Raw genomic sequence first — 55,672 nt, 5'->3', positions numbered from 1 at the left:
AACGTGATTTGAAATCCGTTCAAATTTTCGCCAGAAATTTCTTGTTCAGGTTTCTTTATTGTTCATGCTGCGCGGCGACGGGTCCCTGACGGGACGAGAGTTTTTAAAAACGCTCATGATGCCACGCCTGCTCCTTCTCCTCGCGTCCGCGCTGCCGCTGGTTCCAGTGGCCGGTGCGGCTTCGCTGCTCGGGGATCGTCTGGAGGCCATCCATGGCGACCTGCTGGAGAATCGCCGCGAGGCACTCCCGGGCCTGAGCAATCCCTTCGGCGTGCCGGACAAGGCGCGCCTGGTGATCGAGTCGTCCGACGCCGGATTCCGTGATCTCCGCGGCTGGCGTGGCAATGTGGTGGGAACGGTCTTCTGGATCGGCGAGCAGCCGACGGAGAACAACCCGGTGCCCAACACGATGAGCTCGTGGGACATGAACTGGCAGGCGAACTTCGGCGGTTACGACGATCCGGACCGCCGCAACGGCTACGAGCCGGCCGGGTTCGTCCCGAGGCTGAATCCTTTTTACATCGCGCTTCCCTACAATGATGTCGCGAAGGGTGGGGGACACCGTCCGGAGGCATCCGAGGTGATCCCGTGGTTCTGGCGAGACTACCGCGGCGACGGCATTTCCGTCTGCAAGGGCCGCTGGCTCGCGATCCACTACAAGGGCAAGGTCTGCTATGCCCAGTGGGAAGATGTGGGCCCCTTCGAGGTGGATCACTGGCAATACGTTTTCGGCAAAGAAGATCCCCGCGCGAATCGCAACAAGGGAGCCGGCATCGACCTGAGTCCTGCCGTGCGTGACTACCTTGGCTTCCGCAGCGGGGAGCGAGTCCAGTGGCGCTTCCTGGAAGCCCGCGATGTCCCGCACGGACCGTGGTCCGGGTGGGAAAACGACATCCCCCAACGCTGAGAAGACTTCACCAGCTCGCAATCTGACGATTGCTGTTCCCACACCCACACACACCCCGACGACTCCGGTCGTCCCCTTACATAGACTGACTTCGTCCGGAGAGGTGATTAACCCCCAATCGCTTCCCCGGAGACCCGGCGAGGGACTCTGTCCCGAGCGGGCACGGCCCGGCTACGCATTTGTGGCCGTCTCGTGCCCGGCACCCTCGCCGGGTCCCTCCTTCCACTGCCGCCCCTACGGCCGTGGAAATCACGGGGGAGAAGAAGGTCGGCACCACTGTTCGTTCACCCGACACCAGCCATGAAAACCAGCCGACTGGCTGCCCTAGCGGCGGCTATTCTTGCCTGCGGCGTGCCCGCGGCAAATGCCCAGTCCCAGTCCACCGAGCCTGCCATCCCGGTGGGCTCGCTCACGGCATTCCCGGTGAAGGTCCGTCCCGGCACCCGCCCGACCCTCACCTGGAACATCACCTATCCCTCGATCGTCCAAGATTACACGGACATTGAGGGCGGCAATACCGTCAAGGCCGAGGAGGAGATCTACGTCGATGTCCGCGTGCTCGGCGCCGGCGTGACGGTCAGTTCCAGCAGCAACAACCTCACCTTCGTGCCGACACGCGCCGAGGTGAGCTACGACGGCGGCTCCTACCAGGAGGTCTTCTACGGCACGAACAACAACGTGCAGCCGAACAAGATCGTCTACACCCGCCTGATGGGGAAGGGGAAGAAGCTGCGTTTCGGCGGTCGCTACCGCTACAACAACCAGTGGGGCCCGTATTTCAACTCGCAGAGCGGCACCCTCAACGTGCGCACCCTGGTGAACGGGGACGTCCCGCCGACGACCTACCCGCTGCACAATGCGCCGACGCTGGAGAGCTTTCTCCGGCCCTATCTGGACAGCAATGGCCGCGTGAAGATCGGCCCCATGGACGTGATCGTCTTCATGGAGCTGACCCACTACGACTCCCAACGGAGTGATCCGGGCTACGACCTTCAGGACATGGTGCTGCTCTGCACCTTCCGCCTGAAGACCAAGTGATTCCCAACCGAGACCCCAATCCGATGAAGAAGATCGCCCTTCATACCGTTGCTCTCGGAGTCCTCCTCGCCACGGCCAGCGCTGCCGAGCCGGCCGAGGAAACCCGCCGTGTCCCCATGCGTGACGTGGTGACCCACGACCAGATCGTGGAAGCCGCCCGGCTCGCCCGGGAAGATAATCCACCGCCCGTCTTCAAGCCGCTCGAAGGAGAAGACCCGTCCGTCGTCAACCGGCCGAAGGACCTGCTCTCCCGCTCCGAGATCTTCTCCTATCGCGGCAAGGCATCCCTCGTGCCGAAGCGCGCGGTGCTTCATTTCCCGAAGGAACTGTCCGACCGGAAGGGCATCAAGGAAGAGTCGCAGTTCCTGGCGTGGATTGACTTCTACGCGGCGAATCGCGCATGGATCCGCACCGTAGAGGTCACCCGTGCGCAGGCCGAGGGGAAGCAGACGCTGGATGAGGGCGTATTGAAGTCCTTCGAGAAGGAGCGCCGTCTGGTAATCGCCACCTATCAGGAAGGCCCGATCTCGGTGATCCCCGCGCAGGTGGAGTCGCCGGATACCTCAGGAACCGCAACCTCCGCTGTCGCCAAGCCATGAAACTTTCCTCTCTCGTCGCCGCCGCCGCATTGCTCCTGGCTCCGTCGCTGATGGCGCAAAACGGCACATCCTTCACGAACTTCATCCGCCAGGTCCAGATCGAGGCCGGTAAGCCGGAGTCGCAGTGGGTGGAATGGGACCTCCAGAATATCCCGGCCTCCGGCGAAGCGCTCTCGCCGCTCGCCATCGATCCCGGTGGTGCCCGGTTCGAGCTCTGGACCGTGAAGGCGACGAATCCGCCCACGCAGTACCTGCTCGATAGCCGCTATGTGGGCACCTATGTGCCGATCGCGCAGGTGGTGATCCGCTCGGAAGACCCGTATCCCACCATTCCCCGGACGCGGGCCGACCGTCCCTTTTACGTGGATGTCACCGTGGATGGCCTTTTGACGGATGCCTCCGCGCCGGATGGGGCGAAGAGCATCAACCTGCTCCACCACATCCAGTCCTACGGAACCAATGGAACCGGCGTCGGAATCAACCGCACGCAGGCCACGCTGCAGGGGACGCGCTCGATGACCCAGAACGGGCAGACCACCTACACCTACGCGATCAACAACCTGCCCGGCGCCAACCGCGCGAAGATCCGCGGCGAAGAGCGCTTCTCCGCCTTCTCCGTGCCGGACTACCAGGCTCCGTCTTCCCAGCTCGCGTCGCAGTTCATCCAGATCTGGCCGGTTGCGGACGGGGCGATCAGCGGAATCACGGACAACCAGCACATCCGCACCGTCCCGCCGCCGCTCACCTTCGCCGTGAATGACGTATATCCTGGATCGAGCGTTTACGCGCAGGCCTACAAGGGCTCCCCGGTTCTTGGCAAGGTGGGGGTGGTGATCCCCGGCTCGGCGAAGAACTATCATTCGCAGACCGTCCCCGTGAACCACCTCGAGGCGGTGTCGGATTACGAATCGGTATTGAATTCCGACGGCCGCTGGACCATCGAGCTGCTCACCGAGACCCCCTTCGGACTGGAACGCCTTCACTACGTCACGTTCACCCTGGACCGCACGATCCAGATGAACGGATCGGTGACGACGATCACGGACTGACCGTCCGCTTCTTCTCTCCCCACCGCGTGTTCCCCGACACGCGGATAGAACACACATAACATGGCTCCCCCCATACCCTTATTGTTTTTCGCCCCGGCCGGGCCCTTGCCCGCCGCCGGGAGTCGCCAGCTTTTCCAGATCCTGCCGGAGATTGTCGTTCCGGTAGAGAAGGGAGAAGGTGGCATCCCGCGTTTTCCTGAGCTGATCCTCGATCTCGGTGTAGGCCAGCAGGAGGAAGAGCCCCTTCACCGGCTCGCGGTGGAAGGAGAGCGTGCGGGTGGCAAACTGGTCCTTGATGTTCCGGTCCTGGCGGTTGGCGGAGAGCGCGCCGTATTCCCCGGTGAGTTCTTTCCTCAGCTTGTTGAAGCGGACCTCCATCTCCTCGGCCTTGGCAGCGGGATCCCGGTAGTGGACGGTGACTTCGTAGAGTCGGCCGGTGTGAAAACGCCCCTCGAGCGTCTGGGCGGCGGCACCGGGCAGGTTCCCTTTGCGGGCGGAAATTTTAAGAATTCGAAGTGCCGGTTGATCTCCAGGAAGGGAAATGTTAACATCCAGAGAATGTCGGGCGGCCCATTCGATCAATTTTTCAGGAGTGTCCCCCCAGCGCAGGCCGAACGGCGGCTCCAGGACCGCCTGGGCGTGCAGGCGTGCCCAGCCGAGCAAGGCGATCACGAGGCAGCGGACAAGGGTTCGCATGGCTGCGGTTTCCCTCTTTTCCGGCGTCGTCGCAAGCCTTCAGGCTTTGCCCGTGGCTCCATGCTCATCGAGGCTGCGATCTCGATGACCCTGCTCGGGGTGCTCGGGCTCACGCTCCTGAAGCTGTCGCTGAATGTGACCGCGCCGCGGCAGTGGACGCTGCAGCAGTCGATCACGGACGCCTATCTGACCTACGAAAAGGCTGCGGCCCAGCGTGCGACCTTTGACGAGATCACCGGGCCGGGCTCGCTCTGGCCTGCCCAGCCCGCCATCTCGAAGACCGAGGTGGAACTCGGCAGGTTGCCGGGCGGCCAGCGGATCATGGGGACCGTCACCCGGACCCGCTTCCCCGACTCGAACAATCTCTCCGGCAAGAGCGGCTCTGGCACGGACGTGACCAATCCCGCGCGCATGGAGGTGTGGCGCCTCCAAAGCGTGATCAGCTACAGCCTCGGCGGCCGCACCTATCTCAAATCCCGCACCGTCATCCGCTCGCAATGAAAGCTCTCTTCCACAAGCGCCGCCTGCGCCGCGGCTACACGCTGGTAGAGCTCACGCTGGCGATGAGCGTGGGTATCGTCATCGCCGCGATGGTGATGGTGCTGATGAACCAGCAACTCGCCTTCCTGAAGATCTTCCGAGCACAGAGCTTCCTCGTGACCGAGGCTCCGATGCTGAACAACTACATCACGAAGATCGTCGGAAATGCCGACAGCTACCGGCTGTATGGTAGTATAGCCGACCTCAAGGCCGGCCGCCCTCCGGTGACGGCGGACGCCACGGTCATCATGCTCCGCTTCAAGGAGCCCAACGGGACATTCCGCGCGTCGGTCCTCTCATTCGAGAATCCCAACGGTGCCGGCAGCGGGCTCTACTACCGCATGGTGAACTCGAGCGGCGTGCTGGCCGATCCCTCGTGGTCCCTTTCGAAAAGTCCCACGAACATCCGCTTCTTCATCGAGGGCGGTATCCTACGGGTCCGCGTAACTGGACCGAATGGCGAAGAATTGATCTACTCAGGAGCAGTCCAACTATGAAAACGCGTTCCCCCAACCGCGCAGGCAATCCCCCCGGATACATCTCGTATGTCATGGTCTTGTCCGTCGGCGCTCTGCTGACCGCCATGACGATGAGCGCCTACAAGTATGCCGGCGCTTCACAGGCCGTCCAGAAGGAGACCCAGCTCCGGGTGGACTATCAGGAGAAGGAGGATGCCGTCCTGCGCGGCATCGTGAACATCGTCCCGAACAAGGCGATCCGCGCCATGCAGAGCGGCTCGAATAATTCGGGGACGCTGCGTGATTCCCTGCGCTGGAGAAACATCTTCTCGGAAGCCCTCGACCAAGCCGGGGCCCGGACCTCGATCTCACCCGGGCTCGTCTCCCAGATCGGCGGGACGAACGTGGTGGTGGCGAATTCCGGCGACGCGAACATCCTGAACGAGGATGTGCGGAACGGCCAGGGCACCGTCACCAATCCGGCAGACATCAGCCGTGTCTTCGGGGCCATCGCTCCCGACACCGGCTTTGCGTCGGCCGGGGTGGGCAGGTCGCTCGGCACCGGTTTCCCGGCACCGCTGGAGACCTCGAATGGCGACATCACCTCGCGTGATCCGGTCTATCCCATCATCAGCACGGCCAAGGCGTATGGAAACCTGGCCCAGAGCAGCCTGCCGCTGCCTGTCTCCACCTATTCGCAATTCAACAGGATCCCGTATCCCGAGATCCGTTTCGGCTATTGCGCGCCGGGCCAGCCCTTCGTGGCGAAGCGGAACTGGTGGGCCTTCAGCATGAATCTCGGCAGGCACAGCGACGTACTGGCGAGCTACGGTCGCGGCGACGGACGGGTCGGCCAGCGCGACTTCGTCCTGTCGATATACGAGATCCCATCGCAGCTCGCGATTTCCGCCGAGGCATTCACGAAGATCGGCACCCACGCGGACGGCACGCCGTGGCAGCACGCGAATATCCAGGGCGGCATCTACTCGACGCGCGCCGAGGTGGACAGCGGCATGCACGTGGACCGCCTGATGGCACGCCGCGGCTTGGCCTTGGGCAGCAATGTGACCGTCGGCTCGAATGCTCTTGGTGGAAATCCCTTTGCTCCGGGTGTCCGCGAGCAGTATGAGGTCTCCAACGGTGCCTTCATGCCCGTGGCATTGGCCTCCGATGCGGGCCGTGCGGCATTCGTTTCGATCAATCGCGGTGCCGATTTCTTCGACCGCTTCGCCCACACCACGGAGTCCAACGTCCTGTCCCCGACGACTTGGAACAACTACTCCGTTGGCGCGCTCCAGTGTGCGATGCGCCTGGATATCTCCGGTGTGGTCAGTGCCACCAACAACACGCCCACCTCGCTGCGTTTCCAGTATTTCAAGGGTGGCAATCGCCAGACCCTGAATATCCCGCTGAATACCGGCGTGGCCACCGGCCTGCAGCCCGGATTCATCAAGGTGGCGGAGGAAAACCAGTCCTACAACTTCGGCACCACGCTGGTGGATGTCGCCTACGGGGCGAACGGCTCCTATTACTACAAGACGGGCGTCACCGGAAACATCACCTTCAACAACGCGACCTTCGGCGACCCGCTGGTGGGCACGGTGAAGTCCGGCTACTACCGCCCGACCTATCCCTTCGAAGTGAAGAATCTCGGGACCAAGCCGTGCATCGCGGTCTATCCTGAGCGCTTCAAGGCATTCCTCGTTTCGCTGGGAGCCGATGGTCTGGACGTGAACCACTCGCTCGTCATCAACGTGGATTACTCGACCTCGGGCATCAATATCCCCGCTTATCGCCCGAATATCCCCTGCAAGGAGACCGACTACGGCGTGCTGATGACGGAGTGCGACGACCTCACCGCCTTCCCGAAAGGTTTCTCGCTGGTGACGAACCTGCGCCTCTACATCGGTGATGACTTCAATGTCGTCTCGACGCCGCCACCGACGGGATCGGGACTGCCGACGCCTTATTATCCGCCCGCTTCGCTCTTCGCTCCGGAGAAGCGCTATGGCACCGACTTCGATCCGCTGAAGGTGGAAGTCGCCGGCCAGCTCGGTCACCTGAAGGGGGACGATGGCACGGGCAATGATCCGGTCCACCTGCTCGACTTCAAAATGGCGAGCAATGCCAGCGCCAAGGCTGCGAACATCGATGTGAACCTCCGTCCCATCACGCACCCGGCGGAGTTGCCGCCGGTGACGATGATGAACTGGCTCGTGGTGATCGAGGAGCGCCGGAAGATGTTCTACTCCGGCGCCGGGGCGAATTGACTCACTCGCCGTCGTAGAGGAGGCGTCCGCAGCTTTCGCACTGCACGCCTTCAGCGTTCGCCTTCACCTTCACGAGGGTGGAGGCGACCACCTTGATGTGGCAGCCGGTGCACTTGCCCGCGATGACGGGTGCGACGGCCACGCCGTTCTTGTTCTTGAGCAGGCGCTCGTAGAGCGGGAGTTGGGCAGGAGGAGCCTCGGTCGCGAGACGGTCGCGCTCGACCTGCACCTCCGCCGCGTCGGCTTCGAGGCGCTTCTTCCGGTCGGCCAGCGCGACCAGATCCTCGTCCACGAGCCTCTTGGTTTTGGCGAGGGCGGCCTCGGCTTCGGAAAGCGTGGCGCGCAGGGCATCCGCGCGCTCCATCAGTTCGAGCTCCTTGGTTTCAAGGCCGTCCACCTCCTTTTCGTAGCGGACGATCTCGTTCCCTAGCGCGGTGAACTCATCGTTCTTCCGCGTCTCGAACTGCTGTGTCTTCAGGCGGACGATCGTCGTCTTGCGGGTGCCGACATCGAGCTCGGCCTTCTTGATCTCGATCTCATTGGCTTGCACGCCCTCCTTGGCCTTGGCCACGGCGGCGTTGTCACCCGCGAGCTTGTCCTTCGCGCGCGCCTCGTCCTTCGGGATCTTGGCGAGATCTTCGGCGAGCGAACGCAGTCGGCGGTCGCGGTCCTGGAGCACCAGCAGCGCTTGAATCGATGGCAGCATGAAGGGTTGTTAGCCGCCGCATCCTTCAGGGGCAAGCGCTCGCTCAGCCCTCGAAGTAAGTATAGCCCGCGAGGCCGGTGCGATAGAGGTCCAGCACCTCGCGACGCTCCTTCGGGGAGATGCGGCCCTGCGCCACGGCCTTCTCGGCAAAGGCGCGGAAGCGTCCCACCAGCTCCTTCGGATCATACTCCACGTAGCTGAGCACGTCCGCCACGGTGTCACCCTCGACCTCGTGGGTGTAAACGGGCTTGCCGTCCTCGAGGTGGACGCCGACCACATTCGTATCGCCGAGCAGGTTGTGCAGGTCGCCGAGCGTCTCCTGGTAGGCACCGACGAGGAAGGTGGCGATATAGTAGGGCTCGCCCGGATTGATGCTATGCAGCGGCAGTACCTTCTTTTCGTCCTCGCGGTCGATGAAGCGGTCGATCTTGCCGTCGCAGTCGCAGGTGATGTCGGCGATCACGCCGCGTTGGAGCGGGCGCTCGTCGAGACGGTGGATCGGCAGGATCGGGAAGAGCTGCTTGATCGCCCAGGAATCCGGCAGGCTTTGGAAAAGGCTGAAATTCCCGTAGTAGAAATCGACCAGCGTGTCGGAAAGCTCGCGCAGGTCCTCGGGAACGATCTCCAGCTCCACGATGAGCTTGGAAATGCGTGTCATGATGTGCCAGAACCACGCCTCGGCCAGCCCGCGCTCGCGCAGGGTGGCGGCGCCGTAGAAGAACTGGGCGCGGACCTGGTCGCGGTAATAGACCGCGTCGTTGAAGCACTCCTGCAGGTTCCGCTTGCTGAGGTCTTTGTTGACCGCGATCAGGTTGACGAGGTTTTGCGGTGCGTTCTCCGGGGTGGGCGGAGCCTTCTCCGTGGTCTGGACGGAGGAGACGTCGAGCACGTTGAAGACGAGCACCGAGTAGTAGGCGACGATCGCGCGACCGGATTCCGAGATCAGGTTCGGGTGCGTCACCCCGGCCTTGTCGCAGATCTGCATGATCGTCTCGATGACGTCGGTGCAGTACTCAAGGATGGAGTAGTTGCAGGAGGAGTGGAAATTCGTGTGCGAGCCGTCGTAATCGACCGCCATGCCGCCGCCGATGTCCAGCACGCCCATCGGGGCGCCTTCCTTCACGAGGTCGCAATACATGCGGGCCACTTCGGTCGCGCCCTCGCGGATCGCGGCGATATTCGGGATCTGGCTGCCCTGATGGTAATGGAGCATGCGCAGGCAGCCGAGGTAGCCTTCCTCCTTCAGACGATCGACCACCTCGATGACCTGGCTGGCGCTGAGGCCGAAGACGGACTTGTCACCGGCGCTCTCCGCCCAGTGGCCGGAACCGCGGGTGGACAGGCGGACGCGCACGCCGAGATTTGGCAGCACGCCCAGCTTGCGCGAGCGCTCCAGCACTAGGTCCAGCTCGGTCGGCATTTCGAGCACGAGCATCACCTTCAGGCCCATCTTCTGGGCGTGCAGGGCGAGGTCGATGAATTCCTCGTCCTTGTAGCCATTGCAGACGATGTAGGCCTCGGTGTCGTGCATGTGGGCCAGCGCGGCGATCAGCTCGGGCTTCGAGCCCGCCTCAAGGCCGTAATGGTATTGCTTTCCGAATTCCGAGATCTCCTCGATGACTTGGCGCTGCTGGTTCACCTTGATCGGGTAAACGCCGCGGTACTCGCCGCGATAGCCGGTGTCCTTGATCGCCTGGCGGAAGGATTCGTTAAGCTCGCGGATACGCGAGTGGAGGATGTCGCGGAAGCGCAGCAGAACCGGCAGGGCGGTGCCACGGTCGCGGAGGCCCTCGATGATGTCGTGGAGCGAGACATCCGAGCCGCCGTTGTCATCCTGCAACCTCACGGTCACGTGGCCTTTTTTGCTCACTCCGAAGAAGCCGTGGCCCCACTGGTCCACGCCGTATAACTCGGCGGACTGGGCGGGAGACCAGGAGTTGTCCTTCTTGGGCTTGGCGACCTTGTCGGCGGCGGGCGGAACCATGCGCGGGAAGAAAAGGCTTTTTCCGGAAATTGAAAGGGAAATGACGGGGTGGGGGAGGTTCAATGACACCGGGGTTTTCTTCCGCGCGCCCTTGGGAATCCGCGGATTGTGACTCCGAGGGGTGACAAGGCGCGTTCGCCGGGCTGTATTTCGTCACAATTCCTTCAATGAAAGCGCTCGTCGTCGTCCTTGCCTGCGTCTGCCTGAGTTCCTGCATGAAGCTTGTCAGCCTGGTTCCTGACGTCCCCCGGGCGCCGCTCGACAAGCTGGAACTCGTGATGGAAGAAGGAGACCGGATCACCGCCACGACTTCCTCCGGAACCGTGGAAATCCTAGCGGGAAAGGGCCTGATGCGGACCTACACGTGGGACGGTGAGAGCCGCACCGCCACCTTGTGGGCACGCCGGGAGCGATGGAATGGCAGTCTTGGCGCCTACTTTGCCGGGCCGGGCGAGCATTGGAAAGACCACCATGGAATCCGCCGTGGGGTCCTGGAGGAGGGGCAGCAGCATTTCAATGGGCGGGCCGAAGCGATTGCGTGGATCGATGGGCAGTCCGGTGATTACGCCACCGTGCATTCCAGCCAGGGGCTGGTGGTATCATTTCACAAGGTGCCGGAGCGGAAGCAGCTCAACGTCGTGGTCTCGCAAATCTACATTGGCGGGAGGAAGCCATCCGGGCTGCCCGGAGCCAGCGATGGGAAACTGCATTTCGACAAGCGCTCAAGTCCGTGAAAAAATTTCGCGGGGACGTAACCTTTTCCCGCCCGCTCGCGGAGTCCCGGTGAATATGAAACGCTACACTCTCATCGCCCTCGCCGCCGCGCTTTTCCCGCTGGCCGGCCATGCCGAGGAAAAGGCCCTGTGGGAAATCCAAGGACGTCTCGACGGCGGGAAAAACGCCCGCCTGAACGGCTGGATGAAGGAATTCTTCGCCAAGGAGGGCTCGACCGCTCCGATCGGCGACAAGGCGGTCTTCCGCATCGCCGGCTTCGAAAACGAGGCCACCGAGGAAGAGGACTGGGTTGCCGAGATTCGCGACCTTGCCGACATGGGTGCGGTCATCAAGGAGATCGAGGAGAAGATCAAACCGGACGAACAGGGCCGCTACCTGATGGAAGAGGAAGGCATGTCCTTCCTGGTCTGGAAAGACGGGGACTCGCTGCTGCGCCTCGCCAGCCCTCCGGTGAATGCTGGCACCACGGTGGCCACCACCGCGCCGCTGGAAGGCGACGCCTGGGTTTCCGGCTGGGTGAATCTTTCCGGGATCTCGGAGCTCAAGGAACTCGAGTCCGAGTCTCTCGAACTGCCCGAAAGCCTCAGCTTCACCGCCTCCAGCGCCGGGGAGGGGATCGTGCTGAATGTCAGCGCTGGCCTGAAAAGCAAGGAACTGGCCGAGACCGCCAAGGGGCTGCTGGAAGGCTTCAAGGACGAGCTGACCGCCGCCTCCGAGGAAACCGAAAAGCTGCCTCCGGTCACCTTCGCCTCCGAGGGCAAGAAGCTGACCATCAAGATCGAATTGACCGAGGCCCACCTCGACGATCTGATCAAGGAGGTGAAGAAAGCCATCGAGGAACGCTGAATCGCATCCACCCACGGTCGTGACTGCGGACACCGACAACGACCTCGCCCTGCGCTGGAAATCCGGCGCAGTGGAGGCCTACAACGAGCTGGTGAGGCGGCATCTGGACCCGGTCCACCGCTTCGTCCGCTCGCGCTGCGGGAATGATCAGGATGCCGCCGACATCTGCCAGGAGGTTTTCCTGGAGGTCTGCTTAAAGATCGCGAACTTCGAGCCCACGCACCCCTTCACGGCGTGGCTTTACACCATCGCCCGGCGGAAAACGGTGGACCGCTTCCGCCGTCACAAGCCCGCGGAGGAATTCCACGCCGACATCCACAGCGGCACGGATACCAGCCATCCCTCCACCATCATCGAGGAGCGGGAATCCGCTCGCGAGGCGTGGGAAAAGGTCTTCAAGCTGCTGCCCGAGAATCAGGCCACCGCGCTGTGGCTCCGCGTGCAGGGCCACCAGAGCATCGAGCAAATCTCCGCCACGATGGACCAGAGCGAAGCCAACGTGAAAGTCCTCCTCTTCCGCGCCCGCCAGCGTCTGGCGAAAGAATGGCGCCCCACCGTCACCATCACACCGTGATCGATCCCATGGATACCCTGACACCCATTTGCGAAGCCACGCAGCGCCAGATCTCCGAGGCGCTCGACACCGCGACCAAGCTTCCCGCCAGCACGCTCGATCACGTGGAGCAATGCCCCGGATGCGCCGCCTTCCTCGATGCCTGGAGCGGCGGGCTGGATGAAATCCTCGCCGGTCCGCTGCCGCCTGCCGGTCTGGAATTGCGGGACAAGATCCTCTCTATGCCTGCCGAGAACACGCGTGCGAGGGGGACCCGCCACCGCTTCCGCGGCTACTTCTCCGCTGCTGCCGCAGCCGTGGTGCTGGGCATCTGCGGCTACTCGCTCATCGATATCGAGACGGGTGGCACGGCCGTCCGGATGACCCCCGCGGAGCGCGAGCTGGCCGCGATCAAGTCCGACTTCCGCCGCGGCCTCGCCGCGCTGCGCGAGCCGGCAAATGCGCTCCAACGCGTCCTCTCGCCATGATCTCGTGGACCGATCCTTCCTCGTCCATGCCCGCCGATCTCGTGCGGATCTCGGGGCTGGGCGTGGACTATGGCGACCGCCGCGCGGTGGATGGCGTCCACCTGCGCATCCCTCCCGGCGAAGTCTTCGGACTGCTGGGTCCGAATGGCGCGGGGAAAACGACGATGTTCCGCGTGATGGCCACGCTGCTCCCGCCGACACGCGGCGAGGTGGAGCTGTGTGGTGAAAACATCCAGTCAAAGCCGCGCGAGGTCCGCTCGACGATTGCCTACATGCCGGATCTCGCGCCGATGCCTTCCGACCTGCGCGCGGTGGAGTATCTGCGCTTCTACGCCGAGTCCTACGGCCTCCGTGGGAAGGAGCGAGACGCGCGGGTGACCGAGTGCTTGGAGTCGGTCGGCCTGCGCGAGCGCTCGAAGGACATCTGCACGAAGCTTTCCCTGGGCATGCGCCAGCGGCTCGCACTCGCCAAGGCCATCCTGCACCGGCCGCGGCTGCTCATCCTCGACGAGCCCGCAAGCGGGCTCGATCCCATGGCGCGTGCTGATTTGAAAAATGCGCTGCGCCGCCAGGCTGATGCAGGCGCGACCGTCATCCTCAGCTCACACATCATGGCGGAGATCCAGGATCTCTGCACGTCCATCGGCCTGCTCCAGCGCGGGCGGCTGCTGGATGCCGGCCCCATTCGCAAGGTGCTCGCGAAATTCGGCCAAGCCGAGACTCGGGTCATCGTCCGTTCTCCCGGCCGCCGGGACGAGGTCGCCGCCTGGCTCCGCGAGGTGCCGGGGGTGAGTGCCGAGTTCCGCATCGCCGATGAGGAGTCGATCGAGCTGCGCCTCGACGAAGCAAAGCTCTCCCGCGCGGCGCTCTTCACCGCGCTCGGCGAGGCGCGTCTCGGCGTGACCGGCATGCATGCCGTGGAAACCAGCGTCGAGGAAGTCGTCGTCCGCCTCGGCAGCCAATCCTCCCTCTCATGATCTCCGCCCCGGAATTCCCGTCCCTCTGGAATGTCTTTGCCAACCCGGTTTTCCGCCGTCACGCCGTGGCGCGGCTGCGGCTGTGGCGTGTCGTGGCGTGGGTGGTGGTCTCGCAGGTGATCGCCGCCTTTGCCTGGAGCGTCGCGGTGCTCGGGTATCTGCACACCCGGAGCCGGGGAATGATCGAGGTGGACTTCGCGTCTCCGGAGTTCCAGCGGCTGCTGGAGAAGCACGGGTCGAATGCCTTCATGTGCGGCTGGCTCGCCATCCTCGTCATCCAAGGGATTCTCGTTGTTTTGAAGGGAACCTTCAGCGTGGCCACCGGCGTGGCGAGGGAGGCGAACGAGGGAATGATCGAGTCCCAGCGGCTCTCCCCGGTATCGACGGGGCACAAGGTCATCGGGCAATTGCTCGGGCTGCCGTTGTTCGAGAACGTGCTCGTGATCCTGCTGCTGCCCTGGGCGGTGGCTAGCGCGTGGCTTGGCGGGCTATCCTTCGTGATGATGGGAAAGGTCTATCTGATCTTCGCGACGTCCGTCTTGTTCCATCACGCCGTGGGGCTCGTGGCGGGCACCCTCATCCGGCAAAAGATCCTGGCGGGGACCATCTCACAGGTGCTGGTGATGCTGCTGCACTTCGTGCTGCCTTTCTTCGGTGGATTCGGGATCAGCCTGATTTCCCATCTCGGCATGGAGTCCGCGATCCTCTACGAGATCATCAAGGCCACCCCGCAGATGGTCGAGCCACGGGGCTTCATTCCTTCGAATACCCTGCCACCACCGGTGGACTTCTTCCGCTGGGAGATCGCCGTTTCCGGCTACCACTGGATCATCACGGTCACCGCTCTGGTCGCGCTGCTGGCGATGCTCGCACGGCGGTGGAATGACCAGGAATCCCAGCTTCTCGGGAAGATCGGGACCACGGTTCTCGCCGCATGGATGCTGACACTGACCTGTGGGGAACTGCTGCCGAACTTCTCGCGTGGCTTGGGACTGTCGGATCTCATCGGAGCGGGCAGGCTGGGCATCGGTGTCTCGGCGGATGGCTTCGCCATGGAGGGCATCCTGTGGATCGCGGGTTTCGCCATCGTGCTCGGCATGATCAACCTGCTGCTCAGCGCGACGCTGGTGCCGACGCCGGAGGCAAAGGCACGGAGCCGGTATCTGCCGCGCTCGCGGTGGTGGAGCGACGGGCGAAGCTCGATGCCCTGGGTCGTGCTCGTGTCGCTCTTCTTTGCCTTTGCCTGGTGCCTCGTCATCCGGACGCTGCTGCGTGAGACGCCTGCGATGAGCTCTGTGGAGCTGAGCGTCGCGGATGCGCTGTGGGTCACCGCGTCGCTGGTTGTGCCGGCGTGCGCCAGTCATGCACTGGTCCTGTGGCGGGGATGGAAGGTGGCTCTCTTCTCCGGATTCACCCTCTGGATGGTGCCGCTGATGGTCTCGGTGGTGGGGCTGTTGATGTCGGCTTCTCCCGATGGCTGGCCGATGTGGGTGGCCGGCCTGTCGGGCTTCGTCTTGCCGGGATACGCCTCGTTCGCGGAGGTGATGGGCCTGCCGGTGGTGGACTTCGGCGCGGTGTTTCACACCTCGCTGGCCTTGCACGCCGTTGCCGCGGGCGCCTTCCTCTTCATGGCGCGCCGCAAGGCGCCGGTGATGCCGCCCCCACTCGTGGCGAAGGTCGTGAATCCCGCATAGCGACCCGCCGCGGCAGCATGCGGACGAGACCCTCGCCGCAGATCACGCCGACGAGGTTTGCCAGTGCATCGTAGCCATCGAAGCTCCGCGCGGGGATGAAGTACTGGCTGCCCTCCTCCAGCATCATGAAGACGAGGACGATCAGGCTGCCCCGCATCATCGGCCCGGCCATGCGGCGCTTCAGATGCAGGTTCATCAGCACCGTGAGCGTGCCGACCAGCCCGAGGTGACCCAGCTTGTCGCCGAAGGGGATCTTCGCCACGAAGGACCAGATGTGCCCGATCTGTCCGTGATCCGCGGCAACGATGAGTGACACGAACGCCGCGGCGAAGATGAAGAAAGCAAGACGGATCAGCATGACCTTTCCGTCCCGTATGCCCTCTCCAGCGGCAAGAGGTCAAACCCACCGCACCGCTTCACCGCGAATTCACATCCGCTTCATCCCGCTGGGGAGTGTCGACATTCTGTCGACGCGGCTCAAGACAACCGATCCCGGAAATCCCCATACCCGAATTCCCGGATCGTCTCCAGCGATCCGTCCTCATGCTGCAGCACAATGGAAGGGTGGGGCACGCCATTGAAGGTGGTGGTCTTCACCATTGTGTAGTGCGCCATGTCATCGAAGACGAGCACGTCGCCGGCCTTCAGCGGGCGTGGGAAGGCGAAGTCGCCGGTGACGTCGCCGGCCAGGCAGGTCGGGCCGCCGATGCGGTAGACGTGTTCACCGGACTCGGCGGAGAGGTGATAGGACTCGCCTTCGAAGGTGACGGCCGGAGCGGACGTGGCTTCGGCAGGAATGACAGCGTCGCTCCCGGTGGCGGCCAGATAGACGTCGGGCCGGTACGGCATCTCTAGTACATCCGGCATGTGCGCCGTGGCGGAGACGTCGAGGATAGCGAGCTTGTGGCCTGCGGATTCGAAGACATCGAGTACCTCGGCCCGCAACACGCCGGTGTGGATCGCCGCTGCTTCACCGGGTTCTAGCCAGACTTCGACATCATACTTTTCCTTCGTCCCGCGCACCAGTCGGACCAGCCGCTCGCGATCGTAGAAGGGCTTCGTGATCCAGTGGCCGCCGCCCATGTTCAGGTAGGTGAATTGCGGCGAACGCAGGAGGTGGCCGAACTTCTCATCGACCGCGGCGAGCGTCTTCTCGAGGTCGTCCGAGTTTTGCTCGCAGAGCGTGTGGAAGTGCAGGCCGGAGAGGCCGGTGAGGTCCGCACCCTCGACTTGGTCCGCCGTGATGCCGAGGCGGGAGCCGGGCACGCAGGGGTCGTAGAGCGGGGTGTGGCCGGTCGAGCACTGGGGATTGATCCGCAGGCCGCACTGCAGGTCGCCGCTCTGGAACCGCGGGTGAGCCATCACGATTTCGCGGAAGCGGAACCACTGTGACAGCGAATTGAAATCGAGGTGGTGGGTGAATTCACAGAGCTGCCGGATCTCCTCCTCCTGGTAGCCCGGCGAGTAGGTGACCACGTGCTTGCCGAAATAGTCGCGGGCGAGCAGCGCTTCCCACAGGCCGGAAGCGCAGCAGCCGTCGAGGTGATCGCGGAAATGCGGGAAGGCCTTCCAACAGGAGAAGCCCTTGAGCGCGAGCACGATCTTGCAGCCCGCGGCATCGGCGGTCTCGCGGAGGATGGCGGTATTGCGCTTCAGCGCGGCGATGGAGACGACGTAGGAGGCCACGCGAAAAGGAGGGGCCGGGGAGGGGAATGTGCCAAGTTCGAATTTGCGACGGAATCCAGCATGGGCGACGCAGATGCAGATCGGGGAACAACGAAACGAGCGAAATGGACGAAAGAAAGGCAGGGGTGTTTCTGCTTTTGATCGTTTCGTCGGCTGTCGGGGAATCGAGGAGGAATTGGATTCGGGTGTAACCTTCGGCTGGCTTATGGCGAAGAATTGCCCGTGATTTCCTTCATGCGTTTCCGACAGTTTGTCTTCGCCCGGCTGGGTGCAGTGGCGCTTGCGCTGGGCCTGGCGGCGTGCTCGATGCCGTCCGTGGAGCCGCCGGCGGTCTCCGGCCTGCCGCGGGCGGTGGGGCCGGTGCGGAGCGGGCCGGTCTATTCCCGCACCATCCAGACGGCTTCGGATACCTTTGAGATGCAGACGGGCAGCCGGGTCTTCCAGCGCGCGGGCAGCCCGGACATTGATCTGGTCGGCGTGGTCCACGTGGCGGAAAAGGACTACTACCGCAGGATTCAGGAGCGATTGGGCCGGGCGGATCTGGTCCTTTACGAAGGCATCACGGACAAGGATGGCGGTGCGCCGGAGATGGCGGTGGAGAAGACCGCCTACGGTCGCCTCGCTTCCAGCCTCGGGCTGGTGGTGCAAAAGCCGGGGATCGACTACTCGCCGAAGAGCTTCCGCCGCTGCGACCTCACGATCGGGGAAATGAAAGCGCTGCTGGACCGGGATGTCGCCCGCGGCGGCTCCGATGCCACGGCCGCCCGGAAGGCGCACAAGGAACTGGCGAATGTCGGCACGGCACTCCGTGGCCGGTCATGGACCCTCAATGCAGCGCTGGGGATCGTGCGGCTGAGCCCGACCCTGCAGGCACACATGCGATTGATGCTGGCGGGAGTCGGCAGTGGAGCGAACGAGGGCAAGGGGATGTCCAAGCGCTTTCAGCGGCTGATCCAGGAAGACCGGAACCAGCATGTCATCGCCGAGCTTCAAAAGGTGATCCGCAAGGAACCCGGTCACCGGCGCGTGGCCGTATTCTACGGAGCGGCGCACATGCCGGACTTCGAGCGACGCTTGCGGGCGATGGGCTATCAGCCGAAGCGTCCGATGGTCTGGGATTCCGCCGTTCACGCCCACCCCTACGCGGCCGGGCTTTCGTCCGATGAGGTGAAGAAGGTGCTGGGCGAATAACGGACGCTACCACGCCAGCAACCGTCCGATGGCAGCGCGTAGTGCCGCCTCCAGCATGGAGGCCTCCGCGTGGGTGAGCGGGATCGTCACCTTACGCACCGATCTGTCCGCGACGTCCTGCCGTGACAGGCTCATGAGATAGGGCGCGCGGTCCGGGTCATTCCGCGCGAGGATCTCGAAGGCGCTGTTCGATTTCTCCGACTGGTGGAAGAGCTTCGCCTCGTTCTGCCGGCCCTGCAGGACAGAGAGCGCGGCCCCGATGTCGGAGAAGCCCCACTTCATCGTCAGCTTTCGCTCCCAATCGAATTGCTTGTCGCCGACTTGCGCCGCTGCATCGACGAAGAGCGCGGACTTCGCCGGATTCAGGCCGAAGCGGATCACGCCTCCGGTCCCGCGGCTGTTCGGTTTATAAATCGGAAGCTGGGGGAGACGCTGGGGGTCGATGGCGATTTCCGTATTCATGACTGCACTGGAACTGTTCACTGGAACAATTCGCGTGGCAAGCAGGAAATTGATCGGATGAACAGTGGTTCAGTAGCGCATCACCTTTGACAGGAAGCGTCGGCAGATCGCCGATTCGGGCGCGTCGAAGAGTTCCGACGGCGGGCGACACTCCTCGATCTTGCCCGCGGCGACAAAGGCGACCTGATCCGCCACCGCACGGGCGAAGCCCATCTCATGGGTGCTGAGAATGATGTCCTGCCCGGCTTCCGCGAGTTCCTGGATCAGCTCCAGCACTTCCGCCGTCATCTCCGGATCGAGCGCCGAAGTCGGTTCGTCGAGGAAGAGCACCTCCGGAGAAAACGCCACTGCCCGCGCGATGCCGACCCGCTGCTGCTGGCCGCCGGAGAGCTGTGAGGGAAGCTTGTCCGCATGCTCCAGCAGGCCGAAGCGCCGCAGCGCCTGCTCGGCCAGTTCGCGTGCTTTTTCGGGCGTGTGTCCGTGGACCTTTTCCAGCGGCAGCGTGATGTTCCGCTTCGCGCTCAGGTGAGGGAACAGATTAAACTGCTGGAAGAGGAAGCCGTTCTTGCGGCGATAGGACTGGAGCGCCGTCGCACTTGCCACGAGCTGGTGGCTGTTGACCTGCACGGAGCCTTCGTCGGCGGTTTCGAGCCCGCCCAGCAGTCGGAGCAGGGTGCTCTTCCCGCCGCCGGAGGGGCCGATCAGCACCAGCACGCGCGCCGAGGCGAGGTGCAGCGAGAGCCCGTCGAGTGCCCGGGTGGCACCATAGCGTTTCGTCACGCGATCGACTTCAAGTTTCATCGCGGAAGCGTTTTTCCAGCCAGTGGGACAACCACGCGACCGGCAGGGTGAGGATGAGGTAGCCGAGGGCGAGCGGCACATAGCCCTCAAGCCCGGCATAGGAGCGGGAGATGAAGTTCTTGGTATTGTAGAAATACTCCGACACGCCGATCACGCTGAGCAGGGAGGAGTCCTTGATGAGCGAGACGAAGAGGCCCGCCACGGCCGGTAGCACGCGGCGCAGCGCCTGGGGGAAGATGACGTAGCGATAGACCTGCACCGGGCTGAAGCCGACCGCGCGCGCCGAGTCCCACTGCGTCTTTGGAATGCTCTCCACCCCGCCGCGCAAGATCTCCCCGAGATACGCTCCGCCGAAGAGCGAGAGCAGCAGCCCGCCGATGATCACCTTGTCCTCAAATCCCTGTGCGGCGAGCGGCCTCGACAGCAGCGGCGCGAAGATCACGAAGTAGCCGAAGAGCAGGTGCACCAGCAGCGGCGTGTCCCGCACGAACTCCAGGAATCCGCGGCAGGTCTTCCGGATCACCGGCAGGGGCGAGCGCTGTCCGAGCAGGAAGAGCAGGCCGAAGATCACGCTCCCCAGCAGCGAGGCGAGCGAGAGCCCCAGCGTGAGCGTCCATCCGCGCCACAGGGACTCGCGGTATTCCCACGCCTTCGTCCAGTCGGTCTGCTTGCCCAGCCTGCCGAAGATGGTCACGCACAGCCACGCGAAGCCCGCCGCCATGACGACGGCGACGAGGGCATTGGCGATCTGCTGGCGGCGCGTCACGGAGTCCTCAGCGGATGATGAACGGGATGCCCTCGCTTTCGAGGAACTTCTTTTCGTCCTGCAAGTACTGCGCTCCTAGTTTTTCGAAGCCGCCTTCGTCGCGGAAGCCCTTGATGAAGGCATTCACCTCCTCGCGTAGCGCGTCATTGCCCTTCGCGACGCCGAGTGCCCAGGACTCCTCCACGAAGGGCTTCAGCAGCCCGCGCGTGGTCCCGGCGTTCTCCTTCGAGTAGCGGTAGATGCTGAGCTGATCGTAGATGAAGGCATCGGCACGGCCCTGGGCGACCTCCATCACGCAGGACGCCTCGTCTTCGAAGACGACGAGCTTCGCGGACGGGAGGTGATCGGTGATCCAGATCTGGGCGGTGGTGGCGGTCTTCGCAGTCAGAGAGAGGCCGGGCTTCTTCAGGTCGTCGATGGATTGGATGTCGGAATCCTTTTGCACCAGGATGGCGAGGCCCGTGAAGGCGTAGGGATCGGTGAAGTCGATGGACTTCCGGCGCTCGTCGGTGGCGGTCATCGAGGACAGGATGAGGTCGATGTTCCCGGTCTGGAGCGCAGGGATGAGGCCGGAGAATTGCATCGGCACGATCTTGAGCGGGCGTCCGAGCTTCGCGGCCAGTGCCTCGGCGATCTTCACGCCCACGCCGTCCGGGTTGCCCGCCTTGTCCTGCATTTCGAACGGCGGGTAGGTGAGGTCCATGCCGATGCGCAGCTCATTGCCTCCGCCCGAGGAGGACTTCTCGGAGCAGGCGGCCAAGGCAAGCGCCGAGGCGGAGAGGACAAGGAAACGGCGTCGGTCGGTCATGGCCAGCAGGGTAGTTCCGATGGGGCGGAGCGGAAGCCGATTCCGTGCCGTGGACGGGCCGTAATCAGCGGGGGAGGGAGAAGCCCCAGGATCGATGTCGTGCAGGTTGCCCGTTTGAGATAACTTCTCAGTTGGTTGACCATCAGTCATCGGCCTGATAGGCAATGCCATCCTTTATGAAGTCGCTCCCTTTTTTGCCGGTCATCGCGATCACGTCGCTGGTGCTCACCCTTTCCCAGGCGCAGGCCGACATTTTCATCCGTTTCCAAGGACCGGGCCAAGGCGTGCCCGCCTATGTCGGCGACAGTCGCAATGCGACCTTCAAGGGCACGGATGGCTGGTTCGAGCTCCAGTCGTTTTCCTTCGGCACGGAGAACACGGTCAATTTCGCGACCGGTGGCGGCTCTGCCGGCAAGCCCGCGGCGCTGCCTGTCAAGCTGGCGAAGACTCCCAACGCGGCAAGTGCCGCGATCATGACCGCCTGTGTCACCGGTGGTCACTGGGACACTGCCGAAATCGTCTATACGCGGCCTTTTAACAACAAGAGCGAGATCTACCTCAAAGTGGAGCTCAAGATCGCCATCCCGACGAAGATCGGGCTAAGCATCGAGGATGAGCCATCCGAAGATGTGGTCCTGATTTACGCCGCGCAGCGCATATCTTTCTTCAGTCAGAATCCGACTTCCGGGGCACCGGTTGCCGCCGGGGTATCGACCTGGAGCTTCACCAGGAATGCCCCGACTTTCGCGAGCTGATCCCGGGTCTGCCATGATCACACGGATCTCCAGATCGGTTCCCGGACACGGGGCCGGAGCGAGCGTTCTTGCCGCCATGGTCGGCGTGCTGTGCCATGCCGCGATGCCTGCCTCGGCGGCGGATGTCTTCCTTTCCATGAAGGATGCGTCCGGTGCGGTTGTGGATACGGATGCGACCCACTCCTGGGTGGAGTTGGTGGGCTTCGAGCAAGGGACGGGAAACGAGTCTTCACTCAGAACGGGGACCCCGGTCAAGGGGGAGACCGCAGGCGAGTGCTCCCTGATGTTGCGTGTGGACCGCAGCGTGGGAGACCTGATGAACGCCTGCACCAAGGGAAGTCGCATGCACCTGAAGCTCCACGTGGTGCAGCCTTCGTCATCGCCGCCACACAATCTCTCGGTGATGACCGAGCTGAATTTCGAGAACACCTTCATCACGTCGGTGAAGGGAGATATGAGGGATGGCGACGTGCCGGTATTCATGATCGGTCTCAAGTATTCCAAGATGACTTGGGCGTTCACATGGATAGACAACAAGGGGCAAGCGGTTGACGGGGGCGGAGCGGGATTCGATTTCGCCACGCAGCGGGTCTATGCGATCTCCAGCGGAGTGCCGTCCTTGGGCGACTACGTTCCGGGAGGTGGATCCACCAATCCCGACGAGGACAACGACGGCATGCCGGACGCATGGGAAAGGGCGAACGGCCTGAACCCTACCAATCCAGCCGATGCCAACGAAGACCGGGACAAGGACGGCCAGTCGAACAAGGACGAGTACGTCGCAGGTACAAATCCCAACTCCGGCGCATCCTTCTTCCGCGCCACCGTGCAAGGACCGGGAACCTCAAGTCCGGGCCAAGTGACACTCTCCTGGAACAGCGTCGCCGGGAAGAGCTACAGGATCATGGCCTCGGACACGCTCGATGGAGCGTTCGTGCAGGTGGCCACCGTCCAAGGACTGGCCAATGAGACGAGCCACACCCTCCCGGCATCCACGGCGAAGCGCTTTTTCAAGATCACCGTGGAGTAGGCCGGGGGCGGGCGTCTCACTTCACCGGCTCACCTTCCACCGGCGTGTAGCCGCTGCGGTAGCGGGGCGTGAAGTCATCCTTCTCTGCGGCGTCCACGTCCTTGAGCAGCACGTCCACGGCCTTCTGGAGCTGGGGATCTTCACCAGCGATCAGTTGGCCCGGCTCGGGCCACACGACGTGGTCCGGGACCGCGCCATTCATCTCCATGTCCACGCCGGAGTCGGGCGCGAACCAGCCGCGGAAGGGGATGCGAAGGGTGCCAGCGTCGAGGATGCGGTCGCGCGACGCGGAGATCACGCCGCCCGCCGTGGTCACTCCGACCAGCGGTCCGCGCTTCAGGGTCTTGATCGCGTGGGCGAAGATCTCGGCATTCGAGAAGGAGTTCTGGTTGCAAACCACCACCAGTGGCTTGTGCCAGGAGGCATACACCTTGCGGTCCTGCGGGTAGCCGGGGCCGCCACCGCGGGGGATCGTCACGGCGTGGCGAGGCTGGCAGAGCACGGTCAGCAGGTGGTCCGTGATGAAGCCGCCACCATTGTCGCGGATGTCGATGATGAGGCCTTCCTTGCCATGGCCCGCGGCGTAGATCTCGCGCTCGAATTGCTCGAACTCATCCCAATACATCCGCGCGATGTGGACGTATCCGAGCCGACCTTGGGAAATCTCTTCCACGCGCTTGCGGTTGTCCGTCACCACCTGGGCCTCGGCCAGGTTACGGGCGCGGAGGTAGCTGATGGGGTTGAGATTGTGCGTGCGCTCCTTGCCGGACTGGTCGCGGATCACCAGCGAGACGTCGCGGTCGAGGCGGCCGTTCATGAAGCGGTGGACGGGCATCGAGCCATCGATGGCACGTCCGTTGATCTTCACGATGGTGTCGCCGGGCTGGACGGGTGGCTTGCACAGCGCGGCGGGGCTGCCCGCGATGACGGAGGCGACGGTGAGGGGATCGCCCGCTCCGTGGCGCTGGAAGCGGATGCCGAGATGGCGGGTGGAGAGGAATTCCGCGCCTTCGTTTTCCCACGGCTTCGGCCAGACGGATGAGATGAAGGTGAGGTGCGAGGCATTCAGCTCGCCCAGCATCATGCCGACGATGCCGTCGAAGGTCGGCGAATCGGGTGCGTGCGCGGCGGCATCTTCATACTTTGCGAGCACCTTGTCCCACTCGCGGCCGTTCATGGATGGATCGTAGAAGCGATCGCGAAGCGTCCGCCAGATGGAGCGAAACCACAGCCGCTGGTGGGCCACGCGATCGCGCACGAGGCGGGCGGAGACGGGGTAGCGCGTGAGCTTTCCTTTCTTCAGCACCGCCGGTGCCCGGTCGGCGACCCAGTAGGAGGTGCCGTCCTTGTCGATGCGGACCGGCAGGGCGCGGAAGTCCGCTTCCTCCGCCATGGACGCGCCGTCCCGGGCCTCGATCCGGAAGAGCTTGTCGGTGCTGCTGTTCTTGCTCTGGAAGAAGATGGTCTTCGAGTCGCCGGACCAGATCAGGCGCTCGGGCTCGATGCCCCGTGTATTCAGCCGCACGATGCGGTCGCTTAGTCCTTCGAAGTCGATGCTCATCCGCTTGCGCTTCGGCTTCTCCGACAGCGGCGTTTCCTCGGCGACAGCGGTCTTCGGGATCGATTCGGTGGCGGTCTTTTCTTCCTCCGCCTCATCGGCCTCGTCCTCGTCGCCCTCTTCCAGACGATAGAGCGGGTCGTCGCGCATGGCCGACTCGGCATCGATCTCGCGGCGGTCACGGGTCGAGCGCACGGCTTCCTCGATCTTCAGATCGACGAAGAAGAGGCTCATCTCGTTGTTCAGGCGGCGGCCGGTGAAGGCGATCCGGCGACCGTCCGGCGACCACTTTGGCGAACCCTCGAAGTCCGGGTGACGCGACAGGTTGAATGGCTCGATGGAGCCATCCGCAGGCATGATGTAGATGTCGCGGTTGAAATTCTGGTCCTGCGCGGCAAAGACCAGCCAGCCGGAATCCGGCGACCAATCGAAGGTCGGTGCATCCCAGCACTTGAAAAGCAGCTCGGGCGAGGAGCCGTCGGATTCCGCCACCCAGAGATCCCCGCCGCCGGAGATGTAGGCGATGCGGCTGCCGTCCGGGCTGAGCTTCATGCGGCGCTTCGGCTCGTTGCCCTTCGTCACCTGCTCGTGCTCGAAGCTTCCTGCCCGCCACCAGTATTCCTTCTCCTGCTTGCGGCGGACGCGCCAGATATTGCAATCGATGCCGTCGTCCTTGCGGTAGTAGATCCATTGGCCGTCGGGCGAGAAGACGGCATCTTCCTCGCGGGCGTCAGTGTGCGTCAGGCGGTTCGGCTCGCGCATCACGGTATCGCTGGTCCACAGCTCGCCCTCGGCGCAGAAGACGATCTCCAGGCCGCTGGGCGAGAAGTCCGCGTCCACCGTGCCGGTGATCTTGCGCAGCTCCTTCGTGGTGTCCGGCAGGTCCTCCTGCTGGCGGATCTTGAGCTGCTCCGGCTTTCCTCCGGGCTTCAGCGTCCACAGGTGGAAGCCACGGCGGAAAAGGAGCACCGATCCATCTTCGGAGATGCTCGGCCGGATGACGCCGTCGTCCTTGAAGGTGGTGAGCTGCTTGTCCTCGCCGCTGGTGAAGTCCCGGCTCCAGAGATTGAAGGTGCCGTCACGCTCGGAGACGTAGTAGAAGCCCTTCCCGTCCGGCCACCAGAGCGGCGAGCGGGACTCGGTTTCCTCCTTCACGATCGGCGTGAAGGTCTTCGAGTCGATATCGTAGCGCCAGATCGAGCACGCGCGCGGGCCGCGGTAGCCCTTGCGATAGAGTTGCTCGCCCTCGCGGCAAAAGAGCACCTGCTTGCCATCCGGCGAGTAGTGCGCGGACTGGCCCTTTTCATTGAAGAGGTAGCGCTCTGGGGTCTCGCGGCGGAGGTCGATCTCGATCAGGCGCTCCGGACGGAATCCCGGCTCGTCCCGCAGGCCGCGGACGAGGGCCTTGGTGCCATCCGGCGTGATGTCCTCCAGGCTCGCGCCCTCGGAGTGAAAGGTGTGCTGCGTGGCCGGGCCGCCGCCTGCGGGCATCGAGAAGAGCTGTAGGAATCCCGCGCGGGTGGAGCAAAAGTAGAGCGTCTTTCCATCCGGCGAATACACCGGGAAGGAGTCGCGGGCCGGGTGGGCGGTCAGCCGCTCGGCCATGCCACCGGCGACCGGGGCCGACCAGAGGTCGTCACGCCACTCAAAGGCGATCGTCTTCCCATCGGGTGAAAGCGACGGCCAGCTCGCCATCGTGATCTCGCCGGGATCAGGCGTGGCTTGGCCACTGGCCGCTGTGGTGAACAGGGCGAGGAGTGCGAAAGTGCGCCGGAGAAACATCGGAAAAGCCACGGGAGCTACGAAAGCCTGAGGGGGAAGCTTTCAGGTGTTTAATGAAACTTAAATACCTGCGACGTGCGGAGAAAAGCACAGACCCTGCCAAGTGGCAAGGCCGGGGAGAGGTGTTCTGGGCGAGCTTTTTGCACTGTCGGTCAATCGATACACCTTGAATGATGTATTGTGTTGGCCTTCGGTTGGAGCATGGTAGATTCCGCTTATGGAAAAGACGCGGGTCTTCAAAAACGGAGGCAGCCTCGCAGTGCGGCTTCCCAAGAAATATTCACTGCCAGTGGGCGACGTGATGATTGATGAAAAGGACGGTATGCTTGTGATCACGCCTCTGGATCGCAATGGTTGGCCGAGCGATCTGGAGGCGATGTTTCCCGTCATCGGAGAACTGGAGCAGCCCGACCGGCTGGCGGATTCGAAACCGGTGGAGATTTGAGCGATGCACTTGCTCGATACGGACACGTGCATCCGCCTGGTGCGGGGCGATTCGGAAGTTCTGGCGAAGCTCCGCGGGTGTCGTCGGGACGAAGTGCGGGTTTCGATCATGACTGTCTATGAGTTGGAGGTCGGACTTCAGAAGGCCACCATCGACGTATCGCAGAAGCGGAAAGCCGTTGATAATCTTTTGGCTCTTTGCCCGATCGCTCCGTTTGAGAGCAAGGAGGCTATCGAAGCCGCCAAGGTCCGGGCGGAATTGGAGAAAACGGGCACGCCAATCGGGTCGATTGACTACCTGATCGCAGGTATCGCCCGCGCGAACGGTTGGACCTTGGTAACGGGAAACCTGAATGAGTTCCGCCGGGTGCAGGGACTTGACGTGGAGAAGTGGCACTCTTGATCCGGAAGGATCAGCCTTACTCCCTCTCCCGTGCCTCCACTTCCAGCGGGGCGTCGAAATACCCGTGGGTGAGGCATTCCATCAGGTACCGGCGCATGAAGGGGCCGATGCCGCCCATTTGCTGGTACTGGGCCACGTGGACAAGCTCGTGGCGCAGCACGCGGGAATTTCCTTCCAGGATATAGATCCCTTTTCCGAGTGCCATCCCGCCGGGTTCGAAAAGCGGCAGACCCCAGCGGCCAGCCAGCCTTACCAAGGGGCGGGGGAAGGGCAGGGGAATCGGATTCACCTCCAGCACCCGGACCTCTTCCGGGCGCTCTATCTGTAGCTCCGCGGCGAATGCCAGGCCTTCCGCCGCAAGGGGCACGCCCTCTTTCAAAATCCGCCTTTCCTGAGCCTGCGCCCACCGCGCGGTCGCCGGGGCAACTCCGGACGCCAGTGTGAGCGCGAGGCCGAGGGGGAGGATCATTTATGAGCAGAATTGTTCCGCGAGCATCGCCTTGGCGTAGTCGCGGTTCATCAGCGCGATGTGGTCCACGCTGATTTCCTTCGGGCAGGCTGCCTCGCACTCGTAGTGGTTCGTGCAGTTGCCGAAGCCCTCGGCATCCATCTGGCCGACCATGGCCAGCACGCGCTTGTTGCGCTCCGGCTGACCCTGCGGCAGGTGGCCGAGGTGGGAAACCTTTGCGGAGACGAAAAGCATGGCGCTGGCATTCGGGCATGCGGCCACGCAGGCACCGCAGCCGATGCACGCGGCGGCGTCGAAGGCGGTGTCGGCATCCACCTTGGCGATCGGGATGGAATTCGCATCCACCGCGGAGCCGGTGCGGATATCGACGTAGCCGCCGGCCGCGATGATGCGGTCCATGGCGGCGCGGTCCACGATGAGGTCGCGGATGATCGGGAAAGCTTTCGCGCGGAAGGGCTCGATCCAGATGGTGTCACCGTCGCGGAATTTCCGCATGTGGACCTGGCAGGTGGTGATGCCGCCTTCCTTGCCGTGGGGCACGCCATTGATGGTCAGCGAGCACATCCCGCAGATTCCCTCGCGGCAGTCGTGGTCGAAGTGGATCGGCTCGGCGCCGGACATCACGATCTCCTCGTTCACGATGTCCAGCATCTCCAGGAAGGAGGCTTCCTCGGGGATATTGTTGGCGGGATACGTTTCGATGCGGCCTTTGTCGTTAGGACCGCTCTGGCGCCAGACCTTCAGCGTGAGGTTCATGATCGAGAGTGAAAAATCAACCGGCCGCGGGTGCGCTTGCGGCCACGGCGGAAACTTGGATTTTCCCCACGCGGCGCGCTAGTCGAAAAAGCCGTTTTTCCGCGCAGGAACTATCATGGGCATTTCCGCCGGTCGAGAAGCCCTCCTTCACGGACGTGGCCCGGTCGGCCAAGTGGGCCCGAAATGCCGCGACTTTCCGTGGGCGGGGGCAAAAAGAGAGGGAATAAAGGCCCGCCAACGCGTTTGCTGCCTGAATTGATCAGCATGAAACCTTGCACAAACGGGTGCTGGTTCTCATTTTGCCCCGGCATGCATCCCGATTTGGAGAAACTGCTTGAAGCCGGAAGAATCAACCAAGCCGTTGCAAATCGACTCGATCAGCTCTCCCCCGGGCAATTTTGTCTTCATAAGGCCTGGGGCGCAGGGAAAGTGATCAGCTGGGACCTTCCGTCGAAAAAGGTCACGATCGACTTCGAGCAAAGCAGCGGCCAGACCATGGACCTCCAGTTCGCGATCCAGCGGACCGAACCGCTCGATCCGGGAGACTTTCGCGCGAAGAAGGTCGAGCAGCTTGAAGAGCTGCGCGCCCTTTCGAAGAGCGATCCCGTCGAGCTCGTGATCCACCTTCTCGCCAGCCATGGCGGCACCATGACCGTCGACGCCCTCGAAAAGGAGCTCTCCGGCGTCGTCATCCCTGCCGATGACTTCCGCAAGTGGTGGGAGGCCGCCAAGCGCTCCCTCCGCGAGAGCAAGCGCGTGGTCGTCCCGTCCCGCCGCACGGATCCGCTTTCGCTTCGCTCCGGCGATCTCAGTCCGGCCCAGGCACTGGTGTCCGACTTCGAGCAAGCCCGCGACCTGAAGTCGATGGCGAAGGCCTTGGAAGCGATCACCAGCGATCTCGCCCTTTTCAAGGCGGACACCGCGTCCCTCCAGCGCTTGCTTTCCGGCATCAATGAGACCGCGGCGAAAAACGTCCGCATCTCCCTCGGGCCTGCTCTCGAGCTGCTCTCGGCCCGCGATGAAATGGTGCGCGCCTTTGACGATATCGAGCTGCCTGCCGAATCGCTTCGTCTTTCCGACCTGCTCGCCTCCGAGGAGAATCGCCTCGCCGACGCACTCAATGGCCTCGCTTCCGCACGCCAGCGCGCGATTTACGAGGAATTCCCGGCCGCCTTCGGTGAACGCTGGGTCGATGTGCTCACCTACATCTTCGACAAGGTCGGCACCCGTGGCGTCGCCGAAATCGCGAAGCTCCTCGAGGAGCGCGGCGAGATGAAGCGCCTCTCCGAGTATCTGGTCTCCGCCTTGGCCCGCCGCTCGCTCGGCACCGATGCCCTCATCTGGGTCTGCCGCGAGCGCGACACCACCGCCTCCGGCATCTTCAGCAATGAAGTGGGTGCGTGCATCCTGAACCTGCTCGAAACCGACCACCTCAGCGACGGACCGCGCAAGACGACGCGCCTCCAGTCGATGCTCTCGGACGACAAGGTGCTGCTGAGCGACATCGTCGGTTCGATGGACGTGAACGAGGCCCGCAACTTCGGCCGCCGCCTGATGGAGTGCCCGGTTTTCAGCGACCTCGACCGCAAGAGCCTGATGGCCCGCGTGATCAAGGCCCGCCCGGAGACCGGCGAACTCGTCGCCGGCTACGGTGCGAAGAAGGAGCAGGACCTGCTCGTCTCCTGGCCCAGCCTCGAGAAGAAGAAGGAGGAGCTGGACGACATCATCCGGAACCGCATCCCGCAGAACACGAAGGACATCTCCATCGCCCGCGAATACGGCGACCTCCGCGAGAACTTCGAGTACAAGTCCGCGAAGGATCACCAGAAGTACCTCAACAACCGCAAGACCGAGCTCCAGCGCGACATTTCCCGCGCCCGCGGCACCGACTTCAAGGGGGCCGACGCCTCCGCGGTGAACATCGGCACCATCGTCAACCTCGTGGCGGAGGATGGCAAACAAATGACCTACACCGTGCTTGGCGCGTGGGATTCGAACCCCGAGAAGGCGGAACTCTCCTACCTGTCCGAGCTGGGTGCCGCCCTGCTCAACAAGAAACCGGGAGACGCCGTGCAGGTCCGCGACGAGCACGAGGTCACGCATTCCTACACCATCCAGTCGATCACCGCGGTGAATCCCTGAAAATTCGAAATGTGCCGAAGTCTCCTCATCTCTGTTCTCGCTGGCGCGATCTCCCTTTCGGGAGCATTCGCTGAAAGCGATGCCGAGAAGGAGATTTCGGAGGCCGAATCCCGGTTCTACGAAGCGAAGTCAAAGATCGATTCGGACTACAGGCGGGATTTTGCCGCGGCTCTTTCGAAAGGAGAGACGATCGAAGTTTACCTTCTGGATTTCGAGACGGAACCGACCCCATCGGATTTCCTCTATTGGGACACCCGATTGGAGGAAGATGAATTTCCGATCATTCCTTACGGCGCTAAATCGAAGATTCTAAAACGCGCGATTCTCACTGACGACCAGAAGCTGGACTTCCTTCCGAAGCTCCAGAAGGTGGTTGGAGTCCAAGGTGATGTTGGAGGTGGCGCCTTCTGCCACATGCCGATACATGGAGTGAGAATCACTGCTGGGGAGAAGATCATCTTCCAATCGAGCTTCTGTTGGAAATGCGGGAATTTCGCATTCGGATATCCGGATCGTGCTGCGTGGATTGAGATCCACGGAAAGGAAATCGCCGAGGCTTTCAACAAGCTCATGCCGATTCCCCAGTCCGAGATCGACCGCTTCGACTCGAAATTCGGCAAGAAGTCTCCGGATGCAGCCAAAAAGCCCGGTCAAAACGACAAGGAGCTGGATCAACTTGAATAGTCCGTGAGCGGCAAGACGTGTCGAAGCCGCAACCTGACTGTAATTTCCAACGCCAGCTCCTCTCTCAACAATTCTCCAATTCTACTACCATGGAACATACCACCATCGTTGAAATCCGCGGCCGCGAGGTCATCGACTCCCGCGGTAATCCTACCGTCGAGGCCGACGTCATCCTCGAATGCGGTGTCGTTGGCCGCGCCGCCGTGCCCAGCGGTGCCTCGACCGGCGAGCACGAAGCCTGCGAACTCCGCGACGGCGACAAGTCCCGCTACCTCGGCAAGGGCGTCCTGAACGCCGTCGAAAACCTCAATGGCAAGCTGGCGCCCGCACTCTGCGGCATGATCGCCACCGACCAAGCCTCGATCGACGCCGCCATGATCGCGATCGACGGCACCAAGAACAAGTCGTCCATCGGTGCCAATGCCATCCTCGCGGTCTCGATGGCCGTGGCAAAGGCTGCCGCCCAGGCGACCGGCCTGCCGCTCTACAAGTACCTCGGCGGCCCGAACGCAAAGGTCCTGCCCGTGCCGATGATGAACATCATCAACGGCGGCGCGCACTCCGACGCTCCGATCGATTTCCAGGAATTCATGATCATGCCGGTCGGCGCTCCGACCTTCCGCGAAGGCCTGCGCTACGGTGCGGAGATCTTCCACGCGCTGAAGAAGGTGCTGCACGACCGCGGCCTCTCCACCGCCGTGGGTGACGAAGGTGGCTTCGCCCCGAACCTCGCCTCCGCGGACGACGCCCTCAGCGTCATCGCCCTGGCTGTCGAGAAGGCAGGCTACAAGCTCGGCGAGGACATCGCCATCGCGCTCGACGTCGCCTCCTCCGAGTTCTGGGATGCCAAGCAGAACGCCTACGTCTTCAAGAAGTCCGACAAGTCGGTGAAGAGCGCGGAAGAGCTCGTCGCCTACTACGCCGGCCTGCAGGCCAACTACCCGATCATCTCGATCGAGGACGGCTGCGCCGAGAACGACTGGGCAGGCTGGAAGATCCTCACCGACAAGCTCGGTGCGACCACCCAGCTCGTCGGCGACGACCTCTTCGTCACCAACGTCGAGTTCCTCTCGAAGGGTATCGCCACCGGCACCGCGAACTCGATCCTCGTGAAGGTGAACCAGATCGGCTCGCTCACCGAGACCTTTGACGCCGTGGAAATGGCCAAGGAAAACGCCTACACCGCCGTGCTCTCGCACCGCTCGGGCGAGACCGAGGACAACACCATCGCCGACATCGCCGTCGCGACGAATTGCGGCCAGATCAAGACCGGCTCCATGAGCCGCTCGGACCGTATTGCAAAGTACAACCAGCTCCTCCGCATCGAGGAAGAGCTGGGCAACGACGCCGTCTACGGCGTCGGCAAGCTGAAGGTCCTCCGCTAAGTTATTGGTCCGCACCCCGAGTGCGGATCAATCTTGCAGCCACTCCGCTTCTCAAGGCGGCCCGCATCCTGTGCGGGCCGCTTTTTGTTTACTGCGGGGATTGCCCGGTTACTCGAAGGAGAAGGTGAACATCACGTATTCGGTCATCGTGCTGGAGCCGCTCGTTTTCAGGACGAGGGCCGAGCCGTAGGGGATACTTCCCTTGAAGCCGGCGGTCCTGACGCGGACGGACGCCTTCGACTCGCCGCCAGCGAAGCTCACCGCTTCCTTGATCTTTTTCGCGGGGATGTAGGTGGCCACCTGCTCCTTTCCGGATAGCGGTTTTTGCAGTTCCGACAGCTCGCCCGAGGGATGGGCGAGGACCTGATGGTCGTAGGACACGACGGCCTCCATGCCGTGCTTCGTGGTCTGGAGCTGGACCTCCCGCTGGGTGCCCATCCAGGTTTCTCCGAATGCGTAGTGGGGGAAGTGGTTGTTGGCGAAGCCGGACACCATGCGCCCGCCCCGGACCATCGCCTTGTCCTGATGGATGCTCTCGCTCTTCGCGCCCCGGACCCTTGATGCTTCCTTGAAAGCGGCGACCGCTTCCTGCTGCGGCATCACCCCGGTCCGCATCCCGGAGTCCTTGCTCATGACGACCCGCTTGGTCTCAAGGGTGATCCAGGTCGCTTTCTCCAGATCCTGCTGGTTTGCCACCGTGAGCGGGACGGTGGAACTGCATGAGGCCAGAAGAATGCTGGATGCCGCAGAGATGAATAGAAGTCCGGTTTTCATGGAAGGGTTGGGTTTTGGGATCATCGGCTGCTATCAGAGCGGTCATTCGGAGGCAAGCTCCCGCCGTCGATGGGAACGACATGAGGGATTGCCCCCGCGCTTCCGGCTTGGCATGAAGCGCCCGTGCGCATCATCGCGGGAAAAGCAGGACGGCTGGCCATCAAGGTGCCGAAGGCAGTGGCAAGGCCGACGACCGACTTTGTCCGGCAGGCGGTTTTCTCCATCCTCGGCCCGCAGGTCGAGGGGACGACGGTGCTGGATCTCTTCGCGGGGTCGGGTGCGCTTGGATTGGAAGCGCTCAGCCGCGGTGCGGCTTCGTGCGTCTTTGTCGATGAGCATCGCCAGGCGGAGACCGTGATCCGCGAAAACCTGGCCAAGGCGCGACTCGAAGGCGGGCGCGTGGTGCGCTCCGACGTGCATGCCTGGGTCTCCCGCGACATCGGACGCTACGACCTGATCTTCGCCGATCCGCCGTATGCGAAGACCTCCCTCGACCGGGATCACCTCAAGGAGCTGCTTGCGAAACCTGCGCTTCTGGAACGCCTCGCCGACGGTGGCTACCTCATCGCGGAGTGCTCCACCTCCACCCGCAGTCCGGAAGGTCCCGGCTGGGTGCTGACCGAGCGGCGCGAGTATGGCAGCAGCGCCATCCTGCTCTATCAGGCCGCTTGAAAGGGGCGGGTTTCTCCCGGGCGAGCAGGTTACTTCCCGCAGCCGCAATTGCTGCCGCAGCCCTTCTTTTTCTTCCCGCCGCCGGTCGCCTTGCGAACGAGGAACAAGGTGGCCATCACCACGAGGGCCACGGCGGCCCATGTCTGCCAGTCGTCCATCTCAGAGGAATAGCTTGGTGACTTGGAAGACGATGAAGGCCGCCACCCAGGCAAAGCCGCTCATGAAGAGGAATTGCCCGGCGGCCCATTTCCACGATCCCGCTTCACGCGCGACGACTGCTGAAGTCGGCAAGCACTGCAAGGCGTAGATGTAGAAGACGAGCAATGCCAGCAGCGCGGGCAGGGTGAACATCTTGTCGCCATTCGGCCAGGTGGCGGCGCTGAGCGTGTTCTGGAGATTCGTCAGCGTCTCGTCCTCATCCTCCGACTCCTCGACATGGAAGAGCTGGGTCATGGAGGTGACGAAGACCTCTCGGGCAGCAAAGGAGGTGAGGATGGCGGTGCCGGTGCGGCCGTCGAAACCGAGCGGCTTCACCAGCGGCTCGACGACGTGGCTGATGCGGCCCATCGCGCTGTGAGCGAGCACTTCGGCGGGATCTTCCGAGTCGGTCTTCGGATACGTGCTCAGAGCCCAGAGGATGATGCAGATCGCGAGAATGATGGTGCCCGCATTCTTCAGGAAGGCACCCGCCCGACCGAGGACGTGGCGGAAGATGTAGCCCCACTGCGGCGCGCGGTAGGGAGGTAGCTCCAGCAGGAAGTGATTGGGCACCTTGTCCTCGCCCATGCGGCCGCGCAGCAGCCGCGCGACGATGAGCGCGGTGATCAGGCCGGTGAGGTAGATTCCGATGAAGATCAGCGTCTTCTGGACGCTGGTCATGTCCGTGAAGAGCAGCGGGACAAGAGTGAGGTAAACCGGGATACGCGCCGAACAGCTCATCCACGGCGCGACGAAGATCGTGGCCAGCCGCTCCTTCGGCGAGTCGATGGTGCGAGTCGCCATGACGCCGGGGATGGCGCAGGCAAACGAGCTGAGCACCGGGAGGAACGAGCGTCCGCTCAGGCGAAACTTCGCCATAATGCCATCCATCAGGTAGGCGGCGCGCGCCATGTAGCCGGAGCTTTCCAGCAGCCCGATGAGGAAGAAGAGCATGACGATCTGCGGCAGGAAGACGAGCACGCCGCCACCGATGCCATTGACCACGCCGTCCACGATCAGCGAGCGGAGATCACCTTCCGGCATCTTCGCGCTGACCCACTCGGCGACCACTTCCGTCCCGCCCTCGATCCATCCGATCGGGATGTCGGCGATCGCGAAGATCGTCCAGAAGAGGCAGAACATGATCGCGAGGAAAAATCCCCACCCGAAAATGGGATGGAGCAGCACCGCATCCACCCGGTCGGTGAGGGTCGCGCTGTAGGAGTCGCGGCGTCTTGCAGCGGTTTCGCAGATCCGCAGCACGCGCTTCTGTCGTTCTTCCGGAGTCCAGTCCGCCTTGGCGGGGACGGGGAAGGGGTGGCGCATCGCCTGTTTCAGATCCAGCAGGCCCTTGCCGGCATTCGCCTGCATCGGCACGACCGGCACGCCGAGTTCTTCGGAGAGCTTCTGGACGTCGATGCGGATGCCGGTGCTTTCGGCGACGTCCACCATGTTCAGCGCGACGACGACAGGCAGGCCGGTCTCGATGACTTCCAGCGTGAGCTGCAGGTGACGCTCCAGCGCCGATCCATCCACCACCGAGACGACGAGGTCGGGGCGCTCTTCGCCTTCCAACTCACCGAGCAGCACCTTGCGGGCGATCTGCTGGTCAGGGCTGCCCCCGTCGAGCGAGTAGCAGCCGGGCAGGTCCACCAGGCGCAGCTTCTTCCCGTGCGGGGTGAAGAATTCGCCGCTTTTCCGCTCCACCGTGACGCCGGCATAGTTGCCGACCTGTTGGTTCGAGCCGGTGAGGGCGTTGAAGATCGTGGTTTTCCCGGCATTGGGGTTGCCGGCGAGGGCGACGGTTTCGAGGGAACCGGACATCGGAGAAAAAATCAGGCGACGGCGACCATCACCTGGCTGGCCAGCTCACGGCTGAGGGCGAGACGGGTGCCACACACGGAGCAGATCAGATTGCGGCCGTCGGCCAGCTTGCGGACCTGGAGGGACTCGCAGAAGCCGAGCTTGCGGAGTTGATCGCAGGCCGGGCCTTTCAGGAGCTTGATCTGGAAGTCACAGCCCACCTTGGCCTGGCTCAGGCTGAGCAGGCTGTCGCTTTCCAGGTCCTGGGCCGTTGCGAGCGCCATCGGGGTTAGGATTCGGCAATTGAGATGGGTTTGCAACAGCATTTCCCGATTTTGTGGCGCTCCAATCGGCCTCATTGCGCAGCGTGCAATCGCGGAAATAACTCGTGCCCAATGACCCTTCCGGGCATCGTCCGTGAAGATCGGACTCACAAGATTTCAAAGAAAGCGCACCCACTGCATGGATGACCCACTCTCCGACTCCCAGATCGTCGTGGAAAAGCTGCCGTTCGGCCTGCGGCTGACGCTGCTATTCTTGCGGGTGCTAGCGTTCATGTTGCTGCTACCGATGGTCGGGGCCGGGCTGGCTACTTTGGCCATGCTGAGTGAAGGGGGGAAATCACCGGATGCTTTTCCAATTTCCTTGGTGCCCGGTGTGCTGGGAATGGGAGCTTTTCTCGTGTTGCTCGTCATGCTCTGCGGGACGGCGTGGCTTGAGGGGCATCTCAGGCAGAGCGATGTGCCTTTCTCCTCGTCATGGCTGGTTTCACAGCCCCTCCATCCGGCTCGCCAGTTGATCCTTCCGGTGGTCGGTTGCATCGCCGCCGCCGGTTATCTCGCCATCCTGCTTTGGCTCATCGGACTGCTATCGCCGGACCTGGAACTTGATTTCCGGTGGCCACTCACGTGGGGATGCGTGGCCATCGCTGCGACTTTCCTGCTGCGATGGCTGAAGGTGAAGCTGCCGGGGTAGGCGATTGCTCAGAAGCCGAAGTACCGGCTGGCATTCCCGCTGCACACGTCGGCGATGAGCTTCGAGAGCGCATCGAAGTCGTCCGGTAATTCGCCGCGGTCGGCCTCGGAACCGATCAGGTTGCAGAGGATGCGGCGGAAATACTCGTGGCGCGGGAAGGAGAGGAACGACCGCGAGTCGGTGAGCATGCCGACGAAGCGCGACAGGAGTCCGGTGGAAGAGAGGGCATTGAGCTGGAGCTCCATGCCGTCCTTCTGGTCGAGGAACCACCAGCCGCTGCCGAACTGGATCTTGCCCGCGACGCTGCCGTCCTGGAAGGCGCCGGTCATCGCGGCGAAGAGGTAATTGTCCCGCGGGTTGATATTGTAGAGAATCACCTGTGGCAGGCTGCCGCGCTCGGCGAGCGTGCCGAGATAGGTGATGAGGGCGGCCCCTTGGCGCTCGTCACCGATGGTGTCGAATCCGGCGTCCGGGCCGAGCCGTTCGAACATCCGCGGGTTCACGTTCCGGAAGGGTCCGAGGTGGAGCTGCTTCGTCCAGCCCTTCGCCGCATCCTGCTGGCCGAAGAAGACCATGAGGAAGAAGGTGAATTTCTCCTTTTCCTCCGCAGTCACCGGCAGGCCGCGGCGTGCCTTGTCAAAGATGATCGAGGCATCCGCGTCGTCGCAGGGCAGGGCGGGGCAGCGCTCCAGCCCGTGGTCGGAGAGGCGGCATCCGGCGGCGTGGAAATCATCGTGACGCTTCTGAAGGGCCTGCAGAAGGTCGGACACGTGATGGATGCCGGAGTCGGTGATTTCCTCCAGCTTCTCGATCCAGGCATTGAAGGCCTTCGGCTGATCGACCGCGAATGCCTTGTCGGGGCGGAAGGTGGGAAGCACCTTCGTCTTCAGGGTGCTGTTGGCGATGGCCTCGTGATGGTCGAGCGGGTCCGCGGGATCGTCAGTGGTGCCGACCATGGAGACGCGGAATTTGTCCAGGATGCCGTGGACACAGAAGTCAGGCTCGGCGAGGCGGGCATTTGCCTGCTCCCAGATCTCGTCCGCGGTGGCGGGGCTCAGCAGGGTCTCGATGCCGAAGTAGCGGCGCAGCTCGAGATGCGTCCAGTGGTGGATCGGATTCCGCAGCGTGTAGGGGACGGTCTCCGCCCATGCCTGGAATTTCTCGCGCGGTGAGGCGGACCCGGTGATGTATTCCTCGTCGATACCATTGGCGCGCAGCAGCCGCCACTTGTAGTGATCGCCGCCCAGCCAGATGTCGGCCAGGTTTTTCCAGCGGTGATTGGTCGCGATCTCCTTTGGCGAGAGATGGCAGTGGTAGTCGAAGATCGGCTGATCCTTCGCCACTTCATGGAACAAGCGGCGGGCGGTCGGCGAGTGGAGGAGGAACGATTCGTCGAGGTAGGCCATGGGTTCTTGGTAGGCCTGACGATGGCAGGAAGGAGCGTCGCGGCAAGCGGTTCCTTGCTGAAGTTGTCATACAAATGCCATCACCCGTGATGGTGATGCCCGTGGCGGTGGCCCGCCTCGTGGCAATGGTCGCAGCGGACCCAGCCGGAGGTGCCGTCGGCGAAGTGTTCCTTCTTCCAGATCGGCACGCGGAATTTCACCTCGTCGATGATGTAGCGGCAGGCATCGAAGGCGGCGTCGCGATGCGAGGACGAGACGCAGACGACCACGGCCAGCTCCCCGATGCCCAGCGCGCCCACCCGGTGCTGGCAGACGGCGTGGTGGATGCCGAAGCGCTCCTTCGCCTCCTCCAGGATGCGGGTGCCTTCCTTCTCGGCCAAACTACGATAGGCCTCGTACTCCAGCGCATGCACGGCGCGTCCCTGGTGATGATTCCGCACCCAGCCCTCGAAGGAGCAGAAGCCTCCCGCGGCGGGATCGAGGACGAGTTCGCGCAGCGCGCCGGGGTCGATGGGATCGGTGACGATGGCAAACATGGCTCAGCCTCCGGCTACAGGGGGGATGAAAACGATCTCGTCGCCATCGGAAATCGGGTCGTTCCACTCGCAGAAGTCGCCATTCCGGGCGGCGCGGAGGCTGCCGATTTCCAAGGGCAGGCGATGGCGGAAGCGAAGCTCCTCGTAGAGCCCGGCGGGCGTGCAGGCGAGCGTTTCCACCTTCTCCTCATCCAGTCCGCGCGACTCGCGGAGCTTGGCGAAGTAGAGCACCTGCACTGTCTTCGGCGTCACGCCGTGCCGGAGCTTCGCGAAGCACTCGTCGAGTTCCTGCGGCGTGTTCGCATTGTCGAGCGCCGCCGGGTGGGGGAGCTCAAGCACGAGGGGATCGAGCGATTCGAGGAAATGGCGGGCGCAGTATTCGCCCCGCGCCAACACTCCGGCTGCCTTCGAAATACCAGAAACCTCGTAGATGGCACAGAGCGGCTCCGGCCAGCCGTCGATGCGGTTTGCGAAGCAGGTCGCGTGACGAGCGGGATCGCGGTGCGTGAGGAGATGCGCCACGGTCGCCTCATCGAGCAGGAAGAGATCGCAGCCGAGCACCAGCACCGGACCATCCGGCTTGCAGTTGTGAATCGCGGCCAGCGCTGCGAGCGGGCCGCCTCCCGCGACCTCGTCGGTCACGACCGGGAGATCGAGCGGCGGCGCGGAGTCATTGCGCATCGAGAGGAAGACCTCGCCGCCGGTGAGGGTGGCGAGCCTTGCCAGCCAATCGATCTGGCGGACGCCGTCGGGCCGTTCGATGGTCGCCTTGTCGCGGCCCATGCGCTGGCTCTTGCCGCCGATGAGGATGAGGGTGGTCATGGGGATTCGGCCCGGTAGTCGCTTTTGCCTCCGGTCTTTTCCAGCAGGCGCACGCCGTGAATGACCATCGCGGGATCGAGCGCCTTGCACATGTCGTAGAAGGCGAGGGCGGCGACGCTCGCCCCGGTCAGCGCTTCCATCTCGATGCCGGTCTTGCCGGTAGTCTTGCAGGTGCAGCGGATGACGGCCTCGCGTCCTTCGAAGGCCACCTCGAACTTGCATGAGTCCAGCGGCAGCGGATGGCAGAGCGGGATCAGCGCGGAGGTCTGCTTTGCCCCCATCGTTCCGGCGAGGATCGCGGTCTGGAAAACGGGACCTTTTTTCGAAACGAAATCACGTCCGTCGAATTGCGCAGCCACCGTTTCGTTCACGGTGACGCGTGCCTCGGCGGTGGCGATGCGGACGGTGATTTCCTTGGCCGACACGTCCACCATCGCGGCCTGATTCTGTTCGTTGACGTGGGTGAGGGACACGGGCGGAGATGGGAAATTGATTATGGGAAACCGGGGAATGGGAAAAATTTGAACTCAGTTTGCGAGCTGGCGGGTGGAACCTCGATGATACCGCAGGCCCCTGCCACCGAAATGAAGTCGCCGGAATTTGACGGAGGAAGAGCCCGCAGCGTGCCATCCGGACCGCTCGCCACGGTCAGCAGCCATGAGAATTTCGGCAGGCATTTCAGAGCTTCGTTCATGCTCACTTTGGCGGGAATGAATTCCCTGCCTTCGAGTCGTGCGAGTGCTGGCAGGACGTGCCGGGTGAAGGTGGCGAGCACCGAGACGGGATTGCCCGGCAGCGCGAAGACGACCGGCGGTCCTTGCCAGAATGCCAGCGGCTTGCCCGGGCGCTGTTCGACGCCATGGAAGGCAGGCTTGCCCAGACGCTCCTCTAACAGGCCCCGGATGAAGTCCTTCTTTCCTTTCGAAATGCCTCCGCAGATCAGCAGGACATTGCACTCCGCGAGCGCGGCATCGAGCAGCCTTCCGCAAATCTCCGGATCATCCGGAGCGTGATCGTGGAAGGTTACGGAATTGCCGCGGCGGCGGAGCATGGCCTCCAGCATGGGGCCATTCGAGCGGCGGATTTCCCACGCCCGCGGGATGACATCGGGCGGTACTGCCTCGTCGCCGGTGGAGAGGATGGCGATGCGAGCCTGGCGGAAGACCTCGATCTGCCCGACGCCCACCGATGCCGCGACGGCGATCTCGACCGGGCCGATGCGCGAACTACCATCCACCAGCACGGCTCCCGTCGTGGCATCGCTGCCGGCCTCGTGGATGAACTGTCCTTTCTCGAAATCCCCGGCGGGCCTCCCATCTGCCAGATCCTCGTAGGGCACCACGGTGTCGCAGTCATCGGGAACGATGGCACCGGTCATGATTTCCCAAGCATGGCCCGGAGCCAGCGGCGCGGGTGGCGGGACACCGGCCGCATGTAATCCCGCAAGGGTGACCGGGCCTGTGGGGGGCAAGGAGCCCGCGGAGAAGGCGATGCCGTCCATCATCGCCCGGTGGTAGGGAGGGAAGGGCCGGTCGGCGACAAGAGGGGCGGCCAAGGTGCGGCTGAGCGCTGCGGCGAGATCCACCGCTTCCGTGCCGAGCGGACGCAGCGATGCCGTGAGGGCGTCGGCTTCGGCGAGCGTCAGGAGTCGGTCCACGCCGATGAGTTTCGCCAGCTACCCGCCGGTGTCCAGTCGCGGCGAGTCATTCATTCTTCCGTTGCCACTTTCGCCAGAGGAGGCCGCTGACTATGCCTGCGGCCAAACCGGGCCAGAGGGTCACGTCTCCGTTCCACAGCACCAGCTTCGCATAGAGCGTCAGCGCCAGCACGGCCCCGGCGATCGCCCGCGAAAACTTCCCCTCCAGCGTCAGCAGCGCATGAACGGCGAACCACGCGTGCCCGGAGACGGGAGGCTGGCCGGTCAGTGGTCGGGCGAGGCAGAGCAGCGCGACCACGAGATCGACCCCGAATGCCCGCTTGCCTCCGGGCATCGCCAGGCGCTCCGCGATGAATGCCCCGCCCAATGCCGCGGCAGGCGTGTAATACCAGAGCCGGTATTGCGCCGCCTCGCCATCGTGGAAAAGCACCGCATAGCCCGCCGTGGCCGCTGCACAGGTGGCGGCGAGGAGGGCGGGCGACAGGAGCTTCACGCTCCGCCATACGTTCCAAGGATGCCGTTCATTCGATGCCTGAGACCTTTTCATTTCCCGTGGCCGCCATCCGCGGCCATGGTAGCAGCGTGAGCTTGCCAGTGGATCAGTTCGGGCGCGGCATACGGGATCTGCGGATCTCGCTGACGGACCGTTGCAATTTCCGCTGCCGCTACTGCATGCCGGTGGAGGTCTTCGGCCCCGGCTATCGCTTCCTGCCGCGGGAGGACCTGCTGAGCTTCGAGGAGATCGTCAGGCTGACCTGCCTGCTCGTGCCGCTGGGTGTGGAGAAGGTCCGCCTCACCGGAGGCGAGCCGCTGCTTCGCCGGGGCATCGAGGATCTGGTGGCGATGTTGTCTTCCATCGATGGCGTGAAGGACATCGCCATCACCACGAATGGGGTGCTGCTCGCCCATCATGCCGAGCCGCTGGCACTGGCTGGCCTGAGCCGGGTGACGGTCAGCCTCGACGCGATCGATCCGGAAATCTTTGCCCGGATGAATGGCGTCGGTGCCAAGGTCGAGCGCGTGCTGGCGGGCATCAATGCGGCCCAAACCTACGGGCTGAAGGTGAAGGTGAATGCCGTCATCCAGCGCGGGGTGAACGAAGGCGAGGTGCTCCCGCTCGCCCGCTGGGCGAAGTCGCAGGGGGTCGATCTACGATACATCGAGTACATGGATGTCGGCGAGACCAATGGCTGGAAGCTGGCCGAGGTGGTGTCCGCCGAGGAATTGATTGGAGTGCTTTCCACCGAGTTCGACCTCGCGCCGCGTGATCCCGCCTACCGTGGCGAGGTGGCGGCGCACTGGCGGCATCGCGACGGGGCAGGGGAGATCGGCGTGATTTCCTCGGTCACGCGGCCGTTTTGCCGGGATTGCCAGCGGCTGCGGCTGTCGGCAGACGGGAAATTTTTCACCTGCCTCTTCGCAGCCGACGGTCACGATATTCGCGGCCTCTTGCGCAGCGAGGCCGCGGACGACGTCCTGCTGGCAGCGGTGCGGGGACTGTGGTCTGCAAGGATGGACCGTTACTCCGAGGAGCGCGGACTCGTGCCCCACCCAAAGGCCGAAATGAGCTACCTCGGCGGATAAAGCCCACCGCCCCGATCTCTGATTTCCGCCCTCTGACGTCCGTCCGATGGCCTACGCCTGCTGGTCGCTGCTGCGCATCAGGATGTCGCCGATCTCCACGTGGGTGGGTGCCTCGAGGATGGAGAGGATGGAATATGCCACGTCCTCCGGGCGGAGCATGGTCATGCTGTCGCGGGTCTTTCGCAGGGTATCCTCGCGTCCGCGGAAATACTGGTCGAGCAAGGGCGTGTCCACAAAGCCCGGCGAGACACAGGCGACCTGCACGGGAGAGCCTGCCGCTTTCAGTTCGTTCCGCAGCGCGTCCGTCACGGCCCGCACGGCGAATTTCGTCGGCGCGTAGAAGCCACCGGTCGGCGGCACGCGGTGTCCGCTCATGGAGGAAACATTCACGATGCGTCCGCCCTGCTTCGGGAAATGGCGGAGGGAAAGCTGGCAGCACAGGGTGAGCGCCATCACGTTCACGCGCCACATTTCCTCCCAGTCCGCGGGATTCCCGTCGGAGATGCGGGCGAGGTAGGCGATGCCCGCGCAGTTCACGAGCGCATTGATGCGGCCGAGGTGGTTGAAGACCTCCATCACCTCGTCACGCTTCGTCAGGTCCGCCTGGATGGGAGCAACGCCGGGCAGCAGAGCATTCGGCCGACGTGTCACCCCGAGCACCGAGGCTCCGCGCTCCAGCAGCAGCCCGCACAGCGCGCGGCCGATGCCGCTGGATGCTCCGGTGACGAGGACGATGGGGCCGTCTGGACTGCTCATGCCGGGATGCTTGGCCCGCTCGCGCCGCGGGTCAATTCGGGACCAGCACGGTGGCGGATGCGCCCTTTGCCCGGGAGATGATCTCGGTCGAATTCCCGACCTTGTCAGGGGTCGCTCCCTTCACGGAATCAGCGGCTTCCGGCGTGCCGGAGACGAAGTCGTGGAGGACGGATGCCTTCAGCGCGTAGCTCACATTGTCCGCCGACCGACCGTCGGAGGTGTGGTCCAGCCTCAGGGTGATGACGCCCACGGCCCATCCGCTTTCCGAGTCGATCAGCGGGCCGCCGGAGTTCCCCGGCTGCACCGGCACGGAGATCTGGTAGAAGGACTCGTCGTCCATCATCCCGGCGCGGCTGCTGACGCGGCCGTCGGTGTATTTCGGCTCCAGTCCCTGCATCACCGGATTCGGGAAGCCGATGGTGAAGACATTGTTGCCGAGGTCCATTTCCTTGGTGCCTTTGGAAATGGGCAGCCATGCGGGCGATTTCAGGTCGGCCTTCAGCAGGGCGAGGTCGTTCTTCGCATCGCGCGCGACCACGGTGGCCGGGATGACCTGGCCGCCGCTGATGCGGATGTCCACTTTTGCTGCATCGCGGACCACGTGGCGGTTCGTCACCAGCCAACCGTCGGGAGAGATGAAGAAGCTGGAGCCAAAGCTGCTGTATTTCACGAGCAGCTCGGCATTCTTGCTGAGCGCCTCGCCGGGCGACTCGCTCAGGAACTTCTGAAGGGCACCGGCCCGGGCTTCGGCAAACAACGGGTTTTCCTTGATGCGACGCTCGAAGATGGCGTTCCAGGTTTCGTAGAATTCAGCCTGTGTGCCGGGCTCGTTGCCCTTGATGTCGTCGGCGAAGAGCTTGTTGATCTCATCGTTCGTGGCGTCCACTTCCCGTTGGAATTCCTCCGCCGCGGTCAGGTCGCCATCGAAGTAGGTTCGGGCGATTTTCGCGATCTTCTCTTCGCGCTCCCTTTTGAAGCGGGCTGCGTCTTCCTTCTCGCGCTCTGCGACCTGGGCACGATTGGCTGCGATGGCAATCTCACGTTCCTGCGTCTCGCGTTCCCGCCGCTCGGCGTCTTTCAGGGCCAGCTCAGCCATCTTTTGCCGCGCCTGTTCCTGCACCGAGGGCTGGCTCACGGCGGTCTCCTTCTTGTCCTCGGCCTTCGAAGCAGCAAACCACAGTCCTACGCCGCCACCACCGAGCACGAGCACCGCGGCCGCAATGAGGGCGATCTCCTTTCCGGATCCGGACTTCACTGGCGCAGCCTGAGGCTGCGGGCGGGGATGGGCTCCCACCGGCGGGCGGCCTGCGGAGGGGCGATTTCCCACCGGTGGTGCTGCCGGAGTCGCCGCCACCGTGGCAATGCGCGCCTGCACGGTGGGCAGTGCCGCCTGGGGCGCATCGACATGGAAGGCCGAGGCGCACGCCGGGCAGGTCACGTCCACGCCGGTGGCGGGGACATCTGCGGAGAGGGACTGCTGGCACCCGGGGCATTCGAATTCCACATTCATCGTTGAGAGATCGCTGATGAACCGGAGTGCAGTGGAAGATATGCAAAAAGGCAAGTTTCCTGCTGAATCTAACGGGCATTTGCCGCGAGCGTGCCGAAGTCGTCACCAAAGCCCTCGAAGAGCCGGGGAAGGTCCGGCATGTCGGCGGCGGATCTGGCCGGTTGGCTCGAAATCACCTGCGAATCCCTTACCAGAAAGGCTCCCGGCATCTGCAGGCCATCCCCGGCGAGATGGCCCACGCCGCAACCGCGGAAGATGGCGACTGCACCCCGCAACCACACGCGAGGGCCGAATAGCTCGAGAAATCCGCCTTTCCCGAGGCCGAAGGCGCGGTAGAGCTCACATACCGGGTCTGCGATGCGGGCCACGCCGCTGCGGTCGCCCAGATAGTGCGCCTCGCTGCCTTTTTGAAGCATGTGGACGAGCACCAGCCGCGCATCGTGGCGATCTGCTTCCGCCTTCAGGTCGGTGAGCTGGGTGAGGATCTGGCGGGTGAAGGTGCAGCCGAAGTGGCGGAGGAAGACGAGCGCCACAGTCTGCTTTCCCGAGGCATCCGCGATGGTTTCCCCGGAGGAGAGCCGGTAGGCGGCGGACGCCTCCGGCACGGTCAGCGGGCGCTCGTGCGTCGGCGGTCGGCCCAGATTGGCCTGCACGGTGGACCACAGGATGGCCCCGAGCGGGAACCACCAGACGATGTCATCGAAGAAGGCGAGCCACAGGGATCTCGCCGGCAATTCATTGGCGAAGATCGATGCGGACAGCAGCACGATGACCAGCGTGGCCTTTGCAAATCCCAGCAGCACCAGCGGCCAGTGCCGCAGGGGATCGCGCGCGGCGATCATGAAGCCGATGCCAAAGAGCGCCGAGGTCATCCCCGCGGCGCGCCACAGCACGGGGTGATTTGGTCGTGGGATGCCCGCCCAATCGAAGCACAGATGCGGCCACGCCATCGCCCCGAGCGCGAAGAAAACATGATACACGCCCGCGAAGAACAGCAGGCGCGGCATCCAGGCCGGCACCCGGCAGCGCTGGCCGTGGCACTCGAAAGACATGGCACAGGCTAGCGGGAAATCCTTCCTCCGCAACAGGCGGATGGGTCGTGAGGTCGGTCCCGCCCTGCGGCAATTTCCCTTTGCCCGGGGCAGGGCGAAGATGCTATGCCCGGACAAGCCCCAAGAAACCCTCATGAGGAATTTTCTCTTCATTTCCACGGTCGTCCTGCCCTGTCTGGCCCTCTCGCCTGCCTCCGCGCAGGAAAAACGCACGTTTACCAGCAGCGACGGGAAGACGCTCGAAGCCGATCTGGTGAGTGCCACCGACAAGCAGGCGACGCTCAAGCGCACGTCGGACGGGAAGGAATTCGTGCTGCCGCTCGACCGGCTTTCCGAAGATGACCGGAAGTATGTGGCCGGGTGGCTGGCAAAGGAGGCGGAGAAGGTGGCAGCCAATGCAAAGGCGAATAGCCGCGCGGCGAGGGAGCTCGACCTCTCGGTGGAGGTGGACCGCTCGGAGAAGGTGAAAGTGCCCGAGGGAGAGTATCTTTCGAAGGATGACGTGCTCACCCTCTATCCCGGCGACAAGGTTCACCTTGAGTTCTCGGAATTTGGCAAGCCGTCCGTCGTGGCCGCGGTCTCGAAGCCCGATAGCACCGTGACCTTCGAACTCACGAATGCCGATGGCGTGACGACGCTGAACCGCACGACCGACATGCAACTGACGGTGGCGATGGACTGCGAGAACCGGCCTCTGGGGACGGAGGAATTCGGCCGCACCCACCTGCGCCCGACCGACAAGGGGCTGGCTGCCACCGATGCCTGGCAGGGCAAGGTGTGGACGCTGAAGCTCTCGAACTTCGAGGTCTCCCAGAAGTCGGCTGACGAAGTCTACAACGAGCGTGTGAGCAAATGAATGCTTGCCTGCGGTGACCTTGACCATCGCCGCCGGTCCTGTCCATCTTCCCGGCCATGCGCATTTTGACCGGGCTGCAACCCAGCGGAAAACTCCACGTCGGCAATTACTTCGGGGCGATGGACCCCGCCGTGCGGCTGCAGGAAGAGGGCGATGCCTTCTATTTCATCGCGAACTACCACGCGATGACGACGGTGAAGAATCCCGCCGACCTGCGCGGCTACACGCGCGAGCTGGCCGTGGATTTCCTCGCCTGCGGCCTCGATCCGGAGCGCGCCGTCTTCTTCCTCCAGAGCGCCGTGCCGGAGGTGAATGAGCTGGCGTGGATCCTCTCGACGGTGTGCCCGGTGAGCCAGTTGGAGAAGGCGCATTCCTACAAGGACAAGATCGCGCACGGCTTTTCGCCAAGCCACGGCCTCTTCGCCTATCCGGTGCTGATGGCCGCGGATATCCTGCTTTACGATTCGAACCAGGTGCCGGTGGGCAAGGACCAGAAGCAGCACCTGGAGATCACTCGCGACCTCGCCGGGAAGATCAACGAGGCCTATGGTGAAGGCACACTCGTGGTGCCGGAGCCGATCATCCGCGAATCGTCCGCGGTGGTGCCCGGTCTGGATGGCCAGAAGATGAGCAAGAGCTACGGCAACACGCTCCCGCTCTTCGCCGATCCGGCGGAGGTGAAAAAGCTCATCATGAAGAAGCTGGTGACGGACGCGACCCCTCTGGAAGATCCGAAGCCGAAGGAAAACTCCACGCTGCTCGCGCTCTATCGCCTGATGGCGAGCGACGAAGCCGTGGCCACCATGGAGGCCGACTATGACCGCGGCGGCATTGGTTACGGCGACTTCAAGAAGCGCCTGCTGGAAGCCTATCTCGAGCGCTTCGAGCCGATGCGTGCCCGTCGCGAGGAGTTGCTCGCGGATCCGGGCTACGTTGATGAAGTGCTCGCGAAGGGTGCGGAGAAAGCCCGTGCCGCGGCGGCTCCGGTCATCGACCGCGTGCGCCGTGCGGTGGGCCTGGCGTGATGCCGTCCCCGCGGGGCGGCTCATGCTCCCGGTGTTGCGAAGTAAGGGTTTCGCGTGAATTACTATGTATATAGTAATTCACGCGGTGCGGAAACAATTCCGCGGCAATCCCGTAGATGGAAGCTTCCCGGCATGAATTCCAGCGCCTCCTTCTCCCGCCTTTCCGCCTTGTCCCTTGCTTGCATCGCCAGCCTCGGGGCAGTGGCTGGCGCGGAGGATCAGCAGCTCTCTAACAAGCCAGCCGTGGTCGCCCATCAGGGCGATTTCCAATTCGAGTGCGCCCATGCCGGGCGCCCGATCCAGGTCTTCGGCCATCGTCCCGCAGCCTACAGCGGCGGACCGGTGCTCGTGCTTTTCCACGGGGCGAGCCGCGATGCCCGCGGGTATCGTGATGGAGCACGCAAGCTGGCGGACATGCTCGGGATGCTGCTCGTAGTTCCGGAGTTCGACCGCGAACGCTTCGACGTGGAGGCCTATCAGGAAGGCGGCGTCATGAAGGACGGGAAGGTGCTCCCACCCGCGGAGTGGACCTTCAGCTATCTCCAGTCTCTGCTCGACGAGGTCTTCCGCCGCGAAGGGAAGAAGCTTCCCTACTACCTCGCCGGTCACTCGGCCGGAGCGCAGTTTCTCGTGCGCATGGCGGCTTTCCATCCCACCGAGGCACGCCGGATGATCCTCGTTAATCCCGGCTCGCTGGTCTTTCCGACCCGTGATCAGCCCTATCCCTATGGTTTCGGCGGGCTGCCCGAGGCCATGTCGTCCGACGCCGCGATCCGGCGCTACGTGGAATCTCCAGTGGTCTTCTATCTCGGCACCGGGGACGTGACGAAAAAGCGCCTGACCACGGGAAAAGAAGCGATGAAACAAGGCGCGACCCGCATCGAGCGCGGCAGGAATTGCCACGAATCGGGTAGGGTGCTCGCAGGAAAGGAAGCGTGGTCTTTCCGCTGGGAATTGGCCCAGGCGGAGGGCTTGGAACATGCCTCCGCCCCCATGTGGGCCCACGCGAAATGCCGGCTGGCGATGCTGGGCGAGGAGAAGGAAGCCGGTGCTTCAGAGTGAAGAGGAGTGATCTTTTTGGAATTCAATCTCGCCCAGGTGGTTCTTTTTGAAAGAATTGCGTGATCCCGGATGAGCGGGGAGGGGGCGAAATTTTTGCTTTGCAAGCCGCCGGGGCGGGGTCATCTTCCCGCTGTCCGATGGACGTGGTGGCCGCGGGATTTGCAGCCGCCGCCGGGATTGAAAGCCTTGTCGCGAATGGTTTCGCACTGGACACGGCGTTTCCCAAGCCCGGTTTCTTCGTCCCTCCTTATCTCTTCTCGTACCCTAACAAGGGCTTGGCCGCATTGCGGCTGCATCCCTCGATTTTTCCAAGCGATCCATGGCTGGTCACAACAAGTGGTCCAAGGTCAAGCACATCAAGGCGCGCGTCGATGCCATCAAGGGCCGCGTCTTCAGCAAGTGCGCCCATGAGATCGCCCTCGCTGCCCGCGCCGGTGGTGGCGATGTCGGGATGAATCACCGGCTGCGCGCCGCCGTGGACAATGCCAAGGCGGTCTCGATGCCAAAGGATAACATCGACCGCGCGATCAAGAAGGGTCTCGGTGAACTCGGAGGCGAGGCCATCCAGGAAGTGAGCTACGAAGGCTACGGCCCGGAAGGCATCGCCTTCATCATCGAGGCTGCCACCGACAATCTCAACCGCACCGCGGCGGACATTCGCACGATTTTTTCAAAGAATGGCGGCAGCGTCGCCACTCCCGGCAGCGTCGCCTATCAATTCGACCGCAAGGGCGAGATCCGCGTCGCGGCGGATGGCGTAGGCGAGGACCAGATGATGGACGCCGCGATCATGGCCGGTGCGGACGACGTGCAGAGCGATGAATCCGAGCACGTCATTTACACATCTCCCACGGAACTTGCCGCGGTGGTCACGGGGCTTCGCCAGGCTGGCTTTGCCATCGTCTCCGAGAAGCTCGTGTCCGTCCCGCAGAATCCCTCGGTCGTCTCCGATCCAGACATCGCGCGTCACGTGATGAAGCTCTACGACCTGCTCGATGGCTATGACGCCACCCTGAATGTTTTCACCAATTTCGAGGTCGCCGACGACGTGCTCGCGGCGCTCGACGCCTAACAATTTTTCCGCATGAGCGAACACACGACTCAGGACACCGCCGGCTACGAACCGGCCTCGGAGGTGTCTCCCCCCGCAGCAGCGAAGCCCGCCAAGAAGGCGGCGAAGAAAGCAGCCGCGAAGAAAACCGCAGCCAAGAAGACGGCCGCCAAAAAGACCGCGGCGAAGAAGTCCGCGAAGACCGCCGAGGCCGATGCTTTCCAAGCGGTGCTGCCGCTCGATGAAGCGCCTGCCGCGAAGCCAAAGGCCGTGAAGACCGCGAAAAAGGCCGCCAAGAAAAAGGTCGCCGCGGTCGAGGAATCCTTCGCCATCGCTGAGCCTGCTCCCGCTGCCGCACCCGCGCCCGCCGCGGAAGAGAAGCCAGCCGCGCGGAAGAGAAGCTCGAAGGCTGCTCCGGCACCGGCTCCCGCAGCAGAGGCTGCTCCCGCGCCTGCCGAGGTATCGTATTCTCCTGCGGAAGCCTCTTCCTCCGACTCGAAGCCGGTCACATTCGGCCGCGTGCCGGGCGGTGGTCCGGTGCATCGCGAGGATCGCGAGCGGCAGCAGCAACAGCAGGGTCATCCTCAACAGCAGCAGCCTCGTCCGGAAGGCGGCGGTGATCGCTCCGATGCGAATCGCGAGCGTCGCAAGCGTCGCCGCAAGCGTCGTCGTGAGCGCGAACGCGAATCGCGCCAAGGCTCTCCGCAAGGAGGAGAGCAGGGCGAGCGTCCGCCTCAAGGCGAGCGCCAGCCTGCTGCTGAGAAGCAGAAGAAGCAGCATGCCGAGCCGGTCGAGCGTCCCCCTGCATTCAGCGGCCCGAGGGTCGAAGTGAATGGCATGCTGGAACTCGCGCCAAAGGGCTTCGGCTTCCTGCGCGTGCCGTCGAAGAATTTCGAACAGGCCCGCGACGACGTCTTTGTCTCGCCGGAAATGGTGCGCCGCCATGGTCTCCGTCCCGGCGTGTGGATCCACGGTATCGCCCAGGAGGGGTCACGCGGACAGCAGCTCGTCGAGCTCACCACCATCAATGATGTCTCGCCGGATGAAGCGAAGAAGTTCCCGTCCTTCGAGGAGCTGAAGGCGGTGAACCCGAGCAAGCGCATCTCTTTCGAGACCACGCCCGAGCGTTACACCACCCGCGTGCTGGATCTCATGGCACCGGTGGGTCGCGGTCAGCGCGGCCTGATTGTTTCCCCGCCGCGCTCCGGCAAGACGACGCTGCTGCTTCACATCGCCGAGGCGGTTCGTGAGCTGCACGACGAGACGCTGCACCTCATCGTGCTGCTCGTTGACGAGCGTCCGGAAGAAGTCACCGAATTCCGCCGCACGCTTCCCGGAGCCGAGATTTACGCGAGCTCGAATGACGAAGGCGCGCGCAGCCACTGCCGCATCGCCGAGATGTGCATCGAGCGTGCGAAGCGACTCGTGGAGGGTGGCAAGCATGTCTTCCTGCTGATGGACTCCATCACGCGCCTCGCCCGCGCCTACAATGGCAACTCGGGTGGCGGACGTGGCCGGGGAATTGGCAGCGGCGGCGTGACCGTCGGTGCGCTGGAAGTCCCGCGCCGCCTCTTCGCCGCAGCGCGCAATACCCGCGATGCCGGCTCGCTGACCATCCTCGCCACCGCATTGATCCAGACGAACAGCCGCGCGGACGAGGTCATCTTCCAGGAGTTCAAGGGCACTGGAAACATGGAGCTCGTCCTCGATCGCAAGATCGCGGAAAACTACATCTACCCGGCCGTCGATATCTTCAAATCCGGCACCCGCCGCGAGGAACTGCTGCTGCCAGAGCACATGCTCCAGAAGATCCACCTCATTCGCCGCGGCCTCTCCGGCCACCGTCCGGTCGAAGCGATGGAGCGACTGATCTACTTCCTGAAGAAATTCCCGAACAACCCGCAGATGCTTCTCGGCATCAAGGGGACTTCGGGGGAGTGACCGGCCCGCCCCGAGCGATCTTGATAAAGACGTCTTCCAGGTCATCTTCCTGGAAGTGCTTCGTGATCTCATCCGGCGTTCCCGCCGCGAGGATCTTTCCGGCGTGGAGGAATAGCACCCGGTCGCAGACTTCCTCGATGTCCCGCATGTTGTGGGACGTGTAGAGGATGGCCGGATGCCGCTCCCGCTGGACGTGGCGGACGAGCTTGCGGACCTTGTCGGCGATGTCCGGGTCGAGGGACGCGGTTGGTTCGTCCAGAAGTAGCAGCTCCGGGTCGTTGAGCAGGGCTTTCGCGAGGTTCACACGCGTGGATTCCCCGGCGCTGAGTTGGCCGGTGGCCTTTTCTGCGAGCTTGGAGATTTCGAGGAGGTCCAGGAGTTCTGCGACCTTCTGCTTGGGCTTCGGCACCGAGTAGAGACGGGCGAAGATTTCCAGGTTGTTCCGCACCTTCACGTTTCCTGGCAGGGTGGCGTAGGTGGTGCAGAAGTTCGCTCGCTGTAGGATCTCCATGCGGTTCTTCTGAAGGTCCATGCCGAATGCCCGGATGGCCCCGCCGGTCGGCGTGATGAGGCCGAGGATCATGTTCATCAGCGTCGTCTTGCCCGCGCCGTTGACGCCGAGCAATCCGACCGTCTCCCCGGCGCGGACCTGGAAGGAGACTCCATCCACGGCCGTGAAATTGTCGAACCGCTTGATCACTCCATCAACTTCCAGAATCACCTCGGACACGAGACGGAGCATCGGGCGATTTCCGGTCCCGTCGAGCCTGCAGACACGGGGTAAGAACCAGCAGGGGGTTCACCCGTGCTCTCCACAGATCCCGGAGCTGTGGTCAGGTCCAACCTGCCGGAATCGGCTGCGTAAATGGCGGATTTGTTACGCTCTCCCGGAAGAAAGCCCTCAAAATCCGTGAGTCCGGAGTTGCCATTCGCCCGCTTCCGACTATGGAAGTCGCCCCGGCGCATCCCGACGGCCCCAACCACATCACACTCAAGAGCATGAAGGACCTCACCAAATACCGCAACATAGGCATTTTCGCTCACGTGGATGCGGGCAAGACGACCACCACCGAGCGCATTCTGAAGCTCACCGGCAAGATCCACAAGATCGGTGAAGTGCACGACGGTGCTTCCACCATGGACTTCATGGAGCAGGAAGCCGAGCGCGGCATCACCATCCAGTCCGCCGCCACCACCTGCTTCTGGAAGGGCCACCAGTTCAACGTCATCGACACCCCGGGCCACGTTGACTTCACCATCGAAGTGTACCGCTCGCTGAAGGTTCTCGACGGCGGCATCGGCGTTTTCTGCGGATCCGGCGGTGTGGAGCCCCAGTCCGAGACGAACTGGCGCTACGCGAACGACTCGAAGGTTTCCCGCGTCATCTACGTCAACAAGCTCGACCGTATCGGAGCTGACTTCTACCGCGTCATCGCCCAGGTCCGCAAGGTCCTCGGTGCGGTCCCGCTCGTCATGGTGCTGCCGATCGGCACCGAGTCCGACTTCGTCGGCGTGGTCGATCTTCTCACCCGCAAGGCCTACATCTGGGACGACTCCGGCCAGCCGGAAAACTTCAAGATCGAAGACGTGCCCGCCGACATGGTGGACAAGGTCGAGGAATTCCGCGCCCAGCTCATCGAGACTGCCGTCGAGCAGGACGACGCGCTGATGGAAGCCTACCTCGAAGGCAACGAGCCTTCCATCGAGGACATCAAGAAGTGCATCCGCAAGGGTGCCATCGACATGGCGTTCTTCCCGACCTATTGCGGTTCCTCCTTCAAGAACAAGGGCCTGCAGCTCGTCCTCGACGCCGTGGTGGATTTCCTTCCGTCCCCGACCGAAGTGAAGCCTCTCCCGGAAGTTGATGCCGAAGGCAACGAGACCGGCGAATTCGCCGTCAGCGATCCGACCAAGCCGCTCCGCGCGCTGGCCTTCAAGATCATGGACGACAAGTTCGGCGCCCTGACCTTCACCCGTATCTACTCGGGCACCATCAAGAAGGGCGACACGATCCTCAACTCCTTCACCGGCAAGACCGAGCGCGTCAGCCGCATGGTGGAAATGCACGCCGACGACCGCAACGAAATCGACACCGCCCAGGCCGGTGACATCGTGGCGATCGTGGGTCTCAAGAACGTGCAGACCGGTCACACCCTCTGCGACGAGAAGAATCCCGCCACCCTCGAGCCGATGGTGTTCCCGGATCCCGTCATCTCCATCGCCGTCGCTCCGAAAGACAAGGCGAATGCCGAGAAGCTGGCCACCGCCATCGGCAAGATGGTTCAGGAAGACCCGTCCTTCCGCGTCGAGACCGACGAGGAGACCAATGAGATGATCCTCAAGGGCATGGGCGAGCTTCACCTCGACATCAAGATCGACATCCTCAAGCGCACCCACAAGGTGGAGGTCGTCGTCGGCGCCCCGCAGGTCGCCTACCGCGAAACCATCACCAAGCCCGTCTCGGACAGCTACACCCACAAGAAGCAGTCCGGTGGTTCCGGTCAGTACGCGAAGATCGACTACACCATCGAGCCCGGCGAACCCGGCACCGGCTTCATCTTCGAATCGAAGGTCGTCGGCGGCAGCATCCCGAAGGAATTCATCCCGGCCGTCGAAAAGGGCTTCAAGACCTCCGTCGACAAGGGACCTCTGGCCGGCTACCCGTGCTTGGACTTCAAGGTCATCCTCAACGAAGGTGGCTTCCACGCCGTTGACTCCAGCAACATCGCATTCGAAATCGCTGCCAAGGCTGCCTATCGCCAGACCATGCCGAAGGCCGCTCCGCAGATCCTCGAGCCGATGATGAAGCTCGATGTCTTCGCGCCGGAGGAGAAGGTGGGTGACGTGATCGGCGACCTCAACCGTCGCCGGGGCATGATCCAAGGCCAGGAGCCGACACCGGGCGGTGTCCGCGTGAAGGCCGAGGCACCGCTTTCCGCGATGTTCGGCTACATCGGTGACCTGCGCACCATGACCTCCGGTCGTGGCCAGTTCTCCATGGAGTTCAGCCACTACGCTCCTTGCCCGAAGAACGTCTCCGACGAGGTCATCAAGGCCGCCAAGGAGCGCGAAGAGGCGAAGCGCAAGTAATCTGCGACCTGACTTGTTTCCCAAGCCCCGCCATCCGCAAGGGTGGCGGGGCTTTTTCATGTGGCGTGAGGTAGGGTCTCTCCGAACGCAAAAGTGCCTCGGACAACGGGAAATCGTCCAAGGCACTGAAGTAAGAAACAAGTAAAGTAATCGGTTGTCCGACGTAAGCGTGGTCCGCAGCACCGTCCGTAGGTTCTTGGAGCTGGGCAATCGTCGGTGTCGGATATCCGACACCTATGG

56 protein-coding genes are annotated in these 55,672 nt (G+C 63.4%); 30 read left to right on the top strand and 26 right to left on the bottom strand.

Going from position 1 to position 55,672, the window contains the following annotated elements:
* Positions 1-115 precede the first annotated feature (115 nt).
* From OKA04_RS17890 to OKA04_RS17875, 4 genes are all read left to right on the top strand, one after another.
* Positions 116-907: a hypothetical protein gene (locus tag OKA04_RS17890; RefSeq protein WP_264502569.1), complete on the top strand. Its 792-nt coding sequence runs from the start codon at positions 116-118 to the stop codon at positions 905-907.
* Between the two features lie 300 nt (positions 908-1,207).
* Entirely contained in the window at positions 1,208-1,945 is a 738-nt protein-coding gene (locus OKA04_RS17885; protein WP_264502568.1) for a hypothetical protein, read from the top strand.
* Between the two features lie 23 nt (positions 1,946-1,968).
* On the top strand, positions 1,969-2,544 hold the full coding sequence (locus tag OKA04_RS17880) for a hypothetical protein (protein ID WP_264502567.1): 576 nt from the start codon (positions 1,969-1,971) through the stop codon (positions 2,542-2,544).
* Complete coding sequence (locus OKA04_RS17875; RefSeq protein ID WP_264502566.1) at positions 2,541-3,593, top strand: hypothetical protein; 1,053 nt, start codon at positions 2,541-2,543, stop codon at positions 3,591-3,593. Before OKA04_RS17880 ends, OKA04_RS17875 begins: the two co-directional genes overlap by 4 nt.
* A 78-nt stretch (positions 3,594-3,671) precedes the next feature.
* Here the strand turns inward: OKA04_RS17875 and OKA04_RS17870 are convergent, their stop codons facing one another.
* Positions 3,672-4,289, bottom strand: a complete 618-nt coding sequence (locus tag OKA04_RS17870; RefSeq protein ID WP_264502565.1) for a hypothetical protein — start codon at positions 4,287-4,289, stop codon at positions 3,672-3,674.
* Positions 4,290-4,349: 60 nt separating this feature from the next.
* Between OKA04_RS17870 and OKA04_RS17865 the strand changes: the two genes are divergently transcribed.
* Genes OKA04_RS17865 through OKA04_RS17855 form a run of 3 tightly spaced genes read left to right on the top strand, consistent with a single transcriptional unit; the run spans position 4,350 to position 7,557 of the window.
* The gene (locus OKA04_RS17865; RefSeq protein ID WP_264502564.1) at positions 4,350-4,790 is read left to right on the top strand and encodes a hypothetical protein; all 441 of its coding nucleotides are present in this window, start codon (positions 4,350-4,352) and stop codon (positions 4,788-4,790) included.
* Entirely contained in the window at positions 4,787-5,326 is a 540-nt protein-coding gene (locus OKA04_RS17860) for a type II secretion system protein (protein WP_264502563.1), read from the top strand. The genes OKA04_RS17865 and OKA04_RS17860 overlap by 4 nt, the downstream gene beginning before the upstream one ends.
* Positions 5,327-5,379: 53 nt before the next feature.
* Positions 5,380-7,557 carry a hypothetical protein gene (locus tag OKA04_RS17855; protein ID WP_264502562.1) on the top strand — a complete coding sequence of 726 codons (2,178 nt, stop codon included), beginning with the start codon at positions 5,380-5,382 and terminating at the stop codon, positions 7,555-7,557.
* Position 7,558: 1 nt separating this feature from the next.
* On the opposite strand, the gene OKA04_RS17850 is transcribed toward OKA04_RS17855, so the two are convergent.
* Together OKA04_RS17850 and speA are read right to left on the bottom strand one after the other, a co-directional pair.
* Complete coding sequence (locus tag OKA04_RS17850) at positions 7,559-8,263, bottom strand: zinc ribbon domain-containing protein (RefSeq protein WP_264502561.1); 705 nt, start codon at positions 8,261-8,263, stop codon at positions 7,559-7,561.
* Positions 8,264-8,306: 43 nt separating this feature from the next.
* On the bottom strand, positions 8,307-10,247 hold the full coding sequence (gene speA, locus OKA04_RS17845; protein WP_264502560.1) for a biosynthetic arginine decarboxylase: 1,941 nt from the start codon (positions 10,245-10,247) through the stop codon (positions 8,307-8,309).
* A 167-nt stretch (positions 10,248-10,414) separates the two neighbouring features.
* On the opposite strand from speA, the gene OKA04_RS17840 reads away from it, so the two are divergent.
* The 6 genes from OKA04_RS17840 to OKA04_RS17815 are packed head-to-tail and all read left to right on the top strand — an operon-like array spanning position 10,415 to position 15,540.
* Positions 10,415-10,981, top strand: a complete 567-nt coding sequence (locus OKA04_RS17840) for a hypothetical protein (RefSeq protein ID WP_264502559.1) — start codon at positions 10,415-10,417, stop codon at positions 10,979-10,981.
* 55 nt (positions 10,982-11,036) lie between these two features.
* Positions 11,037-11,828, top strand: a complete 792-nt coding sequence (locus tag OKA04_RS17835; protein WP_264502558.1) for a hypothetical protein — start codon at positions 11,037-11,039, stop codon at positions 11,826-11,828.
* A gap of 19 nt (positions 11,829-11,847) precedes the next feature.
* On the top strand, positions 11,848-12,402 hold the full coding sequence (locus OKA04_RS17830; protein ID WP_264502557.1) for an RNA polymerase sigma factor: 555 nt from the start codon (positions 11,848-11,850) through the stop codon (positions 12,400-12,402).
* Positions 12,403-12,410: 8 nt separating this feature from the next.
* A complete protein-coding gene (locus OKA04_RS17825; protein ID WP_264502556.1) occupies positions 12,411-12,869 on the top strand; it encodes a hypothetical protein in 459 nt (152 codons plus the stop codon).
* A complete protein-coding gene (locus OKA04_RS17820) occupies positions 12,866-13,846 on the top strand; it encodes an ABC transporter ATP-binding protein (protein WP_264502555.1) in 981 nt (326 codons plus the stop codon). The genes OKA04_RS17825 and OKA04_RS17820 overlap by 4 nt, the downstream gene beginning before the upstream one ends.
* The gene (locus tag OKA04_RS17815) at positions 13,843-15,540 is read left to right on the top strand and encodes a hypothetical protein (protein ID WP_264502554.1); all 1,698 of its coding nucleotides are present in this window, start codon (positions 13,843-13,845) and stop codon (positions 15,538-15,540) included. Before OKA04_RS17820 ends, OKA04_RS17815 begins: the two co-directional genes overlap by 4 nt.
* Here OKA04_RS17815 and OKA04_RS17810 read toward each other — a convergent pair.
* Together OKA04_RS17810 and nspC are read right to left on the bottom strand one after the other, a co-directional pair.
* Complete coding sequence (locus OKA04_RS17810) at positions 15,473-15,898, bottom strand: VanZ family protein (RefSeq protein ID WP_264502553.1); 426 nt, start codon at positions 15,896-15,898, stop codon at positions 15,473-15,475. The genes OKA04_RS17815 and OKA04_RS17810 overlap by 68 nt on opposite strands.
* A 119-nt stretch (positions 15,899-16,017) precedes the next feature.
* Positions 16,018-17,226 carry a carboxynorspermidine decarboxylase gene (gene nspC / locus OKA04_RS17805; protein ID WP_264502552.1) on the bottom strand — a complete coding sequence of 403 codons (1,209 nt, stop codon included), beginning with the start codon at positions 17,224-17,226 and terminating at the stop codon, positions 16,018-16,020.
* Between the two features lie 234 nt (positions 17,227-17,460).
* On the opposite strand from nspC, the gene OKA04_RS17800 reads away from it, so the two are divergent.
* Positions 17,461-18,417: a hypothetical protein gene (locus OKA04_RS17800; protein WP_264502551.1), complete on the top strand. Its 957-nt coding sequence runs from the start codon at positions 17,461-17,463 to the stop codon at positions 18,415-18,417.
* Between the two features lie 6 nt (positions 18,418-18,423).
* Here the strand turns inward: OKA04_RS17800 and OKA04_RS17795 are convergent, their stop codons facing one another.
* From OKA04_RS17795 to OKA04_RS17780, 4 genes are all read right to left on the bottom strand, one after another.
* The gene (locus OKA04_RS17795; protein ID WP_264502550.1) at positions 18,424-18,879 is read right to left on the bottom strand and encodes a hypothetical protein; all 456 of its coding nucleotides are present in this window, start codon (positions 18,877-18,879) and stop codon (positions 18,424-18,426) included.
* A gap of 69 nt (positions 18,880-18,948) precedes the next feature.
* Positions 18,949-19,680, bottom strand: a complete 732-nt coding sequence (locus tag OKA04_RS17790) for an amino acid ABC transporter ATP-binding protein (protein ID WP_264502549.1) — start codon at positions 19,678-19,680, stop codon at positions 18,949-18,951.
* Positions 19,670-20,446: an amino acid ABC transporter permease gene (locus OKA04_RS17785; RefSeq protein ID WP_264502548.1), complete on the bottom strand. Its 777-nt coding sequence runs from the start codon at positions 20,444-20,446 to the stop codon at positions 19,670-19,672. Before OKA04_RS17785 ends, OKA04_RS17790 begins: the two co-directional genes overlap by 11 nt.
* Positions 20,447-20,453: 7 nt before the next feature.
* On the bottom strand, positions 20,454-21,254 hold the full coding sequence (locus OKA04_RS17780; RefSeq protein WP_264502547.1) for a transporter substrate-binding domain-containing protein: 801 nt from the start codon (positions 21,252-21,254) through the stop codon (positions 20,454-20,456).
* Positions 21,255-21,430: 176 nt separating this feature from the next.
* Here OKA04_RS17780 and OKA04_RS17775 point away from each other — a divergent pair, with 176 nt between their 5' ends.
* Both OKA04_RS17775 and OKA04_RS17770 read left to right on the top strand, forming a co-directional pair.
* A complete protein-coding gene (locus OKA04_RS17775; protein ID WP_264502546.1) occupies positions 21,431-22,009 on the top strand; it encodes a type VI secretion system tube protein Hcp in 579 nt (192 codons plus the stop codon).
* A gap of 13 nt (positions 22,010-22,022) precedes the next feature.
* Positions 22,023-23,039, top strand: coding sequence for a type VI secretion system tube protein Hcp (locus OKA04_RS17770; RefSeq protein ID WP_264502545.1), 1,017 nt, complete (start codon positions 22,023-22,025; stop codon positions 23,037-23,039).
* A gap of 16 nt (positions 23,040-23,055) precedes the next feature.
* On the opposite strand, the gene OKA04_RS17765 is transcribed toward OKA04_RS17770, so the two are convergent.
* Positions 23,056-26,379 carry a S41 family peptidase gene (locus OKA04_RS17765; protein WP_264502544.1) on the bottom strand — a complete coding sequence of 1,108 codons (3,324 nt, stop codon included), beginning with the start codon at positions 26,377-26,379 and terminating at the stop codon, positions 23,056-23,058.
* 217 nt (positions 26,380-26,596) lie between these two features.
* Here OKA04_RS17765 and OKA04_RS17760 point away from each other — a divergent pair, with 217 nt between their 5' ends.
* Both OKA04_RS17760 and OKA04_RS17755 read left to right on the top strand, forming a co-directional pair.
* Positions 26,597-26,824: an antitoxin gene (locus OKA04_RS17760; protein WP_264502543.1), complete on the top strand. Its 228-nt coding sequence runs from the start codon at positions 26,597-26,599 to the stop codon at positions 26,822-26,824.
* Between the two features lie 3 nt (positions 26,825-26,827).
* A complete protein-coding gene (locus tag OKA04_RS17755; RefSeq protein ID WP_264502542.1) occupies positions 26,828-27,226 on the top strand; it encodes a PIN domain-containing protein in 399 nt (132 codons plus the stop codon).
* Positions 27,227-27,242: 16 nt separating this feature from the next.
* Here OKA04_RS17755 and OKA04_RS17750 read toward each other — a convergent pair whose 3' ends face one another.
* Positions 27,243-27,695: a hypothetical protein gene (locus OKA04_RS17750; RefSeq protein WP_264502541.1), complete on the bottom strand. Its 453-nt coding sequence runs from the start codon at positions 27,693-27,695 to the stop codon at positions 27,243-27,245.
* Positions 27,696-28,451, bottom strand: a complete 756-nt coding sequence (locus tag OKA04_RS17745) for a succinate dehydrogenase/fumarate reductase iron-sulfur subunit (protein WP_264502540.1) — start codon at positions 28,449-28,451, stop codon at positions 27,696-27,698.
* A gap of 429 nt (positions 28,452-28,880) precedes the next feature.
* On the opposite strand from OKA04_RS17745, the gene OKA04_RS17740 reads away from it, so the two are divergent.
* The 3 genes from OKA04_RS17740 to eno all read left to right on the top strand — a co-directional run bounded on the left by OKA04_RS17740 (position 28,881) and on the right by eno (position 32,662).
* Positions 28,881-30,593, top strand: a complete 1,713-nt coding sequence (locus OKA04_RS17740) for a GreA/GreB family elongation factor (RefSeq protein ID WP_264502539.1) — start codon at positions 28,881-28,883, stop codon at positions 30,591-30,593.
* A gap of 9 nt (positions 30,594-30,602) precedes the next feature.
* Positions 30,603-31,277: a hypothetical protein gene (locus OKA04_RS17735; RefSeq protein ID WP_264502538.1), complete on the top strand. Its 675-nt coding sequence runs from the start codon at positions 30,603-30,605 to the stop codon at positions 31,275-31,277.
* 89 nt (positions 31,278-31,366) lie between these two features.
* On the top strand, positions 31,367-32,662 hold the full coding sequence (gene eno, locus OKA04_RS17730) for a phosphopyruvate hydratase (RefSeq protein WP_264502537.1): 1,296 nt from the start codon (positions 31,367-31,369) through the stop codon (positions 32,660-32,662).
* Positions 32,663-32,770: 108 nt separating this feature from the next.
* Here eno and OKA04_RS17725 read toward each other — a convergent pair whose 3' ends face one another.
* Positions 32,771-33,436: a hypothetical protein gene (locus tag OKA04_RS17725; protein WP_264502536.1), complete on the bottom strand. Its 666-nt coding sequence runs from the start codon at positions 33,434-33,436 to the stop codon at positions 32,771-32,773.
* A gap of 123 nt (positions 33,437-33,559) precedes the next feature.
* Between OKA04_RS17725 and rsmD the strand changes: the two genes are divergently transcribed.
* Complete coding sequence (rsmD, locus tag OKA04_RS17720; protein WP_264502535.1) at positions 33,560-34,108, top strand: 16S rRNA (guanine(966)-N(2))-methyltransferase RsmD; 549 nt, start codon at positions 33,560-33,562, stop codon at positions 34,106-34,108.
* Between the two features lie 29 nt (positions 34,109-34,137).
* On the opposite strand, the gene OKA04_RS17715 is transcribed toward rsmD, so the two are convergent.
* The 3 genes from OKA04_RS17715 to OKA04_RS17705 are packed head-to-tail and all read right to left on the bottom strand — an operon-like array spanning position 34,138 to position 36,393.
* Positions 34,138-34,266 carry a hypothetical protein gene (locus tag OKA04_RS17715; RefSeq protein WP_264502534.1) on the bottom strand — a complete coding sequence of 43 codons (129 nt, stop codon included), beginning with the start codon at positions 34,264-34,266 and terminating at the stop codon, positions 34,138-34,140.
* A gap of 1 nt (position 34,267) precedes the next feature.
* Positions 34,268-36,130, bottom strand: coding sequence for a ferrous iron transporter B (gene feoB / locus OKA04_RS17710; RefSeq protein WP_264502533.1), 1,863 nt, complete (start codon positions 36,128-36,130; stop codon positions 34,268-34,270).
* A gap of 11 nt (positions 36,131-36,141) precedes the next feature.
* A complete protein-coding gene (locus OKA04_RS17705; protein WP_264502532.1) occupies positions 36,142-36,393 on the bottom strand; it encodes a FeoA domain-containing protein in 252 nt (83 codons plus the stop codon).
* A gap of 178 nt (positions 36,394-36,571) precedes the next feature.
* On the opposite strand from OKA04_RS17705, the gene OKA04_RS17700 reads away from it, so the two are divergent.
* Positions 36,572-37,084, top strand: a complete 513-nt coding sequence (locus OKA04_RS17700) for a hypothetical protein (protein WP_264502531.1) — start codon at positions 36,572-36,574, stop codon at positions 37,082-37,084.
* Between the two features lie 8 nt (positions 37,085-37,092).
* On the opposite strand, the gene uxaC is transcribed toward OKA04_RS17700, so the two are convergent.
* From uxaC to OKA04_RS17670, 6 genes are all read right to left on the bottom strand, one after another.
* Positions 37,093-38,490 (bottom strand): glucuronate isomerase, encoded by a 1,398-nt coding sequence (uxaC, locus tag OKA04_RS17695; RefSeq protein WP_264502530.1) that lies wholly within the window; start codon positions 38,488-38,490, stop codon positions 37,093-37,095.
* A gap of 80 nt (positions 38,491-38,570) precedes the next feature.
* Positions 38,571-39,026, bottom strand: a complete 456-nt coding sequence (locus OKA04_RS17690) for a molybdenum cofactor biosynthesis protein MoaE (protein WP_264502529.1) — start codon at positions 39,024-39,026, stop codon at positions 38,571-38,573.
* A 3-nt stretch (positions 39,027-39,029) separates the two neighbouring features.
* Complete coding sequence (locus OKA04_RS24780) at positions 39,030-39,848, bottom strand: NTP transferase domain-containing protein (RefSeq protein WP_264502528.1); 819 nt, start codon at positions 39,846-39,848, stop codon at positions 39,030-39,032.
* Positions 39,845-40,321 (bottom strand): cyclic pyranopterin monophosphate synthase MoaC, encoded by a 477-nt coding sequence (moaC, locus tag OKA04_RS17680; protein WP_264502527.1) that lies wholly within the window; start codon positions 40,319-40,321, stop codon positions 39,845-39,847. Before moaC ends, OKA04_RS24780 begins: the two co-directional genes overlap by 4 nt.
* Positions 40,322-40,341: 20 nt before the next feature.
* Complete coding sequence (locus OKA04_RS17675; RefSeq protein WP_264502526.1) at positions 40,342-41,505, bottom strand: molybdopterin molybdotransferase MoeA; 1,164 nt, start codon at positions 41,503-41,505, stop codon at positions 40,342-40,344.
* A 46-nt stretch (positions 41,506-41,551) separates the two neighbouring features.
* Positions 41,552-41,998, bottom strand: a complete 447-nt coding sequence (locus OKA04_RS17670; RefSeq protein WP_264502525.1) for a hypothetical protein — start codon at positions 41,996-41,998, stop codon at positions 41,552-41,554.
* Between the two features lie 35 nt (positions 41,999-42,033).
* Between OKA04_RS17670 and moaA the strand changes: the two genes are divergently transcribed.
* On the top strand, positions 42,034-43,089 hold the full coding sequence (gene moaA / locus OKA04_RS17665; protein WP_264502524.1) for a GTP 3',8-cyclase MoaA: 1,056 nt from the start codon (positions 42,034-42,036) through the stop codon (positions 43,087-43,089).
* Positions 43,090-43,140: 51 nt separating this feature from the next.
* Here the strand turns inward: moaA and OKA04_RS17660 are convergent, their stop codons facing one another.
* The 3 genes from OKA04_RS17660 to OKA04_RS17650 form a co-directional block, all read right to left on the bottom strand.
* The gene (locus OKA04_RS17660; protein ID WP_264502523.1) at positions 43,141-43,845 is read right to left on the bottom strand and encodes an SDR family oxidoreductase; all 705 of its coding nucleotides are present in this window, start codon (positions 43,843-43,845) and stop codon (positions 43,141-43,143) included.
* A 31-nt stretch (positions 43,846-43,876) separates the two neighbouring features.
* The gene (locus tag OKA04_RS17655; protein ID WP_264502522.1) at positions 43,877-45,355 is read right to left on the bottom strand and encodes a trypsin-like peptidase domain-containing protein; all 1,479 of its coding nucleotides are present in this window, start codon (positions 45,353-45,355) and stop codon (positions 43,877-43,879) included.
* 68 nt (positions 45,356-45,423) lie between these two features.
* Positions 45,424-46,407, bottom strand: coding sequence for a thioredoxin domain-containing protein (locus tag OKA04_RS17650; RefSeq protein WP_264502521.1), 984 nt, complete (start codon positions 46,405-46,407; stop codon positions 45,424-45,426).
* A gap of 133 nt (positions 46,408-46,540) precedes the next feature.
* Between OKA04_RS17650 and OKA04_RS17645 the strand changes: the two genes are divergently transcribed.
* The 5 genes from OKA04_RS17645 (at position 46,541) to rho (ending at position 52,342) form a co-directional block, all read left to right on the top strand.
* A complete protein-coding gene (locus OKA04_RS17645) occupies positions 46,541-47,263 on the top strand; it encodes a hypothetical protein (RefSeq protein WP_264502520.1) in 723 nt (240 codons plus the stop codon).
* A 56-nt stretch (positions 47,264-47,319) separates the two neighbouring features.
* The gene (gene trpS / locus OKA04_RS17640; protein WP_264502519.1) at positions 47,320-48,288 is read left to right on the top strand and encodes a tryptophan--tRNA ligase; all 969 of its coding nucleotides are present in this window, start codon (positions 47,320-47,322) and stop codon (positions 48,286-48,288) included.
* A gap of 132 nt (positions 48,289-48,420) precedes the next feature.
* A complete protein-coding gene (locus tag OKA04_RS17635; protein WP_264502518.1) occupies positions 48,421-49,350 on the top strand; it encodes an alpha/beta fold hydrolase in 930 nt (309 codons plus the stop codon).
* 319 nt (positions 49,351-49,669) lie between these two features.
* A complete protein-coding gene (locus tag OKA04_RS17630; RefSeq protein WP_264502517.1) occupies positions 49,670-50,422 on the top strand; it encodes a YebC/PmpR family DNA-binding transcriptional regulator in 753 nt (250 codons plus the stop codon).
* Between the two features lie 12 nt (positions 50,423-50,434).
* Complete coding sequence (gene rho, locus OKA04_RS17625) at positions 50,435-52,342, top strand: transcription termination factor Rho (RefSeq protein ID WP_264502516.1); 1,908 nt, start codon at positions 50,435-50,437, stop codon at positions 52,340-52,342.
* Here the strand turns inward: rho and OKA04_RS17620 are convergent.
* Entirely contained in the window at positions 52,320-53,084 is a 765-nt protein-coding gene (locus tag OKA04_RS17620) for an ABC transporter ATP-binding protein (RefSeq protein ID WP_264502515.1), read from the bottom strand. The genes rho and OKA04_RS17620 overlap by 23 nt on opposite strands.
* A 257-nt stretch (positions 53,085-53,341) precedes the next feature.
* On the opposite strand from OKA04_RS17620, the gene fusA reads away from it, so the two are divergent.
* A complete protein-coding gene (gene fusA / locus OKA04_RS17615) occupies positions 53,342-55,432 on the top strand; it encodes an elongation factor G (RefSeq protein WP_264502514.1) in 2,091 nt (696 codons plus the stop codon).
* The last annotated feature ends 240 nt before the right edge of the window (positions 55,433-55,672 follow it).

It is taken from the genome of Luteolibacter flavescens (assembly GCF_025950085.1).
Taxonomy (GTDB): Bacteria; Verrucomicrobiota; Verrucomicrobiia; order Verrucomicrobiales; family Akkermansiaceae; genus Haloferula; species Haloferula flavescens.
This window is presented reverse-complemented; position numbering and strand designations above follow the sequence as displayed.

Coding starts and splice junctions, on each gene's coding strand:
- OKA04_RS17850 (WP_264502561.1), bottom strand. CDS start 8,263: ATGCTGCCATCGATTCAAGCGCTGCTGGTGCTCCAGGACCGCGACCGC.
- OKA04_RS17800 (WP_264502551.1), top strand. CDS start 17,461: ATGCGTTTCCGACAGTTTGTCTTCGCCCGGCTGGGTGCAGTGGCGCTT.
- moaA (WP_264502524.1), top strand. CDS start 42,034: ATGCCTGAGACCTTTTCATTTCCCGTGGCCGCCATCCGCGGCCATGGT.
- OKA04_RS17620 (WP_264502515.1), bottom strand. CDS start 53,084: ATGCTCCGTCTCGTGTCCGAGGTGATTCTGGAAGTTGATGGAGTGATC.
- OKA04_RS17860 (WP_264502563.1), top strand. CDS start 4,787: ATGAAAGCTCTCTTCCACAAGCGCCGCCTGCGCCGCGGCTACACGCTG.
- fusA (WP_264502514.1), top strand. CDS start 53,342: ATGAAGGACCTCACCAAATACCGCAACATAGGCATTTTCGCTCACGTG.
- OKA04_RS17865 (WP_264502564.1), top strand. CDS start 4,350: ATGCTCATCGAGGCTGCGATCTCGATGACCCTGCTCGGGGTGCTCGGG.
- OKA04_RS17750 (WP_264502541.1), bottom strand. CDS start 27,695: ATGATCCTCCCCCTCGGCCTCGCGCTCACACTGGCGTCCGGAGTTGCC.
- OKA04_RS17825 (WP_264502556.1), top strand. CDS start 12,411: ATGGATACCCTGACACCCATTTGCGAAGCCACGCAGCGCCAGATCTCC.
- OKA04_RS17780 (WP_264502547.1), bottom strand. CDS start 21,254: ATGACCGACCGACGCCGTTTCCTTGTCCTCTCCGCCTCGGCGCTTGCC.
- uxaC (WP_264502530.1), bottom strand. CDS start 38,490: ATGGCCTACCTCGACGAATCGTTCCTCCTCCACTCGCCGACCGCCCGC.
- OKA04_RS17735 (WP_264502538.1), top strand. CDS start 30,603: ATGTGCCGAAGTCTCCTCATCTCTGTTCTCGCTGGCGCGATCTCCCTT.
- OKA04_RS17890 (WP_264502569.1), top strand. CDS start 116: ATGATGCCACGCCTGCTCCTTCTCCTCGCGTCCGCGCTGCCGCTGGTT.
- rho (WP_264502516.1), top strand. CDS start 50,435: ATGAGCGAACACACGACTCAGGACACCGCCGGCTACGAACCGGCCTCG.
- OKA04_RS17885 (WP_264502568.1), top strand. CDS start 1,208: ATGAAAACCAGCCGACTGGCTGCCCTAGCGGCGGCTATTCTTGCCTGC.
- OKA04_RS17745 (WP_264502540.1), bottom strand. CDS start 28,451: ATGAACCTCACGCTGAAGGTCTGGCGCCAGAGCGGTCCTAACGACAAA.
- feoB (WP_264502533.1), bottom strand. CDS start 36,130: ATGTCCGGTTCCCTCGAAACCGTCGCCCTCGCCGGCAACCCCAATGCC.
- OKA04_RS17880 (WP_264502567.1), top strand. CDS start 1,969: ATGAAGAAGATCGCCCTTCATACCGTTGCTCTCGGAGTCCTCCTCGCC.
- OKA04_RS17815 (WP_264502554.1), top strand. CDS start 13,843: ATGATCTCCGCCCCGGAATTCCCGTCCCTCTGGAATGTCTTTGCCAAC.
- OKA04_RS17655 (WP_264502522.1), bottom strand. CDS start 45,355: ATGAATGTGGAATTCGAATGCCCCGGGTGCCAGCAGTCCCTCTCCGCA.
- OKA04_RS17855 (WP_264502562.1), top strand. CDS start 5,380: ATGGTCTTGTCCGTCGGCGCTCTGCTGACCGCCATGACGATGAGCGCC.
- OKA04_RS17835 (WP_264502558.1), top strand. CDS start 11,037: ATGAAACGCTACACTCTCATCGCCCTCGCCGCCGCGCTTTTCCCGCTG.
- OKA04_RS24780 (WP_264502528.1), bottom strand. CDS start 39,848: ATGACCACCCTCATCCTCATCGGCGGCAAGAGCCAGCGCATGGGCCGC.
- OKA04_RS17875 (WP_264502566.1), top strand. CDS start 2,541: ATGAAACTTTCCTCTCTCGTCGCCGCCGCCGCATTGCTCCTGGCTCCG.
- OKA04_RS17840 (WP_264502559.1), top strand. CDS start 10,415: ATGAAAGCGCTCGTCGTCGTCCTTGCCTGCGTCTGCCTGAGTTCCTGC.
- OKA04_RS17765 (WP_264502544.1), bottom strand. CDS start 26,379: ATGTTTCTCCGGCGCACTTTCGCACTCCTCGCCCTGTTCACCACAGCG.
- OKA04_RS17760 (WP_264502543.1), top strand. CDS start 26,597: ATGGAAAAGACGCGGGTCTTCAAAAACGGAGGCAGCCTCGCAGTGCGG.
- OKA04_RS17775 (WP_264502546.1), top strand. CDS start 21,431: ATGAAGTCGCTCCCTTTTTTGCCGGTCATCGCGATCACGTCGCTGGTG.
- OKA04_RS17870 (WP_264502565.1), bottom strand. CDS start 4,289: ATGCGAACCCTTGTCCGCTGCCTCGTGATCGCCTTGCTCGGCTGGGCA.
- speA (WP_264502560.1), bottom strand. CDS start 10,247: ATGGTTCCGCCCGCCGCCGACAAGGTCGCCAAGCCCAAGAAGGACAAC.
- OKA04_RS17820 (WP_264502555.1), top strand. CDS start 12,866: ATGATCTCGTGGACCGATCCTTCCTCGTCCATGCCCGCCGATCTCGTG.
- OKA04_RS17725 (WP_264502536.1), bottom strand. CDS start 33,436: ATGAAAACCGGACTTCTATTCATCTCTGCGGCATCCAGCATTCTTCTG.
- OKA04_RS17810 (WP_264502553.1), bottom strand. CDS start 15,898: ATGCTGATCCGTCTTGCTTTCTTCATCTTCGCCGCGGCGTTCGTGTCA.
- OKA04_RS17715 (WP_264502534.1), bottom strand. CDS start 34,266: ATGGACGACTGGCAGACATGGGCCGCCGTGGCCCTCGTGGTGATGGCC.
- OKA04_RS17755 (WP_264502542.1), top strand. CDS start 26,828: ATGCACTTGCTCGATACGGACACGTGCATCCGCCTGGTGCGGGGCGAT.
- OKA04_RS17795 (WP_264502550.1), bottom strand. CDS start 18,879: ATGAATACGGAAATCGCCATCGACCCCCAGCGTCTCCCCCAGCTTCCG.
- OKA04_RS17645 (WP_264502520.1), top strand. CDS start 46,541: ATGAGGAATTTTCTCTTCATTTCCACGGTCGTCCTGCCCTGTCTGGCC.
- OKA04_RS17650 (WP_264502521.1), bottom strand. CDS start 46,407: ATGTCTTTCGAGTGCCACGGCCAGCGCTGCCGGGTGCCGGCCTGGATG.
- OKA04_RS17635 (WP_264502518.1), top strand. CDS start 48,421: ATGAATTCCAGCGCCTCCTTCTCCCGCCTTTCCGCCTTGTCCCTTGCT.
- OKA04_RS17700 (WP_264502531.1), top strand. CDS start 36,572: ATGGATGACCCACTCTCCGACTCCCAGATCGTCGTGGAAAAGCTGCCG.
- OKA04_RS17690 (WP_264502529.1), bottom strand. CDS start 39,026: ATGTTTGCCATCGTCACCGATCCCATCGACCCCGGCGCGCTGCGCGAA.
- OKA04_RS17790 (WP_264502549.1), bottom strand. CDS start 19,680: ATGAAACTTGAAGTCGATCGCGTGACGAAACGCTATGGTGCCACCCGG.
- eno (WP_264502537.1), top strand. CDS start 31,367: ATGGAACATACCACCATCGTTGAAATCCGCGGCCGCGAGGTCATCGAC.
- trpS (WP_264502519.1), top strand. CDS start 47,320: ATGCGCATTTTGACCGGGCTGCAACCCAGCGGAAAACTCCACGTCGGC.
- OKA04_RS17705 (WP_264502532.1), bottom strand. CDS start 36,393: ATGGCGCTCGCAACGGCCCAGGACCTGGAAAGCGACAGCCTGCTCAGC.
- OKA04_RS17660 (WP_264502523.1), bottom strand. CDS start 43,845: ATGAGCAGTCCAGACGGCCCCATCGTCCTCGTCACCGGAGCATCCAGC.
- OKA04_RS17630 (WP_264502517.1), top strand. CDS start 49,670: ATGGCTGGTCACAACAAGTGGTCCAAGGTCAAGCACATCAAGGCGCGC.
- OKA04_RS17770 (WP_264502545.1), top strand. CDS start 22,023: ATGATCACACGGATCTCCAGATCGGTTCCCGGACACGGGGCCGGAGCG.